This is a genomic window from Paenibacillus sp. J22P15 (assembly GCF_056269345.1).
Genome location: NZ_JBWDNT010000011.1, coordinates 115,343 through 173,013, shown reverse-complemented (window position 1 = coordinate 173,013; position 57,671 = coordinate 115,343). Strand labels below are relative to the sequence as shown.

Annotated in this window: 35 protein-coding genes (1 of these 35 cut by a window edge); 4 read left to right on the top strand and 31 right to left on the bottom strand. The window is 43.3% G+C overall.

Annotation, left to right across the window (positions count from 1 at the left end):
- Positions 1 to 1,865, top strand: the 3' portion of a protein-coding gene (locus AC0YN6_RS20800; RefSeq protein WP_475749189.1) for a carbohydrate-binding protein. It extends 3,373 nt beyond the left edge of the window; 1,865 of the gene's 5,238 nt are visible here — the last part of the coding sequence; its start codon lies beyond the left edge, outside the window; its stop codon occupies positions 1,863 to 1,865.
- A gap of 311 nt (positions 1,866 to 2,176) precedes the next feature.
- On the top strand, positions 2,177 to 3,238 hold the full coding sequence (locus AC0YN6_RS20795; RefSeq protein WP_475749188.1) for a HupE/UreJ family protein: 1,062 nt from the start codon (positions 2,177 to 2,179) through the stop codon (positions 3,236 to 3,238).
- 879 nt (positions 3,239 to 4,117) lie between these two features.
- Here the strand turns inward: AC0YN6_RS20795 and AC0YN6_RS20790 are convergent.
- The 30 genes from AC0YN6_RS20790 to AC0YN6_RS20645 all read right to left on the bottom strand — a co-directional run bounded on the left by AC0YN6_RS20790 (position 4,118) and on the right by AC0YN6_RS20645 (position 52,079).
- Positions 4,118 to 4,510, bottom strand: a complete 393-nt coding sequence (locus tag AC0YN6_RS20790) for an ATP-binding cassette domain-containing protein (RefSeq protein ID WP_475749187.1) — start codon at positions 4,508 to 4,510, stop codon at positions 4,118 to 4,120.
- A 190-nt stretch (positions 4,511 to 4,700) separates the two neighbouring features.
- Positions 4,701 to 5,198, bottom strand: a complete 498-nt coding sequence (locus AC0YN6_RS20785; protein ID WP_475749186.1) for a hypothetical protein — start codon at positions 5,196 to 5,198, stop codon at positions 4,701 to 4,703.
- A gap of 23 nt (positions 5,199 to 5,221) precedes the next feature.
- Complete coding sequence (locus AC0YN6_RS20780; RefSeq protein WP_475749185.1) at positions 5,222 to 6,562, bottom strand: leucine-rich repeat protein; 1,341 nt, start codon at positions 6,560 to 6,562, stop codon at positions 5,222 to 5,224.
- Positions 6,563 to 6,647: 85 nt separating this feature from the next.
- The gene (locus AC0YN6_RS20775) at positions 6,648 to 8,546 is read right to left on the bottom strand and encodes a chitobiase/beta-hexosaminidase C-terminal domain-containing protein (protein ID WP_475749183.1); all 1,899 of its coding nucleotides are present in this window, start codon (positions 8,544 to 8,546) and stop codon (positions 6,648 to 6,650) included.
- A 39-nt stretch (positions 8,547 to 8,585) separates the two neighbouring features.
- Positions 8,586 to 9,506, bottom strand: a complete 921-nt coding sequence (locus AC0YN6_RS20770; RefSeq protein WP_475749182.1) for a multicopper oxidase family protein — start codon at positions 9,504 to 9,506, stop codon at positions 8,586 to 8,588.
- 111 nt (positions 9,507 to 9,617) lie between these two features.
- On the bottom strand, positions 9,618 to 14,903 hold the full coding sequence (locus AC0YN6_RS20765) for a ThuA domain-containing protein (RefSeq protein WP_475749180.1): 5,286 nt from the start codon (positions 14,901 to 14,903) through the stop codon (positions 9,618 to 9,620).
- A gap of 305 nt (positions 14,904 to 15,208) precedes the next feature.
- A complete protein-coding gene (locus AC0YN6_RS20760; protein WP_475749178.1) occupies positions 15,209 to 16,060 on the bottom strand; it encodes a helix-turn-helix transcriptional regulator in 852 nt (283 codons plus the stop codon).
- Between the two features lie 613 nt (positions 16,061 to 16,673).
- Entirely contained in the window at positions 16,674 to 16,988 is a 315-nt protein-coding gene (locus tag AC0YN6_RS20755) for an S-layer homology domain-containing protein (RefSeq protein WP_475749176.1), read from the bottom strand.
- Between the two features lie 60 nt (positions 16,989 to 17,048).
- Entirely contained in the window at positions 17,049 to 17,303 is a 255-nt protein-coding gene (locus AC0YN6_RS20750; protein ID WP_475749174.1) for a hypothetical protein, read from the bottom strand.
- A gap of 291 nt (positions 17,304 to 17,594) precedes the next feature.
- Entirely contained in the window at positions 17,595 to 18,422 is an 828-nt protein-coding gene (locus AC0YN6_RS20745; protein ID WP_475749173.1) for a carbohydrate ABC transporter permease, read from the bottom strand.
- The gene (locus AC0YN6_RS20740; protein WP_475749171.1) at positions 18,423 to 19,406 is read right to left on the bottom strand and encodes a carbohydrate ABC transporter permease; all 984 of its coding nucleotides are present in this window, start codon (positions 19,404 to 19,406) and stop codon (positions 18,423 to 18,425) included.
- A gap of 76 nt (positions 19,407 to 19,482) precedes the next feature.
- Positions 19,483 to 20,808, bottom strand: a complete 1,326-nt coding sequence (locus tag AC0YN6_RS20735; RefSeq protein WP_475749169.1) for an ABC transporter substrate-binding protein — start codon at positions 20,806 to 20,808, stop codon at positions 19,483 to 19,485.
- A gap of 348 nt (positions 20,809 to 21,156) precedes the next feature.
- Complete coding sequence (locus tag AC0YN6_RS20730; protein WP_475749167.1) at positions 21,157 to 23,919, bottom strand: immunoglobulin-like domain-containing protein; 2,763 nt, start codon at positions 23,917 to 23,919, stop codon at positions 21,157 to 21,159.
- Positions 23,920 to 23,985: 66 nt separating this feature from the next.
- Positions 23,986 to 27,747, bottom strand: coding sequence for a GH92 family glycosyl hydrolase (locus AC0YN6_RS20725; RefSeq protein ID WP_475749165.1), 3,762 nt, complete (start codon positions 27,745 to 27,747; stop codon positions 23,986 to 23,988).
- A gap of 815 nt (positions 27,748 to 28,562) precedes the next feature.
- Positions 28,563 to 29,312 carry a response regulator transcription factor gene (locus tag AC0YN6_RS20720; RefSeq protein ID WP_475749164.1) on the bottom strand — a complete coding sequence of 250 codons (750 nt, stop codon included), beginning with the start codon at positions 29,310 to 29,312 and terminating at the stop codon, positions 28,563 to 28,565.
- 20 nt (positions 29,313 to 29,332) lie between these two features.
- Complete coding sequence (locus tag AC0YN6_RS20715) at positions 29,333 to 30,595, bottom strand: ABC transporter substrate-binding protein (protein ID WP_475749162.1); 1,263 nt, start codon at positions 30,593 to 30,595, stop codon at positions 29,333 to 29,335.
- Positions 30,596 to 30,671: 76 nt separating this feature from the next.
- Positions 30,672 to 32,486, bottom strand: coding sequence for a cache domain-containing sensor histidine kinase (locus tag AC0YN6_RS20710; protein WP_475749160.1), 1,815 nt, complete (start codon positions 32,484 to 32,486; stop codon positions 30,672 to 30,674).
- A gap of 30 nt (positions 32,487 to 32,516) precedes the next feature.
- Entirely contained in the window at positions 32,517 to 33,290 is a 774-nt protein-coding gene (locus AC0YN6_RS20705) for a response regulator transcription factor (RefSeq protein WP_475749159.1), read from the bottom strand.
- 990 nt (positions 33,291 to 34,280) lie between these two features.
- Positions 34,281 to 34,598, bottom strand: a complete 318-nt coding sequence (locus tag AC0YN6_RS20700) for a hypothetical protein (protein WP_475749157.1) — start codon at positions 34,596 to 34,598, stop codon at positions 34,281 to 34,283.
- A gap of 634 nt (positions 34,599 to 35,232) precedes the next feature.
- Positions 35,233 to 36,768 (bottom strand): ABC transporter substrate-binding protein, encoded by a 1,536-nt coding sequence (locus tag AC0YN6_RS20695; RefSeq protein WP_475749155.1) that lies wholly within the window; start codon positions 36,766 to 36,768, stop codon positions 35,233 to 35,235.
- Positions 36,769 to 37,490: 722 nt separating this feature from the next.
- Positions 37,491 to 38,639 (bottom strand): S-layer homology domain-containing protein, encoded by a 1,149-nt coding sequence (locus AC0YN6_RS20690; RefSeq protein ID WP_475749154.1) that lies wholly within the window; start codon positions 38,637 to 38,639, stop codon positions 37,491 to 37,493.
- 278 nt (positions 38,640 to 38,917) lie between these two features.
- Entirely contained in the window at positions 38,918 to 44,851 is a 5,934-nt protein-coding gene (locus AC0YN6_RS20685) for a discoidin domain-containing protein (protein WP_475749153.1), read from the bottom strand.
- A 344-nt stretch (positions 44,852 to 45,195) separates the two neighbouring features.
- Positions 45,196 to 45,414: a glycoside hydrolase family 98 domain-containing protein gene (locus AC0YN6_RS20680; protein WP_475749152.1), complete on the bottom strand. Its 219-nt coding sequence runs from the start codon at positions 45,412 to 45,414 to the stop codon at positions 45,196 to 45,198.
- Position 45,415: 1 nt separating this feature from the next.
- Positions 45,416 to 45,658: a Spo0E family sporulation regulatory protein-aspartic acid phosphatase gene (locus AC0YN6_RS20675; RefSeq protein ID WP_475749150.1), complete on the bottom strand. Its 243-nt coding sequence runs from the start codon at positions 45,656 to 45,658 to the stop codon at positions 45,416 to 45,418.
- Between the two features lie 38 nt (positions 45,659 to 45,696).
- Complete coding sequence (locus AC0YN6_RS20670) at positions 45,697 to 46,029, bottom strand: hypothetical protein (protein WP_475749149.1); 333 nt, start codon at positions 46,027 to 46,029, stop codon at positions 45,697 to 45,699.
- Positions 46,026 to 46,274, bottom strand: coding sequence for a hypothetical protein (locus tag AC0YN6_RS20665; RefSeq protein ID WP_475749147.1), 249 nt, complete (start codon positions 46,272 to 46,274; stop codon positions 46,026 to 46,028). The genes AC0YN6_RS20670 and AC0YN6_RS20665 overlap by 4 nt, the downstream gene beginning before the upstream one ends.
- A gap of 155 nt (positions 46,275 to 46,429) precedes the next feature.
- Positions 46,430 to 48,862: a glycoside hydrolase family 95 protein gene (locus AC0YN6_RS20660; RefSeq protein WP_475749145.1), complete on the bottom strand. Its 2,433-nt coding sequence runs from the start codon at positions 48,860 to 48,862 to the stop codon at positions 46,430 to 46,432.
- 80 nt (positions 48,863 to 48,942) lie between these two features.
- Entirely contained in the window at positions 48,943 to 49,767 is an 825-nt protein-coding gene (locus tag AC0YN6_RS20655; protein WP_475749143.1) for a carbohydrate ABC transporter permease, read from the bottom strand.
- 1 nt (position 49,768) lies between these two features.
- Complete coding sequence (locus AC0YN6_RS20650) at positions 49,769 to 50,647, bottom strand: carbohydrate ABC transporter permease (RefSeq protein WP_475749142.1); 879 nt, start codon at positions 50,645 to 50,647, stop codon at positions 49,769 to 49,771.
- Positions 50,648 to 50,738: 91 nt separating this feature from the next.
- Positions 50,739 to 52,079, bottom strand: a complete 1,341-nt coding sequence (locus AC0YN6_RS20645) for an ABC transporter substrate-binding protein (RefSeq protein ID WP_475749139.1) — start codon at positions 52,077 to 52,079, stop codon at positions 50,739 to 50,741.
- A 183-nt stretch (positions 52,080 to 52,262) separates the two neighbouring features.
- Here AC0YN6_RS20645 and AC0YN6_RS20640 point away from each other — a divergent pair, with 183 nt between their 5' ends.
- Positions 52,263 to 54,095, top strand: a complete 1,833-nt coding sequence (locus AC0YN6_RS20640) for a sensor histidine kinase (protein ID WP_475749137.1) — start codon at positions 52,263 to 52,265, stop codon at positions 54,093 to 54,095.
- A complete protein-coding gene (locus AC0YN6_RS20635) occupies positions 54,092 to 55,651 on the top strand; it encodes a response regulator transcription factor (RefSeq protein ID WP_475749135.1) in 1,560 nt (519 codons plus the stop codon). The genes AC0YN6_RS20640 and AC0YN6_RS20635 overlap by 4 nt, the downstream gene beginning before the upstream one ends.
- 49 nt (positions 55,652 to 55,700) lie before the next feature.
- On the opposite strand, the gene AC0YN6_RS20630 is transcribed toward AC0YN6_RS20635, so the two are convergent.
- Positions 55,701 to 57,551 (bottom strand): alpha-1,3-galactosidase-related protein, encoded by a 1,851-nt coding sequence (locus AC0YN6_RS20630; protein ID WP_475749133.1) that lies wholly within the window; start codon positions 57,549 to 57,551, stop codon positions 55,701 to 55,703.
- Positions 57,552 to 57,671 lie beyond the last annotated feature (120 nt).

The window sequence follows — 57,671 nt, the reverse complement described above, 5'->3', positions numbered from 1 at the left end:
GTGCAAGCTACGATCCAACTGCCACGACGGCGCAGACCTTCACGGTAACAGGAGAAGTAACTCTGCCTATTGGAGTCACGAACCCGGACAGCGTTCCATTGACAACAAGCATTAGCGTATCTGTAAAGCCTGCCGAACTAGTAGCCCACTGGAAGTTCGATGAAGGCTCCGGTACAACCGTCGGCGATTCTTCAGGCAACGGCAACACCGGAACTTTGGTTAACAACCCGACTTGGACCGATTCGGGCAAGATCGGCGGAGCGCTTGCTTTCAGCGGCGGCTCAAGGGCCGAGTTCAACACTTCGGCGACTTTAAATCAAACGGGTAACGAGACCGTGACGTTGTGGTTCAAGACTAATCAACCTGCAACCGGCAACGTGAACCTTTTCCGTCACGATAGGCGTTTCACGGCCCTTCAAGTGACAGCCGGGGGTCAGGCTCGCGTGGCCTATTGGCCCAATGGTTCGTCCAGTTATAAATCGTTGGCGTTTCCATGGACCTACAACGATAACAAATGGCATCATTATGTGGCTGCCTACGATCGTGCACAAGGGCTGAAGATTTATGTCGACGGTAACGTAGTAGCAAGCGACGCAACGAATCTCGGACCGCTTCCGACTGTCACGAATAAAATTATACTGGGAGCCAACGAATCCGGCGGAGAAGCTTACAATGGACTGCTGGCCGACGTTCGCGTATTTAACGGCATGTTGACTCAGGCTCAAGTAACACAATTGATGAATGAAGGGCAAGGACTGACGCTAGAGAGCATCACACCGCCGGCAGCACTCACAGAGGTGGTCAACGGAACAGCTAAGACGGCAGCAGCCCTTGGGTTACCTGCAATCGTAGAACTGGTAACCGATAATGGAAACGTGAATGCCAATGTGACATGGGATGTAGAAGCTGCAAGCTATGATCCAGCCAAAAAGACTGAACAGACGTTCACTGTAAATGGAACGGTAACCCTGCCCGAAGGTGTGGTAAATTCGAACAATGTAGAATTGACAACGAGCATCAGCGTGACTGTGCTGTCTGCACCAACAATGCCTCAGTCTACATTGTCAGGTTTACAGCAGGTGAGCGCTGGTCAAACATTTGATGTAAAGATGGGATTGACCGGCGTAACAGAAAGTGTATACCAGCGAATGTATGCCCAAGATTTTACTTTACATTATAATCCAGTAAATTTGCAATTCGATTCGGTTACATCGCTGAAAGATGGATTCCAAGTCATTGACCAAGAGGAGACAGCGCCGGGTCAAATTCGGATTATTGCTTCCAGCGTGGAAGCGAACCAAGGGGTACTTGCCCAAGGCGATTTGTTGTATTTCAAATTTACAGCTAAATCTGCAACGGAGGCAACAACAATTACGATCGACAATGTTGTGATTGCCAACGGACAGGGGAATGAACTGAAGGTAGACGGAGCCTCCCACGAAGTACAAATTAGTAAATCCGTTGATAAATCACTCTTGAATGCTTTAATCACAAGCGCTCAGGCTAAGTACGATGCAGCAGTGGAAGGCAATGGGCACGGCGAGTATGTAGATGGATCCAAAGCGCTATTGCAATCGGTAATCGCTGCGGTCAAAGAGACAGCCAACGATCCGAATGCCACTCAGCAGCAGGTGGATAGCGCGAAAGCTGCACTAGAAGCGGCCATTCAAGTGTTTGACACCAAGAAAATCAATGCGGATGTCAATGGGGATGGAAAAATTTCTATTGGAGACTTGGCTATTGTTGCAGCGGCTTACGGCAAGCAACAAGATCAGGCGGGCTGGAATGAGAAAGCGGATGTAAATAAAGACGGCAAGGTGGATATTGTAGACCTTGCAATCACAGCTAAAGCAATTTTGCAATAAAACAAACCCGCACTTATGTTTACTTTAGTGAAATTTAGGATGGGCCGGTAATGAAATGGGGGGGGGGAGATCTATTTTCTCCCCCTCATCAATTTGGATGATTATGCTGCATCTCCTAGCTATGCACTGGGATACCAGATCACTGTCCATTATCATATTATCATCTTGGAGCTAATACGCATGACATTCACAAATTTTCGACTCAGCCATTACGCCGCAACGGCAATTAGCTTAATTCTTATCGTATTCATTTTATCGATAATCGACATTTCCCAGCTATCCTTCAATTCGAACCAAAAAGGGGTACCACAATGAACACTCGTTCACTCTTATCCTTGTTAATTATCTTTTTGTGCTTGGGCTTTGCCACAACAGCGTTTGCGCATACTACAAGCACGGGCTTATCATCGTTAAATGTGAAAGGGAACGAGATACTCTATGACCTCTATTTTGATGAAAAAGATTTGCTACCAAATTTCGATTCCAACGGTGATAATACGCTGCAGAACGGGGAATTGACCTCGCAAAGAGAGAGTCTTGAATCTTATTTACAGAAGGGTCTTCGTATAGATGTGGACGCAAAGCTCTTAAAGATGGAAATTCTTTCGATGAATGTAGCACAAAGGAGTTCCACAAAAGCTGCGTTGTTTCAACTGAGGTTTACCGCCGATGAAGTGATCGAACACTTTAATCTTCATTACAATCTGGTGTTTGATGACGCGTCTGCTCATACGAGTACACTCATAGTCCGTTCAGGGGAAAATTTACAGAATGATATTATTGATAGCGCTAATAGAGATATTCTGATCAACCTTCCCCAGCCTAAGATTGGCGCTGTTTTGTGGAAATATTTTGTGCTTGGAATCGAACACATTTTGCTTGGTTTTGATCATTTGCTGTTTTTGTTATCCTTAGTATTAATCGCATCTCGCTTCAAGGATGCGTTGAAAATTGTTACTGCTTTTACAGTCGCTCACAGTATTACACTGTTCCTGGTGGCGTCGGGCCGCCTACAAGTCATCCCGTCTTGGGTGGAAGTGTTGATTGCGCTGACGATCTGTTACGTGGCCGTGGAAAATATGTTTGTTCAAAAGGCGAGATGGCGGTGGATATTGACAGCCATATTTGGCCTGATTCACGGCATGGGCTTCGCCGGGGCTTTGGCTGAAACGGGACTTCCCAAGCGCAATCTGCTTGGCTCACTCCTGACGTTTAATTTAGGTGTGGAAGCCGGCCAGCTCATGGTCCTATGCCTATTACTTCCCTTATTGCTATGGCTGCGAAGGTTCCCATGGTATCGTAAAATGATGATCTCAACGTCTTGCCTTATTTTTGTACTGGCATTTTATTGGTTGATTCAAAGATTGCAATAAGACTATTATTTGATCCGCGAGAGCTGCAAAAGAACGTTTTAACCCGCTTGTCCAGACATGCAGGGGCAGTGGGGGAACGTAAATTCTCAAAACGGATGCTTTACAAAGTAAAAAAATTTACGGAAAAGGCATTCCTATCAAAGGGATGCTTTTTCTTTTTTAAGCAAGCCCTGATTGTTATTATTAGATGACCTATTGAAGCATCATGTGTTTATTATGCTATATTCTAGTTTTAGACGATTCATTAAAATGATCACGAGATGAAACAGTTTGCATCCAAAATGGCGCTTCAGCTATCGCAACAAGCTAATCATGTTCTTTTATTCTTATTCTTGTTTAATGTGGTTGGGTGTAAATTGAAGTCTCTCACAGAGAAAATAATAATAATTAAGTATACACTTATTATATTTATCATAGTAACGCTTTAAAACTAGACTACTGCACAAAGTCTGTATTTTGTACATATGTATAATAAACGGTTTAAGTCCTTATATACCAAATATACCAGGGTTTTGTATTTGGTTGTACGTTGAACCAAAACCAATTGCATTCCGGAACCCAATATTATTGCATAATCCTCTATTAAATCAATTGTTATTGCATTAACTCAATTATTTTACATAGTGAGAATTTAATGCAATTGGTTTTGATTCATTGGACTACTTTCAAACTTACAGTACATTGAAGCAAAACATATTGCATAACATACAGTTTGAGTGATTATTTTAATTTATTAGTCACGAACTGCATCCATTTTATTAACTGCATTCTTCAACTCATTTCCCGGCATCAGTATTTCCGCATTCATTGACATCGCTTTGGCAATCTCCACGATCTGCTGTTCACCAATGCTCAGGCTGCTTATAAGTGCATGCGGGTCTAGTTGTAAACAAACCTTTCCAATAAAACCATCGTTTCGTGCACCATCGATCCGAAATCGGAAAAAACGCCGCCTTTCCTTGGCTCTCGTCCAAGAAATATATTTTCCGCCACGCTCATCTGAGGGATGAGATTTAATTCTTGATGAATAATGGAAATTCCAAGCCGCTTTGAAACGTTAGGTGATACGATCGTCACCGGCTTGCCTCGTAAATAGATTTGACCTTCATCCGGCTGATAAATGCCGGCAAATATTTTCATCAAAGTAGATTCGCCGGAGCCGTTTTCCCCTACTATTGCATGGACCTCTCCCTTATCGAGTTTTAGTTGCACTTGATTAAACGCATTCACTTTGAAAAATCTCTTAGAAATCCCCTTCATTTCCAGCAGCATCTCTCTACCTGCTTCCTGATGATTTAATAAGGTATAGTCCAATCGTTAATGAATGGGCTAGTTCGAACAATTAACTAAATTGAGGACAAACTATAGATTCTTGTGATTATAAAAAATAAAGGAATAAAATAAAAAACAGCCCCGCAGCCGTGAAAATGACTGCAGAACTGTTCCCTACTCATGTTACTTATTATTCATGTTCCTGATCGTGCTCGTCTTCGTCACCAAAGCGAAAATGCTCAAAGTATTCATCGTATATTTTTTCCGATTGGTCTCCCTCAGTCCAAGCAATTAGCCAACCATTTTTATAGTAAGCGACCGCAGGAAGTTCCTTGTAAAATTTTATGAGTGGGATTCCCTTTTCATTTTTCAGGCCTCGAACATCCTTATACTTATGGAGATTCAATCGCTGAAGCGTAATTCCATTTCTCTCTGCCGACGCATTTATGATAGGCTCCATCTTCGTACATAATTTGCAATTCGGTTCATACAAATAGATAAAACTTTGCTCATCAGAGTTGATAGTGCCCATTAGCTGGGCGCTAACCTCTTTTACCGTTCCTTTCATTTCATTAAGACCAACCTGCGATTCGTCCATCTCAGTCGTTGTCCTGTCGTACCAAATACCTATACTAAATAAAACGAATAGAAGCAGCACACAACTCAATATCCAATAATGTCTTTTCATGCTACCTCACCTATTCCTCCCATTCATTTCAATAGTTTATACGCAACATAAACAAGGTCTACTAAGTCGATTTTCAGGTCTTTGTTCATGTCCAAATGATTGGCGAACCCGCTGTCGGCAGAAGATGTTCCGAATGCGATGGCTACCAGGGCAAGGTCACCGATCGACAAGCCATCTCCATTAGTATCGGGACTTGAAACCGCAATAGCGCCATGAACGTCTGCATCAAGTGGCTGGATATGACCGCTGGAGTCAAATAATTCGCTTTTTTCAACAATAGCCATTGTGGATACATCATTGTTCCCTACAGCCTTAAATTTCAGTATCACTAATCCGACTGTACCGCTTGCCCCCTCCTCAACTCCGATACGGTTACCCACCATGTTTATAATTCCGTCTTGGTCATCATAAGTCAGGGTGGCCGTACTGCCCAATGATCCGAAATCCTCATGAAGAATCGGTGAACCTACAAGATTGACGAGCTGCGGGTTGTATTCAAAGTTTAGGTCAAACCCATAGATATCGCTTGTATTCGCCTTAATGGTTATCGTAAACTCCTCCCCCGGCTCTACAATATCCTTATTCTTTTCCAGCAGCAGCGTGGAATCTGAAGGTGGATTGTTAATGCTATACTCCACGATCCCGCCTCGGTTTTGCAGTTTCTTCAATACCTGATTCGATTCAGCAGAAATAGCCGCTCCTCTTACATCAAGGTATTGTAATTCGGATAACTCACCTATAGGCGTTAGATCTTTTACCCGGTTGAAAGCAAGAGAAAGCCATTCTAGTTGGTTTAATGCATTTAGCCCGGAAATGCTGGTAACCTGATTCTCTTCAATATTGAGAGATTGCAGTTGAGTCAATGTCTGTATAGCAACGAGATCTTGTATTTGATTTCCAGCCAGATTCAATTCCTTAAGATTAAGCAAATGTTCCAATCCAGATAAACTTCCAATTTGATTATTAGCCAAATACAAACTCTCAAGCTGCGTCAAGGAGCCGATTCCAGTCAGTTCGGTTAATTGATTGCCTGTCAACCAAAGCGATTTCAACCTAGCAAGGTTACCGAGCGCATCCCATTCCACGATTTCATTTTGGTTAAGGATCAAAGTTTCCAGGCCGGATAATGCCCCCAGTTTCGTCACATCACGAATGCTGTTATCCGCTAAATTGAGAGACTGTAACCGCGTCGCATATTCGATACCGCTTAAATCGCCGATCCCTCTGCCGGACGCATCCATACTTGTTAATCTTTCCAAGTCCAAAATCGTAATATCTCCCGCAGACTTATTCAATGTGTCCCGCACAGCAGCTTCTAGGTTAACATCCGCGAAAGAGACCTTCCCTTCATTCGCGGATGCCACACTCGCTATCTCTATTAAAAATAAACAAACTAGAAGGAAACATAGACTTTTCCATTTCAAAGCACCCTCTACTCCTTCCCCGTTGTTATTCGACGATCACAGTTCCTGTCATATACGGATGAACCATACAGAAGTAATTAAACGTACCTGTATCATTAAACGTATAGCTAAATCTCGTATTTCCATCCGGAGTGACAATACCATCAAATGTCCCTTCATATGAAGTAACGGTATGCATCATCGTGCTATTCAAAACCCATGTAACCGTAGTCCCTTTTTTGACCGTAATTTGAGCCGAGGAGAATCGGTCATTCATGACTTCTACCAATACTTCGGAAGCAGATTCGATGATATAGCTTTCCGTTTGAACATCACTGGCATTTCCTGAAGTATCTATTCCGATAAATTTCAATATTGTATTTTCGGAGATCGGAATTGGGCTTGTGTATATAGCAGATGACTTCGTCGGTGCAGAACCATCCAGCGTATAATAAATTACGGCATTCGGGTCATCGTCTTGAATATTTAAAGTCACGTTCTGAGTTGAACTATAGGTTCCTCCTGCCGGAGCAGCCTGAACTGCCGGCGCTGTAAGGTCGCGATCCGGAGTATGGCACTCCTGACCGGTTTGATACTTTATTGTAATCGCGTCTGAAGAATGATCCGTGTCAACTGTCGAACACATATAGGTCGACACCACGCTTAAGGGAACCATCACTTTTCCTTTTACTTGCAAGAGAGGTGACTGCAATTGTACCTGCTGTCCGTTCATAATGCCTTGCTTTTGTATTAACCATAACTGAAACTCGGTGTTTTCCGTCTTATAGATATAATTGCGAGCCTTCGCATTCGTCTGTAAGGTCCCTCCGAATTCATCGGCGATAAACTGAAATGGAACATAGGTATCCCCCTTCAACTGAAAAGGAGCGACATCGAGCATGACATGCTCGCCGTTTACGATGGCATGTGTCTCTCCGACTTTTAGGGTGATCGTTTCCTCCCCAGTATTTCCAGCCTCTTCGATATGCGTCATCGTATGCAGTCCGCCCGGATAAACTCCGTTATTCGTATTATCAATGATTTTATGGCTATGGAACGGGAAATGGCCGCTTTGGTTAAATACAACCAGAATATCCTTCGTTTCCCCCGGGTCCAGATTAACGGTATCCTTATCTACGGGAATCGGCAACGGCACTCCATTTTCCGCGATGACCTGAAAGTGATGCCCATGAAGATGCATCGGATGCTCATCCCTTCCCGGGTTTATTAAACGGACCATTATTTTTTCTCCTACTTTGCCGTGGATCATCGAGGAAGGGTCGTTTTCCAAATCAGGGAAGGACTTTCCATTGATTGTCCAATAGCGGGGATGGAACTTTTCATAATCGAATAATTGGCCGGTTTCCGCTGTTTGGTGCCATTCCGGATCGACCTCGTTAATGTGAAATATATATTCCTTATCAAAATTTGGTCCGCCGGTCCATGCTTGTTTAGCCGAGCTTTTGGCTTTCACGACAAAAGGTCCATTCAACCCCATCTGAAGTCCATATTGATTGGCATCATAAGAATAATAATAATAGGAACCGGCTTGAGTCGCATTAATTAGCTGGGTGTCGCTTTGACCGACAGAAAGAATCCGATCATCAACACTCTGATCATCAAGAACCTTGACACGGAGAGGACGCACTTGAAAATCGGCTCCGTTTTTTTGGGGGCCAATATTAGTCACGGTAACTTCAACGATATCTCCTTCCTCCGCTTCAATTTTGGGTCCCGGGAATACCGCAGTTCCTGGTTTGTTTTCCTGACTGTAGCCCCAAATATATACCTGCTTTCCATCCGCCAAGGTATAATAGCCATCCGTAGCATATAACTGGACTTTCCGAGCCTCCACAGCATTTGCATTCGCGGAAGCAGCAATAAACAGCGTACAGAACGCTGCGAATAAGAGAAAAAACCATTTCATCATTGCGTTACGAAACATACCTCTCATCACCACCATAGTTTCCATATAAATAAATTGTTACTCTCCATCAACCTTAACCTCATAAGCGCCCGCTTGATCAAACTTAACCAATACATCGTATCGTTCTGCAGATGCCAAGGTAATGGATTGCTTATCAACGGCCTGCTTCATAGGCCTGCCATCCGACGCAATCACTTTAAAAGTAAGGCCATTCATATGAAAAGTACGTTTCTCATAACCGGAATTGATTAGTCTAATCAAGAAGGTCTCACCTGCTTGCGCTTGTATTTCAGAACTCCCACTTTTGGCATTGAATTCACTATTTACTGTCCAGTAATCCGGAATAAACGCTGTCCGGTCATACTTATTTCTGTGTTCAACTGCGTCATGCCAAGATCTATCAATCTCATTCATATGAAACACCGCTTCTTTGTCATAGGATGGACCTCCTGTCCACGCCTGTTTGACTCCCATCTTCGCCTTCACGATAAACACTCCCGTCATACCCATCTGCAAATGCTCAATGGTATCAACATGACAATGATAGAAATAGCTTCCAGCATAATTAGCTTTAAAGCTATAGGTGAAGCTTTGTCCGACTAATACCGGGGAGGAGGTGTGCGGAACTCCGTCGTTCCTCTGATCCGTGTCCAGCCCATGGAAATGAATGGTGTGAGCGACAGGTAGAATACCGGGCTTAGAGGGTCCCAGATTCGTCAGCGTAATTTCGACTTGATCTCCTTCCTCCACTTCCATGGTAGGCGCCGGATAAACCGCTGTACCTTTTTCATTCTCTAATGAATATCCCCAAATATACATTTGGCTTCCGTCGGGCATCGTAACATATCCATCTGTCGCATATAGATTGAATGTTTTTACGTTAGTATCCTGCGCGAATATGGATTGCAGCGTGCTGTATTTGAATGCCGCAGTACATATAAAGAACAGAACGAGCGCAACAACGACCCTTTTCCTCATCTGCGATTCTCCTTTAGAAGTATTCTCATTCCAAAAAATAAGGGGGAGAATAATAGATCTCCCCCATTTCATTACCGATCCGCTCTAACTATCGCTAAAGTGCTCTTAATGTTATTTCAAGATCGCTCTAGCTACGATTGCAAGGTCTATTACGTCAACCTTACCGTCTTTATTAACATCCGCTTTCGCATTCCAGCCAGCCTCACCTGGTTGTTTACCGTATGCCCCTGCAACAATAGCCAAGTCTCCGATCGTGATACCGCCTTTTCCATTAATATCTGCGGTAATTATCATGGATTCGAACACTTGAATTGCCGCATCCAATGCAGCTTTAGCATCATCTACCTGCTGCTGAGTGGCATTTGAATCGTTTGCTGTCGCATGAGCCGCATCGATTGCCGACTGCAATTGCGCTTTAGATCCAACCACATACAAGCCGTCCTCATTTCCTTCCACTGCTGCATTATGCTTAGCCTGAGCGCTTGCGATCAACGCATTCAATTGCGATTTATCTACCGCTATACTGATTTTAAGCTCGTGAGAAGATCCATCAACGGTCAGTTCTATCCCCTGTCCGTTGGCAATAGCGACCTGGTCTATGGAAACTGTCGTATTGGCCGCCTGAGTTGCAGATTTAGCTTTAAATTTGAATGAGAGCAAATCACCTTGTGTAGGTACGCCAAGTACCCCTTGATCCGTTTTCACACTTGCAGCCACAATCCGAATTTGTCCTGGCACAGACTCCTTTTTATCGATAACTTGGAATCCGTCCTTCAGCGATGCAACCGATTCGAACTGCAATTTCACTGGATCATAGTGAAGCGTCAAATCTTGAGCGTACATTATCTGGTGTTCACTTTGCGTAACGTTGCTTAACCCCATCGTTATATCGAATGTTTGGCCAGAGCCCACCTGCTGTGAACCTGTCAAAGTAGATTGAGGCGACTGAGGCTTTGTCTCTGCGAGCACAGATACACTGACGCTCGTTGTCAATGCCACGTTGTTCGGATTGGCTACCCCTGCCGGCAAGGTTACAGTTCCATTGACATCGAAGGTTTGTGCAGTCTTTAGAGCTGAGTCATAGCTTGAAGCAGCTACATTCCATGTCACATCGCCATTCACTTTTCCAGTATCGGTAACCAATTCTAAACTGGAAGGCAAGCCAAGGGCTGCTGCCGTCTTTGCTGATCCGTTGGCCACCCCTGTGATTGCTGCGGGAGCAGTTATTCCAACAAGCTGAGGCACATTTGCTTGATCTGCAAATACGTTGATCTCCGCAGCCGCTGCCCATCCATTGATACCCGCCATTGCTTCGAGCTTGACATACGAAGCATTGACCGAAGTAAACGTTACGTTTTTCTCTTTGTTATCATTTACCCAGTTTCCGTTTGCAACCTTTGTAAAGGTCACGCCATCCGTACTTACATATAAATTGTAGCCTGTAATATTTCCGTTAGAGCCTGATTGCCTTGGCAAGTACGTGACTTTATTGATATTGTAATTTCCTCCAAGGCTTAAGGTAATCGATTGAGGAAGAACATCGGATTTATTCCATTTTGTATGCCAGAACGTTTGTGGGTTTCCGTCAATCGCCATGGATGCTGCATTATTTTCGCTACTCGTTTCCTGGCTTGTCGCCGTGGCCGTCATTTTAGACTGAGGGATCGTATTAACAGTTACGTTAATATTCGTTGTCAATGGCACGTTGTTCGGGTTCGAGACTTTACTAGGCAAGGTTACGGTTCCTGTTGCTGTGAAGGTCTGGAACTTCAATGCAGTTGGATCGTAGCTTATGCTTTTTAAATCCCATTTTACATCAGCATTGTAATTTCCGGATTCGGTTACCAGTGCCACTTTTCCTGGCAATCCAAGAGCTGGCGCTGTTTTTGCCGATCCGATGGTTGCTGTTATCGGTGCAGGAGCTGTAATGCTTTTAAGTGTCGTATCGTTCTCCACAGCGAACGCATACAATTCATGAATGGAAATATACCAACTAGAACTTGATCCTTTATTCACGATTTTAACGTAGCGCGCATCAACGGGCGCAAAGCTCTCGTCCATTCCAATTCCACCGCTCCAATCTGTATCTTTGCTTGCTACTTTAGTCCACGTTTGTCCGTCCGTAGAAACAAGCAAATCATAACCTCGGAAGAAATCGGTGTTCGATCCGTGATTGGCATATATGCGATTGATATTATTCACTTTACCCATATCGAGCTGGTACCACATATCCGTCTTTGCAACCTTGCCAGTTGTCCAACGGGTCGACTGATTGCCGTCAAACGCATTGGATGCCGGTGCTCCCGAATCGCTAGCTGTTGCAGTCCAGCCGGATCTGTTAATTGCTTTGCTAAAGTCCGGGGGCACTGCTTCTGAAGGAGGTGCATCTCCAGGAAACGCAAACTGGATCCAATTGATGTTATTTCCACCCTTTGGGAAAACAAGGTAAACATCATGAAAGTCTGTCTTTGCACTATCGTCTGCGGTTAATATTGTTCGGTCAATATTGGCGCTAACTGTTGTCCAAATTTGCCATCCACCGGTGGTTGCTCCTGTAGCGTTAGCTAATCTCTCACCAGTCGGGCTGTTCAAGCGCACATCGACATTAAGTTCGCCGGAGCTAGATGCCATTCGGAAGTACATCTTTTCGATGTCTTTTAAGTCAATGTTTTTGAATAGGAGCCAATCATTAGCATCGATAGATCCAACGTTTTTGCCGCCATGAATATCTGCCGTTTCCTCCGTCTGGATTCCTTGCTGTCCATCGAAATCTTCAGCTTGAATGCGCTTATTCCTGAAGGTAACGGAATCGTTTGCGCTTAATGGCGCTGAACCTTCTGCTCCCTTATCGGTAACTTCCGCGATGATTTCCCAACCAATTTTTGCTTCCGGTCCGTGTCCTTCATCAAGCAAGGTGAAGTCAACTTCACAACCGGTTTTCGGAGACATCGGATGGTAATGACTGTCATGAAGCAACAACGCAGACCATGTGATATCTCCACACGCGATCTTGCCATCTTCCTCGTCTTTGGCATCTGCGGAAAACGAGAACGTTTGCCCATTCGTATAGAATTGTCCGTCTACAGGCGAGGTGATCTTCACTGTAGGAGCGGTATTGCCGACTGTAATGGTTGTGTTCCAAACGGAAGACTTATCAGAGCCGTCCGATACAGTCAGTATGACGTTGTAAACCCCGGTTGCCGTGTACGTATGCGAAGGGTTTGCTTCCGTTGATGTTTGTCCGTCTCCGAAATTCCACGCATAAGTAATGACATCGCCGTCCGGATCCGCAGTTCCTGTTGTATCGAAATGGACAGTTAGTGGCGTGCGTCCGGATGTTGAGTCTACCTTGGCCTTGACAACCGGCTTTCTTTCATTTTTTCCGTAGAAAATTTTTGTAATTGCTTCGTTAGGATCAACATTCCAAGAGCTTCCAAATTCGGCGATATAAAGCGCACCATCCGGTCCAACCTTCATGTCAATCGGGAGAAGCAATCCGGATAAGAAATCATCGACTTTTGAGATTTCTCCGTTATCATCTGTTGTAACAGCTTTAATCCAGTTACGGGCAAAATCGTATGCCAAGAACTTACCTTGTAGGCCTGGAATCGCATTCGGTCCCGTATAGTTATACACCGGACCTGCCATTGCCGCTCTTCCTCCGCTTCCCCAAGGTGCTTTATTGGCATATGGATAGAAAGCAATAGGCTTTTTGGTTTGGGCAAACTTTTCTGCAAATAAAGCGGTGTTGATTTGGCTGTTCCCGTGTGTTTCTTTACTATAAGCCATGTTACCAATCCCGTATGGCCAACCGAAATTTTGGCCTGGAGCGGTTACGGCATTGAGTTCATCGAAGTCTCCGTTAGCTCCCCCGTTAAACGTTCCATCCGGGCCAACATCCCCTTCATAAATGATCATTTTGCCGTTTGACTTTGTCTCGAAGGAAATACGGTAAGGGTTACGGAAACCATATGCATAAATAAAGTCCCGCGCATCCCGTTTACTGTTGTCCGTATAGAATGGATTGTCCGTCGGAGCCGATCCGTCCTTATTAAGGCGTAGAATGGACCCTCGCATATCATCTAAGTTCTGGGATGTCTGCAAAGAGCCAAATTGCGGACCTGATGTTGGCATTTGATTGTCTCCGGACGTCAAATACAATTTTCCATCCGGGCCAAAAGTGACATAACCCGCTTGATGGCAACAGCTCGGATCCGAAGGAAGCTCCAATAAGAGCTGCTCTGAGGCTGCGTCGAGCTTCCCATTTTTGTAAGTAAACCGTGAAAGATGGTTAATCAGTTTGTTATCCGCTGTTTTCGCAGGATCCGTGTAATACAAGTACATGAAGTTATTGACATCAAATTCAGGATCAAGGGCAATTCCCATTAATCCGTGTTCACCCTCAAGGGTGGTTGGGATATTTAAAATCTCTTTTGTATCTCCAGTCTCTGAAACTTCATAGACTTTGCCAAGCAAGCTGATCGCAAAGACCGTGCCATCTTTAGCAACATCCAGGCCAACAGGACTTGCAATGGTGTTGGTGAGGGTAAGCTTTTGCAAACCTGTTCTTGGTGAAGGTTTGTCGCAATCCGTATCGGTTGCTTCACCCCATGCATACTGGAGACCACCTAGAAGATGTTTTTGGAAATCTTCTTGAAACCAAGTTTCCGTATGATGACCCAAGGCCGTATAGAACATTCTTCCTTCGCTGACTGGACTGCACCAAGCATTCGGATGATCCTCAAACGGACCGCCTGTAACACCGTTGCTAGTCATATTCAAGCTTAAGAGAATATGCTTCCCTTTGGCACGGGGATCTTCATTAAAGTAATACACTTCTTCCAGCGCTTCCCATGTATTACCCAGATGGGATGTAGCCGGATTGTTTACATCCTCCACGTTGAAGGTTACCTTTTGCGTCCAAGGATGGTTTTTGAAGGAGCCCCCTGTCAAGTCGACGTACTCCGCCCAATCAGCTCCGGTATCGGTTGCGGAGTGTGTGCCTACATAACCTTTTCCGGATTTAATAAAATTCATGAAATCTTGCTTTTGCTGCTCCGTTAAACCCCAATCTTTAAAATTACCAGTCGTGCTTGCAAAAAAGACAACATCGTATTTCGCCAGATTAGCGGCATTGATGTCTGCGGCATTCTCCGTAAAATCGACTTCAAAACCGTATTTTTTCGCCATCTCTGGCAATGCCACTTTAGCCCCCTGATCAATCGACGCATGCCGAAAGCCAGTTGTTTTCGTAATCACCAGTACCTTCTTATGAAGCTCACCCTCATGTGCGGATGCTTCTCCAGAACCAATTACAGAGCTAATTGGCAGCAGGACCATAGAAACGAATAGAACAAGGGACAAAAATGAAGATAAAATAGATCTTCGTTGTTTCATTTTTACGTTAACCTCCTATATAGAGCTGTTAAAGAACTATAATGTATTGTTTAAGTACAGGTAGTTTTACTCGTCCACCTCATTTCCCAAATTCCAAATTCAACAATTCCGCTTTTCGCTATCCCCCTTCCAAAAATGATCCTATGTAAATAACCGTTTCTTTCCGATGACAGCGCCTTCATAATTCGTGAAACGTATCTAAGCAAAACGCATAAAATTAATGTAATGGAAACGGTTAGACTGAACAATTAACTAAATTGAGGAAAATGTTATACATTCTTGTGGTGTTCATTGCAGGATGAATACTAATCAAGAGCAATATACGGGCTCTGCGAGGAAAGGGCATGTCTATTAAGATCTGACTGCTTCTTTCTAAACTTTCCTGGTGATACACCCGTTATTTTTTTAAACAAAAGATTAAAGTAATTGGCATTTGAATAACCAACCTTCAAAGAGATCTCTTTTACAGTAAGATTGGTCCCTATTAGTAGTCTCTTTGCTTTATCGATTCTACACTTTATCAAATATTTAATAGGGGACGTTCCGATTTCACCTTTAAACAAGTGAACCAAATGATAGGGGCTAACATATACAATTCCCGCCAATTCAATTAATGAAAGATCTTTTGAATAATTCATATCGATGTAATTTCTTACGACATGAGAGATAGACATCGTTGAAGTACGCTTGCAATGCCCTGTGAATCTGTAGAACAAAATGAGTAAGGTTCGAAGCATGGACGCGATGATCTCCGCAGATCCAATGGAGGAAGTACTGGCTTCTTCATATATATCCGAAAACAAACGATTAAAATGATCGAACCCTCCCTCCATACTTAATATTGGCAGCATTTGAGGTTCAAGCAATGCCCCTTGCGGCAACCCAGAAATATGTAACCTGTTGATAGAAATGATAATTCCTTGAAGACAGCTGCCCGCAGTTGATTTCAAGCGATATTCCGAGTGCGGATGAATGACGAATAAATCTCCTTCCAAGATCGATAGCTTCTGGTTGTCGTAATAGATCTCCCCGCGCCCTTCTTGAAGAAAAAAGATACTTGTGTGTGGATTCGGAATAAATCGGTGCACAGCTGAGCGATCACATCGAACCAAACTAGCTGACAAAAAGTTAGGTGAATCTAAAAAAATAATTGTCATTTATTACCACCTCCGATTAGATTGATAACAAACAGACGCGCAAACCAAATTACGTAATCTTCCTAGCAATCGCCGCAAGGTCGGCAATATCGATGTCCATCTCCTCCTTTTCAATCGCTCGCGCGATACATTCTGTATCATTATTGATACGTTTTAGTATCTGGTAGTGCGGTTATCTCGTGCCTATCTTACTATCACTAAAATCCGATAAAAACTCTAAAAAAACGATAAAACTACAATTTCTTTATAACCCATTCATCAAAAAATGTACTTTTGCACATGACAAATAAAACGACGACTATAAATTAACAATAATTCCCACATACCTCCGTCGAACATGACTTATGCATTTTGCTCAATATGCTCCATTACGTGGATGTTTCCGATAGGCGCATAAAATAAGGACAAGCGATTTTCGTTCACACTGTCCTTTGAACACTTCACATTTTTTTGGTATCCTTGCTTAGTTAGCGATTAGCCCAGATCAGGTGCATCTGGGTGCCGGCCATAATGGATAGCTCCGGAATGGTTCAGATAAGTTCTTCGTTAGTAGATACATTACAATAAATTGACCTGTACGTATGGTTCCTTTTATTAGATTTGAAGTAACGCTTTATTTCAAGCTGTCCAACAGTGTTTTTATTTGAGGGTTAAGGTTCAATGTATTCAGAACGATCGTAAGCGCCTCTGCCCGTGTGGAGTTGCCCTTCGGATCAAATAAGCCATTTCCCTTGCCGCTGATAATGCCTGCTTTTGCCGCATCCTTGATTTGGTTTGCTGCATAAGAGCTTGCGCTTGCTATATCCGCAAAGTTGCCCTTGGAAGCATCTTTGTCCACTTTGCTTAAGTCCACAATACGGGATAGAATCATAACCATTTCTTCACGGCTAATCGTTTTGTTCGGCTTAAATGTCCCGTCATACTTCAATCCGCTTTTGAAGCTCGCTCATTCGTATTCACGTCCTTTTCCGTACTCTCATGATTCCAATTATGCGCCTGTCAATTTCCTTGCCCATGAACCTGATTTGATAATGACAAGTAACAATGCCATATCCGATAATAAGCCTTTCCATATCGCAATGTTTCCACCACTTCCGGTAAAAGAACCAAAAGTAACATTAATTGCAATCGCAGCATAACTGTCATTTTCGTTCGCAGCGCCGCTAATCTCTACCATGACGTCCAAATTCTCTTGATTGTTAGTAAATCCTAATGCAGCATAATCGAGCTGTTTGTATAACATATCCACTTGATCGGATTACGAGGCCTTTGTTTTCCATCCACCCGAACGAGTTTTCACGAAAATCCACTTCAAAGATTGGCTCAATGACAAGCTTAGTTTCCATTTGCACACACGAACGGCCGGACCAATTCCGCTTCGGAAGGAAAGGGGTCATGCGGTTTTAAATTTTGAACTTTTATAATCGTTTCCAACTCGTTTGCTAGTTGCAAATATAATGGTCTATCTTTAATAAAGTTCATTATCCTCACCACCAAGAATGACATATTGACCGGACGCTCACGGGTGAATATGTTAACCTTTAACAGATCCTGCCATAATCCCTCTAACAAAGTAACGGCTAAGGAATATATAAACCAGCAAAGTTGGCAATGCAGCCAGCAAAGCGCCAGCCATTTGCACATTCCATTGTACGATTTGGCTTCCCGACAGATTTTGCAGTGCTACCATGATCGGCTGCTGTTTTTGTGTCGTTAGTGTAACCGCGAACAAAAATTCGTTCCATACGCTAGTAAACTGCCATATACCTACGACAACAAACCCGGTAATGGAAATAGGCACAATCACATAACGGTAAATACCAAAAAAACCGGTGCCATCTATTTTGGCAGCTTCCAACAGCTCCATTGGAACTCCCGCATAGAAATTTCGGAATATGAGCGTGCAGATCGGTAGCCCGTAAATCACATGCACCAATATGAGCCCTGGAATCGTATTGTATACTTCAATGTTTTGGAGAAAACGTATTAATGGAATCAAGACGCTTTGATAAGGGATAAACATTCCGAATAGCATACATGCAAACAGAACATTGGAACCTCTAAATTGCCATTTGGATAAAATGTAACCATTCATGGAGCCTAATAATGCAGAAATCAATGTAGCGGGTATAGCCAGCATGAGACTGTTCTTGAAATTCGGTAGCAGCTTTTCCAGCGCTATCTTATAGCCTGTTAAATCTAAACTTTCAGGAAGCTTCCACATACGGTCCAACGTAACCTCGTCAAATCCTTTGAAGCTGGTCACGATCAGGACATAAATGGGAGCCAAATAGAGGACTGCCGTTACGATTAAAACCAAATAAAGAAGCAGTCGCATTTTCCCCGAAGCCGTGTTCCCCATCTATAACTTCTCCTTTCTGTTCTGGGAAATTAAATAAGGAACGATCAGCAAGGATACCATGGCCAACATGATCATTGAAATCGCTGCCCCTTGGGCATAATTGTTTCCCTTAAAGGTTGTCTCGAACATATATACACCGGGCATATCCGTAACAAACATAGCCCCGGGACCTGTCATTGCATAAATCAAATCAAAAATTTTCAAAGATACATGCCCTAGAATAATGACCACACTTACAGTGACGGGTCTCAACATGGGCAATATGATTTGAAAAAAGATTTGCCTTTCCGTTGCGCCGTCGACACGTGCTGCTTCACGCACTTCATCCGGGATCGCGCGCAAACCGGCCAAATACATCGCCATGGAAAAACCAGATTGTTGCCATACCGCTGCAATTACGACGGCGATGATCGCAAGTGGAAACCCGAAATCGATTTGTCCCCAAGAAATTTGCGGGAGAATGTCCGTACTAACATACCATTCCGGCAAATCCTTAAGCCCAAATCCTTTAAGAAACAAATTGACCCCCGTAGTTGGATTTAGTATCCATTGCCATACGACCCCGGTCACAACAAACGAAAGCGCCAATGGAAACATAAAAATATTACGGAACAACGCCTCTACCCGAATTTTCTGGTCGATCAGCATTGCCAAAAAGATACCAATAACCATGCAGCATGCAATAAAAAACAATGTAAACATCAACGTATTCCGCAGGTCAGACTGAAAACGGAAATCATTAAACAAAAACGCGAAATTGGAAAGTCCGGCAAATGATAGATCCTGTTTCAGCGTATTCCAGTTGCTCAGTGAAATAAAACCCGTCCAAGCAATAAAACCGTATACGAAAATGGATATAGCGATAAGGGAGGGCGCTAACATCAAAATCGGAACTAAGCTTTCGGTTTTCCATTTTCGTTTGCTTTCTAATAATTGAACTTTAGGATTCGGAACTGTAGTATCTATAGATCTATTTGAGCTCATTTCCTCTCCATCCTTCTCTAAAGATGAGACTGGAAGGGCTGAAATTTCAGCCCCTCCAACCTGAACTTTTATCTTATTATTTGTTAATGCCGTTAGCTGCGGCAGCTTGTTTGAAAGCAGTCGCAGCTTGTTCCACGTCACCCTTCGTTACAAAGACAGTGATTGCCTGATTCACCTGATTCGAGAAACCTTCGGATGCGGCTGAACCATGCGCAAGGCTTGGAGCAAGTTTGGAATTTTTGAAATCCTCGATCGTTTGCTGCCCATAAACGTCGTATTTCGATACATCAGCATCCATACGGGCAGGAATAGATCCTTTTAACGGATTGAAAATATCTTGTCCTTCCACGGAACCTAGTACCTTCAAAAACTCTTTGACCGTTTCTGCATCTTTGACGCCTTTAGGCAATGCGAACGTATCGGTAACGACCATGAAGCTACCTTCGGAATTTGGAGTTGGCACCCAACCAAAATCTTCATTAGGCTTTAGTTGAAGGTCTGTCGTGAAGTAGCCTTTTTCCCAGTCGCCCATTACGTTCATGGCCGCTTCGCCATTAGCGACCAATTGAGCGGCGTCCTGCCAGTTTCTTGCCGCATGATCCTTGTTCGTGTAGGTTAACATTTTCTTGAAGATCTCAAGCGATTCTTTCACTTTCGCATCGTCAAAACTTATTTCTCCCGTAAACAAGGACTTATAACCATCCGGGCCCAAATGGCCAAGCAATACGTTTTCAAACAGCATAGTCGCTGTCCACGGTTCTTTATCACCCAGCGCCAGCGCCGTAATACCCTTTGCTTGTAGAGCATCTGCGACGCTAAAGAATTCGTCAAACGTTTTCGGCGCCTGCAGGCCGTTCGATTCGAATACTTCTTTGTTATAAAACACGACATTGCCACGGTGGATATTCACAGGCACGGAATAAATATTTCCGTCTTGGCTGACCAAATCGATCAGGTCTTGAGGAAACTTGCTTGCCCAGCCTTCTTGTTCATACAGATCGTTCAGAGGCTGAACTTTGTCTGCGGCAACCCAACCAGTATTGAGTTCAGCGCCCCCGTGAACCTGGAACGTGCCCGGCGGATCTCCGCCTTGCATCCGGCTTGCTAGAACGGCCTTCGCGTTCGTGCCTGCACCTCCGGCAATAGCGGCATTAATCACTTCAATATCAGGATTCTTCTCTTTGAAAAGCCCAATAAGTCCATTAAGACCGGCTTCCTCGCCAGCACCCGTCCACCAGCTAAAGATTTCGACTTCCTTCTTCTCGGTCTGCTGCGTCGCAACCGGCTCATTGCTCGGCGTGTTCGAAGACTCTGAACCAGTGGTATTTGTGTTGCCGCAGGCCGAAAGCAGCAGCGCTGCAGTTGTCAAAACCGTGAATGATACTTTCATTTTGTTTTTCATGTTAAAACCCCTCTCAATAGTGTCGAAAACGTTTTACTAGATCTATTTTAATATGGTTATGGTCGTTCAGATAACGTATGAAATCTATCCTTTTTACCGTTTTGAAGCACAGAAATGTTCCAGCACGCCGTTTCAGATCCTCAGCCTTTCTATTCTTTTCTGATTATTAAGCCCCCCTATCCGATTACAAGTAGATTGCCCTTCATCTAGATAGGAGGGCAAAGGGGCATAACGACTCCTTCTCTCCCCGTTCACTATCTTGAGAAAGCAAAAAAGAAACCCACCGTTTAAAGACAGTGGGTTTCTCAGCGCTCTGAGTATGGCTATTAAGCCATACTCCATAAAGGGTTAATTCAGAATCATTCTAGCTATTTCCGCAAGGTCGACAATGTCAATCTTTCCATCGTTATCGATGTCCGCGAGTTTATACTGTTCCCAGTCCAGGTCGTCTAACTCTTTACCGTACCAGGAAGCAACGATGGCCAGGTCGCCGATACTGACTCTGCCGTCTCCGTTCTGATCACCTGGAGCCCGGCCGATGATCGACGATATAAAGGCTTGTACGGCTGCATTCAATTCAACCGTCGCTTGCTCTACCTGTTGAAGGTCAGCTGCCGCATTGTCCGCTACCACTTTGGCTTCGTCAATCGCTGCCTGAAGGGCAGCTTTCGACCCTATCGGATACTGTCCTACTTTCGTTCCTTCTACTGCCGTATCATGCCTGGATTGAGCATCGGCAATCAATGCCTGCAAGGCTGCTTTATCGACCAAGATGATTTGTACATTGTGAGAAGTTCCTTCCACGCCCATCTCTGGGCCATCAGCCCCTGCAACAACGATGTTGAACAGCGTTATAGTTCCGGTATTCGGCTGTAATGTATCTTTTGCCTTAAAGAACAGCTTCAGCAAATCTTCATCCGCCTTAACTTCTTGGTCGGATCCTAAACTTGCAATAAGGATTCGAAGCTCGCCCGGCGTTTTTTCTTTCGTTTGCACGATAATAATTCCTGTCTTAAGTGAATCCACCGAAACAAATTCAAACAGTTCCGGATTGTATGTCACAGTCAAATCCTGAGCATAAATGCCCTTAGTAACATTACGTAGGCCCAAGGTCAAGTCTAATGACTGACCAGCGACGACATGGCTTGCACCGGATAAGACGGCTTCCAGGTTTTTCGGAACCGATGTCAGAAGAAAATTGATCTTGTAGGTTTGTTTTGTAATGCCGTCTTCCGCCGTAACCTCAATCGTTGTCGTACCCGGCAGACGATCCGCAGCGCTTATTTTAACGGTTGCGTTCGAGTCTGTCGTTGCTGCGGTAACCAACGGTACGACCTTCGTATCCTCAGGCAGTTCGACATCATAAACGAGCTTATCCTTACTGAAGTCGGCCAGCGATGTGACGCCGATCCCGATACCGCTTAGCGTAGCATCGCTTCTTAAAACTGTGTACGGGTCATCCAAGCTACGCGCTTTCACAACAATATCGAACGTTTTCGTGCGGCTTGCCGTTCCTTTGCTTACGGTTGCAGTCAGAATGACCGCAGTATCAGGTTGATTTAAAGTCGGCCGGATCACTTTCCCGTTCTCGTCAACGACGTTTGGATCCGAACTATTCCAAGCAATCGTTACGCCATGCAAACCTGCTTTGGGCAGCAACAGATCTCTTTTTACAGCTTCGAGATCGACAATCAGTTGAAGCATCTCTATTGCTTGATCCACCAGCTTCTGGTCAGTAGATTCTATGGTCTCGGCTTTCACCGTCACGTTAAACATTTTAATGTCCGATGCATTTCCTTTCCTTACTTCCGCAGTCAACAATACGGTTACATCTGAGTCTCCAACACATGAACGAAATACTTGACCCATATTATTGAGAATCTGCGGATCCGAACTTTTCCACGAAATGAACGTTCCTTGTGAGCCGAGACTTGGCAGTGTTAAATCTCCTGTCACCGCGCTTGTATTACCAAGTTCAATCGCTTTGGTAGCCTCTTGAACCGCAATTTCATCCGCAGTACTCGCCTTCACCGTCACGGCAAACGCCTTTTCGTCGCTACGGGCTCCCCTACTGAGTTTGGCGGTCAAAGTCAAAGTAACGTCAGGCTGTCCGATTCCCGGTCTCTTGATGATGTGACCCTTATTGTCCATGATCTCGGAATTGGAACTTATCCAAATTATTTCCGTATCCCTTTTGGCTGTAACAGGCAAGACCAAATCCCGAGTTACCGAGCTTGTTTCCCCCAGTTTAAGGGCTGCTTTAGCCTCCGCCAAAGCCTCGGCTTCAGTTAATGCTTTAACCGTTGCGGTAAATTGTTTCGTCATACTGAATGTGCCTCTGTAAGCTTTCGCTATCAGATTTACGGATGCGTCCTCCTGTTCCGGATCCGGGCGCGTTATGTGTCCGCTCGTATCAATAATGGCTTTATTCGAACTCTCCCATACAATTATTGTATTTTGAACCCCTCTTGTCGGTAAGTTCAAATCGCTTACTACGGAACTGACATCCCCAAGACTAAGTGCATCAATCGTTTGAGTTACTACAGTTTGGTCATCGACAGCGGTAAACAACTCAATTTCAGCAAGCTGTGTCGCATCAGTTGCCCCGTTATTAACGGTAACATTCAATTTGTAAAATTCGTATTCGGTATTGTTATTAAACTCATACAGCTTTGTTTGAAAACGTGCAGTGAATGTCTCATTCGTTCTACCATCCACCCGTGTCCACGAATTTCCGTCGTTGGAACCTAGCAATTCCCAACTTTTAGGGTCTCTTGACGAAGCGTCATTTGCCGATGTCAGGGTATATGCCCTTACCGGGTATCTATCATGATTTAGAAATTGCATATTCACCCAGCCGGTTGGTTGCTTTGTAAGCCATTTCGTACTCGTATCGTTATCGAATAATTGATCAACGGTTTCGCGTGGCGGTAAATTGCCGCTTGCAATCGCGATGATACCGTTATCGGTCATATCCGGCCATGGCCTAGGCATCATCCCAGCTGCATGAGCCGTGTGTAAGCCTAATGACGCAAAATACAACAACCCCATAAGTAACAGCATCATGCTAGCAACTGAAGTGGATAGTTTCCTGAAAACATTTTTTCTCATTTTTATGAACCTCCATAATATTCCTTAAAATGCAGACTCCGTATGACATAGTCGTTACATTGAAGATCAATTCGTGATTTCAACCAACTTCCATACTTGAGCGTACGAACCATTGAAGGAGTATATTTGAACTTTGGTCCCATCCGCAGTTCCAGAACGGTCTACATCCATCGCTTTATCGCTTTTAACGTTCATTAATTTATAAATTTCGCCGTTGTTGAGGTTGAACACCTTCCAGTTCTGAGAGGTTTGATTGCTCTTTTCCGCAATGACTAAGCCTGTAGCGTCATTCACTCCTCCGCTTAATGTATCGAGCGCCTTGCCCGTGGCTGGATTAATGAGTTTATACGTCCCATCATTATTCGGGGTTATTGCCCATTTTTGATTATCTGCGCCTCGGTATGTGCCAATTTGTACATTTCCGGTAGCTGCATCTATTTGCAGCGCCTTATCGCTGTTTACATTAATCATCTTGTAAGTAACGTTCGCTTTAACAGGTCTGGTGAAACTCCATTTCTGCGAATTTCCACCGTCATCCGTCTGCATTACGGTTTTATTGCCTTCAATAGCAGCCAATACTTTACCGTTCTTCTTGTTCTTTATTTTATAGTAGCCGAATTCGACAGGAAGAATATCCCACGTTTGCTCGTCACTACCGTTTATCGGATTGATAATCGAATCTTCATCCGAAGCATCAATGTCGAGTGCCTTATTGCTACCTTCTTGAACGATAGTAAACGTCGAGCAAGACGGTCCTTTCAGCAACCATTTCTGACTTGTATCCTCTACATTCGTACCCATTTGTGTTTTTGTTCCATTCTCTGAATTTGCGCCAGGAACTTCGAGCACTAGATTGGTTGCTTTATTGGTTAGTTGATACGTCACGCCGGGAATCAATTGTGAACCCAACTCTTGGTAAGACGGCGGTACATCATCAGGTGATGTTCCCCAATTCACATTAGGCTGATCATCCAACCAGAATTCCAACGTTCCTCCATCAGCTACCTGTTCATAAGACACCCAAGTGTTTGTAGTTTCAATACCATTCAATTTCATTTTTTGAATGTAACGGGCAGTGTCAGATGCGCCGTGCCCCAAAATTTTGATCGTATTACAGTTAGGCAAGTTGATCGTAATTTCCGGGAATAATGGAGCATTCACTGTAAAGCCCCCAACGCCCGGGATAAAAGGATAAATTCCCATTGCGGCAAAAACATACCATGATGAAGTCGCGCCGGCATCATCGTTTCCAACAATTCCACCAGGACCGTCATGGAAGAGCTCATTCATCACTCTACGCACGACATCCTGTGTCTTATACGGAGCACCGGCAAAATTATAAGTCCAAGGTCCGCCGAAACCCGGTTCATTTCCCATAAAGGCATGCGGCTTATCCGTGCCTACGTTGAGTTCTTGGAAAAAGAAATCAAGTCGCTTAACGGCTTCATCATTGCCTCCCATTTTTTCAATAAGTCCTTTGATGTTATGAGGAATCATCCACGTCATTTGAGCTGAATTGGCTTCGTGAAAGCCTCTATGGCTACTAGGATTGAATGATGCCTCAAAATTGCCGTTGCTTAATTTTGGTTGAATATATCCGGTCTCCGGGTTAAAAGTACTCATCCAGCTTTGTGAACGGTTCAAGTAAGTATTGTATTTTTCCATGTCGCCTAGGGATTTGGCAAACTGGGCAATTGCAAAGTCTGATGAATTAAATTCCAACGTAATGCTCGCGGATTGCCCACTTTTATCGATAGGAATATATCCATAAGACAGGTAATCCGCCAGACGTTCACGTGGATTGATAGGCGATGGAACCGTTCCTGTCTTATCCAAAACCGCTAATGCATCCTTCGTATTGAAATTCCTCGCTCCGAAAGCGTAAATGCTCGGTATCATGGCCGAAACCGGGTCTCCGGACATTACATAGGTTTCCGTATTGGCTATTTGCCATAACGGTAAATAACCATCGCGTTGAATCCCGTTATTCACGAGCGATTGCGCCATATCCCCCGCTTCCGTTGGAGCCAGAATAGCAAGAAGCTGCATCTGAGATCGGTAGGTATCCCATGCTGAAAATAATGAATAGTGCGTATAGCCTTCCGCTCGATGTACCTTTCCGTCGGTGCCCATATAGTCTCCGTTCACGTCACTGAACGTACTGGGATGCATCATGGAGTGATACAAAGCAGTGTAAAACTTCTTCTTTTCTTGTTCCGTACCCCCTTTTACTTGAATGGTATTTAACTTTTGCTCCCATCTGGACTTAGCTTCATTCTTGATACTGTCAAAATCCCAACCTGCATTTTCGGTTTTCAAGTTTAATTTTGCGTTTTCCACACTGGTATAGGAAATGCCAATCTTGACAAGTACTTCTTGTTTGGAAGTTGTATTGAATTGCACAAATGCCCCGGCATTTTTAACATTTTTACGTTCCTTTACGGTAGTTGAAACGTCTGATCCTGCCCAAGTGCCTGAATTTGCAAACGGCTGGCTAAATTCCGCAGCAAAATAAACATTATACTTTTTATTTTCCGCCAAGTTTGAGCCGTAACCAATTTCGCAAAATCCGCCCGTTCTAGTCCACCCGGTCACAACGTTATTGCCTTCAATATTGACTTCTCCGCCATAGACGTCGGCGCCGGCTACTCCTGTATTAATCAACACCGTTGCTTCATTCGTTGCTGGGTAAGTGAATCTGCCAAAGCCCGTACGTAAAGTAGACGTCAGCTCAGATTGAACGGCGGAACCATCCAGAAGCACGCTGTAATATCCTGGGGTTGCCGTCTCGTTAGCATGCTTGAAAGTGGAAGCGTAATCCCCGAAATTTGTCCCTGGTGACTTGACAATTTGTCCTACAACAGGCATGATCGGCAATGCTTGTCCGATCCTGCATCCAGGTCCGTCCACATGAGTCATACTAAATCCTTGTATCACATTTTTATTATAATCGTACCCGCCGCCAGCAGGTGAATTACCGCTATAACCGTTATCCGGACTCCATTGAACCATTCCGAAAGGCACGGTAGCACCCGGGAACGTATTCCCAATGTTACCGCCAAATCCGTTCGAAAAACCAGTATCAACTTCCTTCGTACCGACAAAAGGATTGACATAATCCGTTAAACTGCGATCAGCGCCTCTGATTTGAATATTATCGAGGAACCCCCGAAATGTGCCTGGAGAATCCGATTTTTTGTATGAAATCAGAATACGCTTGATCGTTTTGCCGGCAGCAACGGAACCGATGTCGGACGTGATAAAGTTCCACGAATCCAGTGCCAGTTTCCCGCCTGCCCCTTGATTCTGTGGATCCAGCTTAATGCCGTACTGATCTACAGATCCGACATCGTGCAAGTAGGAGCCATCATCGAACGCAAGATCCACGGTGACATAGGTGCTGTTATTCCCATTGTCTACTACATTCCCATTCGTATCTGATTTTCCTTGGGGATAAATCCAATACGATAAGGAAGTAGCAGTCTCTACAGGAATATTTACATCGAACACTTTATTGTAGGCAAAAGACTTGCCTGTACCTGCGCTTTTACCGGAATATACTAGTGCCTTTTGACCGGATTGGTGAATCTCGCCGGAAGTGTCCGTCTCCATCCCGTTTAGTTGACAACATATTCCTTCAACATTCAGACTGCTTTCCGATTCGTTTCTCCACTTCGGTTGAATATCTTGATCTTCGAGACCGGAATGGAAATTTGCGGCTTTCGCTTCGACTTTTGGAACGGGGGCAAACGAAAAATTTAGAAATCCTGACAATAGAACAAAACAAAATATGAAATGAAACCATTTTCGTATAGTCCTTTTCTTCATCTAATGAATCCTCCTCGGTTTTTCTTTTCCTAGTTCTCATTGTTGTTCAATAACATAATTCAAATTGTTTAATAACGGACATCCACCGATGTGGGCTTTGGCGCCTGTTACATACAAGCCGTTTCCGTTGCCTTCTACTGCTGCATTGTACTTTGCATGATAACCTCCTTATAGTATCGACCTCTTTCTTAACAAATTGCTTTGTAAACGCTTTCTATTATATGGGTCTTTGACCGTTCAGATAATGTATCAGATCTATCATTTATACCGTTGTGAAGCCTAAAAAGCCCGTTCGGTACGGCTCTGACGATAGAATTTGAACGCGAAGTACGGCTCAATACCGGTCGAAGTGCCGACCATCGAACATGTGCTTCCCGTCGGCGCTTGACAGTGACTTTCCGCATGCCCATCTCGGCAATCGCTTTACCCACTACCTCCAATGTTATTTTGGCTTGTTTGCGGAGTGAAGTTCGTCATGCCAAAGGGCGCAGTAACAAATGGCACCAAACCTGCGAATTCACTGTTGCCTTTAAAGTTGTTCGAACCAATAGTGGATTCACATACTTCACTAAATCCTGTAGTTGGACAGGACTGTTGACAGGATTGATCGGATCCTCCGCTGCTCATGCATAATTTGGTAAAGTCGAAAAAACGATAATGGCCGCAAGCAATAAACTCAAATACCTTTTCATTTCATTACCCCTTCATTCCGATTTATTTTGAAAGCGCTTAATAAGATTCTAATCGAACAGGACAATCGCAATAAGGTGGTAAATCTATCTTTTCTTCCTATTTATCACCCAAACGAAATGCAATCAGGTATGCCTTTTCCGGTATTCTAACGGGGTCATTCCTGTATTCTTCTGAAACCATTCGCTGAAATAACGCGAATTGGGATATCCGAGCGCTTCGCCGATCTGATACACTTTCATGGTACTATCCACCAGCAGGCTGCATGCTTTTTCAATGCGCAACCGGGACAAGTATTCGCTAAACGAATGACCTATTTCCTGCCGGAACAACCGGCTCAAATAGTTTGGGGTCACTAATAGTTCATCGGCGATGACAGCCAGCTGGATATCTTCGGCAAAGTGTTCGTGAATATAGCCCAGCGCCTTCTTGATCAGAAATGAGCTCGGTTTTTCCAACGGTTCAATGTTGTCGTCATACGTCGTTGATGGAACTCCACCCAAGGAACAGAGCGCCTTAGCCTTAAGCAGCGCGTTTTCGATATCTTCCACATCCGTAGGCTTGAGCAGATATTCGACTGCTCCGAGCCTCAGCGCTTCCTGAGCGAATTTAAAATCGCTGTAGCCGCTCAGAAATATGACCTTGACGCGGGACAAGTCTTCAGCCTCGCTGTTGCGAAGCCGAGCGACCAGTTCGAGCCCAGTCATATTCGGCATGCGTACATCAGAAAGGATAATGTCAACCGGGTCTTCCCTTAGATAGTCAAGCGCATCTGTACCATCCTGACAAACATTAACGAGCTCAATGCCGAGTTTATTCCAACCGATATGTTCGCGCAGCCCTTCCCGAATCCATCCTTCATCGTCGATGATCATGGCCCTGCATTCCACATGAGTCATCTCGCTTTCCCACTTTCCCAACTGATCTTTTCTACTAGATTCCGAAGTTCGGAAGCTGCTAATAGCAAAGTGCTTTTTGGGTCTTCGTGCAAAGTTAATATTTTTGCTAACGCATCATTAACAATTTCAACCATAGCCGGGTAGTACGTCAGGGAAGGTTCATGTTTTGCTGTCTTCATACTTTCCAAAATAAGAGCAAAATCAGGTCTCCTCTGGACGATTAATGAGTCGGATAAAATCGAACGCCTCGCGGGTACTCCGCCATAATGGGCATAAATGGTCCCACCGCGCTTGCCTGTTGCAAATTTTATAAATTCCCAAGCATCCTCCTGACGCTTTGAATTCGCGTTAATCGCCAGCATCCATCCGTGCTGAAACGGCGTTCGGCTGATTCCTCCACTCTTATCCCGAATTCCCGGAATCAAGGCAATCTGAATCACGTCTTTATACGGAGAATTGCTATTTCTAATCAGATCGAACGCTGAATTCCAATACGGGGCTGCCATCGCGACTTCTCCCGCAAGAAGCGCGTCCCTCGTTCTGGTGAAATCCCACATGATCATGTCTGACGGTACGATTCCTTCTTGGACGAAACGGTTCAAGAAGGTGCCTGCCCACAGAGAGCCTTCTTGATCAAAAAGCACTTGCCCCGTTTTCTCCTCAATCATGTCCCCTCCAAAAGTCCAGAGCAATGAAGCAAAAATTTTGGACCGTTCCTCGGGAACGACAGCTGGCATTGCCAGTCCCCACCTTGTAGGTGATGCTTCGTTTTGCAGCTTCGAAAAATTCGCCGCAACGGCATAAAGCTCTTCCCAGGTTTCCGGCGGCGATGGGATTAAATCCGAACGGTAATAAAGGAAATGAGTGCTGATGTCCGTCGGAAGGGCAAATGTTGCATTTTGGAATCGATAAACCGATAAATAATCGTCTATGTCAAACGTTTGCTGATCCGTATATCGCGAGTCATTGATAAAAGGATCCAGCGGTTGCAGCGCTTTAGCGGCAGCAAATTGCGCGATGGAGGTATTTGGCAAAAACACGACATCCACCGCGTTCGTTCCGGCAAACAGCTGCGTACCCATCGAAGTAAAGTAAACATCTCGACTCAATTCGACAAAATCAATCTGGATGTCCGATTCCGCCTCGAACACTTTAGCGATTTGGCGCAGACCTGCCGATTCGGAACCGGTTCTGATCAGCACCTTCACCGTCCTCTTTTCGCTAATCGCTGCTGGCTGCTCAATCGTTATTTGATTCATAAACACGATTCCACCTACAGCCCAGAGGAAAATTAAGATCATAGAAATTAACGAAACATAAAGGATTCCGTTCATCTTAGGTATCATGAGGATCATCCGCCTTTTCAGAAGCAAGCCATTCACGGTACGGTATGGTAACAGTTACAACCGTCCCATCTATTGGATTAATCTCGAACCGTAATCCATAATCCTTGCCAAATACAAGCTGAATGCGTTGATGAACGTTACGCAGGCCCACATGCTCACTTGGTTGTTTCTCATTCAGTAATCGTTGAACGCGATCCAGATCCAATCGCCTTCCTGAGTCAGCAATTGAAATGCAGACACGCTCACCGATCTTAACGGCTACGATGGAAATCGTTCCGCCTTCATTCGATTTTGAAATCCCATGCTCAATCGCGTTTTCAACCAATGGCTGCAAAATTAACGGCATAATCATACTGTTTTCAATCGAATCTTCTATGGATAGGTGATATTTGAACTTATCCTGATACCGATAAGATTGGATAACCAAATAATTTTGAAGATGCTCCATCTCCTGTTTCAGTGTAATCCACTCTCTTCCCGAGTTTAGAGTAGATCTGAAGAACCTTCCGAGAGCCGTTACCAGCTTGCTCACAGATTCCGCCTTGTATTTCATAGACATCCAATACATTGTATCCAACGTGTTATACAAAAAATGAGGATTAATCTGCATTTGAAGCGCTTTCAGCAAGCTTTCCCGCTTTTCTTGCTCTTGAATTTCATTTTGTCTAATGAGCTCGCTAGTTCCCCAAATCAACCGATTAAAACTCCGGTTCAAAATGTTCATTTCTCGAATTGGACTATACGTTTCTTTCAAAACTTGCAATGATCCAGAAGACATATGGCGAGCTAGATGGATAACCGGGGTAGAAATTGAAAAGGCGAGCAGATAAGAAATAACAATCGAAACGATAGCGCCTAGCAAAGTCATCAAAAGCAGGTATTTTAAAATTTGTCGATTCGTATCGGTTAATTCGTTTAAAGGAACAATCGCCGTCATTTTCCATCCGCTTACCTCGGAACTATGAAAGGCTAACAGCCACTGCTTATCAACAATTCTATATCCTCGCTCCTCATTGGCTATGACAGCGATTACATCATTAAGTTCTGCATTGTCCATCACTTGACGCTCTTGCTGATAGATCCGGTCGCCTGAGCGATCCGCTACAAAAATGGCCCCTGTCGCTCCGATTTGAACATTGCTCAAATTTTCCTGGATAAACCTGTCGTTGAACTGAATAAACAAATAACCTTTTAATTGGCCGGAGTTGCTGTCAATTAAACGACGCGCCGCAGTAACCGACTCCTTAATCGGCGTATCGAATCCCCCCTTTGGATGATAGATCTCCCTTTTTTTACTGAACCAATGAAGTTTAAGTGGGCTTTTGTCGATCAGATCAACGACATATTCATAATTTTCAATATCCAGTTGATTGTATGACGTGAAGCTATTTTCGGTAGACAGGATATTCATCTCAGGAGTAATGAAATGTACTGCCCGAATATATTCTAGCCTGCCTCTAAACATATCAGAGTAAATTTTTCCCTTAAAACGTTGGCTCGCCTCGAATATTTGATACGGCGACCCTAAAGCACCGTCAAGAAAATCTAGACCGGTCGTTTGATCATACAGCAATGCCCAAGTTAAACGGTCAATTTCCGCCAAATTGGCATCCATAGCTCGCTGGGTCTGTTCAACGGTCTGAAGCAAATAATGGCTCATTTGTTTCTGAATAATTTCATTTTCCTTATAATATGTAGTCAAAGTGATAAACAACTGCGGAATCAGCATCAACGTAAGGAAAGCAATAAGCAATAATTTGCGAATCGAAACGGAGTGTATGGGCTTAACGAAGATGTCCACCATGCTTTCTGCGATTGAAATAAGTTATTCGTGTTATGAATAACGCCGACGGTAATCGCCCGGAGAAATTCCTTTCATCTTCTGAAATTTATCATTAAAATGCCGCGCCGAAGAATAGCCGCACAATTCTCCGATTTCATAAATCTTGAAAAGGGTGGTCGTCAGCAATTGGCAGGCATGCTCGATGCGTATTTGGGCCAAATAATCCTGGAAGGATATTCCTATTTCTTTACGAAACAAACGGCTTAAATAATTGGGCGAAATGTAAAGAACATCCGCAACATCTGTTAAAAGAAGCTCTTCCGCGTAGCGTTCACGGATGATATCCACCGATCTTTTTACAAGAATCGACTCGGGCTCATCATTGACATCGTTCATCGGCAAGAGTTCTGAACTATGATGGAGCTTAGTCCAGTTATCCCATTCATTCTTTACCATTTGAAGCACCCGGGATAGCTCCTCGATTCCGGCAGGCTTCATTAAATAGTCGACAGCGCCAAGCTTAATTGCTTCCTGGGCATAATGAAATTCATCGTAACCACTCAAAAAAATAATTTTCGTAGGAAATGGCTTCTGTTGAGATTTCAACCTGGTCGCCAATTCTAATCCCGACAATGTAGGCATTCGTATATCCGATATTAAAATTTGCACGTCGTGGCTGTTCAAATAATTCAATGCTTCCAAGCCGTTCTCGAAAGCACCAACTAGTTGTATGTCCAAAGATGACCAATCCACATGATTTTGAATCCCTTCGCGAATCCAAACTTCATCGTCGACGACCAACGCTTTGCATTGATCTAATTCCATTATAGCCCCCTGTTTCTTTTGGAAGATTTCGAGAAATAAGTTAATGCTATTCATTTCTCACAAGAATAGCTTTCACATATCTGCTTCCTAAATCAATACCAACAACATATTTCATAATCCTCTCCTATCGTTAGTGTCCCTATCATACATTTTCGTACTTACAGAACAAACTACAATTAATTCGGAAATCTCTAATTTTTAAATAAACCACTCTTTTTAAAACAATTCCCACTAAAAAATTACATGAAATACCTATTGATACCTAAAAAACCTTACCTAGTTGGTCAGGCCTGGAATAGTTTTTCAATCGTTTTCCTTCATAGAATCTCATATTTATACGATATTCTATGATTTCTTATTGCTTTCTTCAAAAAGCATTCACTTACATGCTTAGGTTGCGCTGACGGTAATTAACTTATTAATAAAAAGGATCAACGATTCATCGCATAGAATGGGACTGACCCCATAGCGTGAGACAAAGCTATCGTTACCCGTCCCTCGGTTTTAAGGGTTTATTTCACATATACTCGCTCATTCGTTGGATTTCATCACCTTGAATCAGATCAATCTCAGGAAGTAGCACAGCTAATACCCATTGAGGGGGTTGGCTGGGCATGCGTTAATAGAGGAATTGTTAGGAGATATTCCCCAGTCTACTTCTACTTCGCGCATACTCCACGAATCCCCTGGAGGTTCACCCTCCCGGATCTCTACGGGTCACTGACTTTACATTCCTTCGTTATGCTTGTGTGTAAAGACCGATAGTTTTTAGCGGATGGGTCTGAGCCCTTTTAGGTAACGAACTCGGTCCTACGTGCTTTCTTTGTGAAATCCCCCGAAAGAGTCAAAATTAACACTCTACAGGAATGCTATCGTCTCCTGTTAGCTGAATTAATCGTAAAATTAAAACCGCAGCTATTTCTTAGCCTCAACAGGAATGTTTAGTTCAATAATTTTATGGTGCAGTTCACTGAAATGATTCAAAATATTTTAAATGTATGGTGCATAATCCCTTAGGTATGATAATCTTGTCTCTTCGTATGTCGGAATTTCTATCAGTTCCACACTCTTAATATCCATTTGTAAAAAATCTTTAGCAAGTATTCCTATACTTTTAAGGATTTCATCTATATCCCAATAATTTAACAACTTAGACCACATATAAATATAAATAGGTTTAATACCTTTTTCATTTATTGGTGCAAAGTGGTCCACTTGGTGCAAAATATCTTCATTATCCCTTGGATATATATAAATGTAATAAATATCCTTCCTGCCTACTAAAAAGCCTTCAATTTCATCGCACATTTCTTTATCTTCTATTTTATCAAGATCGTTATTCACTAGATTTTTGAGGCAAGACTCCGTCAGAAGTTCAAAATACCCTAAATAATTGTTTTTACCCTTATCAGTGTAAAGTGTAATTTCATCATTACAGCTTTTATCGCAGAATCATACTACTCCATACCAAAATAGCCAATGTCGAACATGGGCATATATCGTATTCATAATAAACCCGCATGAACACCGGCGAAATATTTAATGATTCCTTCCATTTTACTAGCGGTTGATTCATCGTGTCACCTCTTTCAAGCTCCTGTGCTGCTTGCTCTTGATGTTAACTTTACAGGTTTGTTTGCTTCATTTACATGTGATTTTATCCTTTAAAGTCGAATAATTTCGGAAGATAATAAATCAAGCAGCGTTACTCTCCTTCATGATTCGCTAATTTTCAACAAATGGGCTCGTCCTGTTTCTTCGATCGTGTAACTTCAAATAAAGTCGAGATTCTATTAAAGTGTTCATGCCTAATGCAGTTCGCGTAAACTTAATGAGTTGTTTGAGATACAGAAAACAAGTGCTGTACGTTAGTAGTCTTAGAAAAAAAGCTTTCAAAACCACTCGTCGAATCGAGGAATTGAAGGCTTGAGTTGCGAACGTATTATTTCCCATTGGTGACACGCCATTCGTTCAGCTGTTTTTGTTTTTCTGAGATCACCTGATGTACGCCGGCAGTTTTCAATTTGCCGATAAATTCGGGGTAGATTTTGTCTGGGTCGGCAGTCCCCGTCGTCAATGCGGACAAATACTGATCGATCACGATATGACATTGCTCCATTTCCGATTTGACGATTTCCGGATTAAATGAGAAACCCAAGATCGGGGATACGTCGGAAGTTTTATTCAATTGATCCCACTTCTCGGTCGTATCGTCCGGATCGTTCTCTGTTTTCCATAAAATCAAATTGTTCCCGAACACCCATGGAATATTCGGATTGTATCCGCTATCTTTGATGCGTTCAATGCGCGTATCCGTTATTTTCTTATAATGAATGCCTTCGATCCCAAAATTCAATAAGTTGGCAATCTTCGGATCGTTGTTCAACAGCTCAAGAAACATCATTGCCCTCTCTGGGTTCGGGGATGTGCTCGAGATAGCCGTAATCGCAGCAGCTGCTCGGTCCGTCGTTATGATCGGCTTTGTGAAACGTTTCCTGTACCAATCGACGCCCGTAATCGATCTTAGTCCTCCGAGCACGGAAGGATCTTCCGTCGAATCAAACGTTTGATAAGCGGGCATCGCGATTGCATATCTGGCTGCTTTCCGGTCAGCAGCAATCTCTTTCGTTGTGGAAGCGTCTTTGCGGAAATACCCTCTTTCATACCACTTTCTAGAACGGGCGATAAATTCCTTGAATTCCGACGACTCGTACTGATTCACGACATTCAAATTTTTGTCGTTCAAGCGAACCCAGCCGGGCATTTTCTGATCCCCGATAACGTCGAAGCCGTATAGCGGCGCCGCTCCTATAAAGATGTCTCCGGTAATTGAATACTCTAACGGAAATTTGTCCGGCTCGCCTTTTTTCACAGCTTCCATTAAGGGCTCTAGATCATCAGGAGTTTTCGCGTTTTTCCAATCGAAATGGTATTTGTCCGCTATCTCTTTCTGCACGTCAAATCCATAGCTCGTCGCCATGATTTGGTAATTGACGACTCCGTACATCCTACCATCTATTTGAACCGCGTCCCAAATGTTAGCCGGTACCCCCGCCTTCGTCCCGGCGCCATAACGGTTAAGCAATTCGTCAATCTCGACATAAGCTCCTTTGGACGCATTTTGAAAATAGCTGTTGATCCATGTCGACGTAAACGCTAGATCGAACGTTTTTCTCGAAGCGATAATCGAGCTCATCTTTTTATCGTAATTACCCAGATCGATCGCATTCAATTTCACGGTGGCATTGATTTGGGGCTTAATCAACCTGTTCAGCTCATCGTTGACTGCCTGCAAATCCTTTTGGGCAGGCGCGGGAAAGTAATAATCCAACTCCACATACGGAAGTTCCTTAGGCTTTGTTCTATTTAAATCTTCCGTTAATTCCGCAGGTTTGCTAGAACCGCATCCCGAAAGCAAAGAGGTTACTATGAGCATAATAGTTAATATTAATTTGGGCCGCCAAAACTCCGTTCCCACGATCCTCTCCCCCCCTCTAACGAATCAAGCTTGAATGAATACGCCTGCATTTTACGGTGTTTTACACTCAAAACTAATACAATAACATACGATAACATACAAAAATATCACAAATTGTACTTTTTCTTACACACTATAAACATTACAAATAAAACCAAACTACCTATTTGATTGTGTAAAAAGAAGGAGACATGACTTATGCAGTTCGCGAGATTATTTAGGAATTACAAGTCGTTTTCGTGAATTCCGGGAATTTTCAACCGATGATTTGTGCGTAGTGTTTATAATTGAGACTAAAACCCTAAAAAAATCCCATAAATTATACTAATAACTGAGACTTTTTATATCATATGATGAGACTTGTCGTACTTTTTATATGTATAAATGAGACTTATCTTCCCCTCTAGAGTAATAACATTCATGCTGTCTGTTTTAGAGGATTATAGGGATTTAATTAGGGTTCTACAGAAAAGAACTCCGCGCTAACAGCCGCGTCAATCTTTGTCCTTCAATAGCCGATCCTCCTAGTCTTCAGGCACGATACGGAAATAATGGATAACTCCAGACAAGGTTTTCCATCCAGTAAAAACTGTTTGTTTTGTGCTCTAAAAACAGCCATGATGATTCTTCCGGCATGGTTCAGATAAGTTCTCAGATTGAAAATATATTACAATGAATTGACCTTTACGTTCGGTGCCTTTTATTAGATTTGAAGTAACGCTTTATTTCAAGCTGTCCAACAGTGTTTTTATTTGAGGGTTAAGGTTCAATGTATTCAGAACGATCGTAAGCGCCTCTGCCCGTGTGGAGTTGCCCTTCGGATCAAATAAACCATTTCCCTTGCCGCTGATAATGCCTGCTTTTGCCGCATCCTTGATTTGGTTTGCTGCATAAAAGCTTGCGCTTGCTATATCCGCAAAGTTGCCCTTGGAAGCATCTTTGTCCACTTTGCTTAAGTCCACAATACGGGATAGAATAATAACCATTTCTTCACGGTTAATCGTTTTGTTCGGCTTGAACGTCCCGTCTCCATATCCGGTAATCACTCCTGCACTAGCTAGTTTCTCAATGGCGTCTTTAGCCCAGTGGCTGTTAATATCGTTCAGAACTACCGACTGATTGCCGCCGATGATATCGAATACACTGAAAATGATCGCTGCAAATTCTGCGCGTGTAATGTTGCCGTTAGGATGGAACGTTCCATCCCCATACCCTTCGATAAAGTTCAGTTTCAAGAACGTACCGATGGTCTTTTCGCCCCAATGCCCTTTAATGTCAGCCATTTCAACCTTAACAACAGATTTATTAGCTTCCGCTACTTTGGACGAGATCCTATCAACCAATTTTGTTATATTAACAATGTCGCTCTTGAATACATTGCCCGCATGACTCGACGCTTTTATATTCACCGTTACTTTGCTTTTGCTTGAAACTTCAGTAGTCGCGATCTGCGAATTCACCATTTTCACGCTGTCCAGTACAATATCGGCCTTACCCTGACTAGCCGCACGAAATGTCAGCGTAGCCAACGTTACATCCCCGTTCTGGCCTGCGGTATTACCTAATTGCGTATGAGCGATTTGAATCTTATTTCCGTTCACAATAGGGTCCACGGCAAAGCCGCTGCCTTTGGTAACGCCCTTTACAAACACCAATCGGCTGGTATCATAAGATAAATTGACTACATATGCGTACAAATAGCTTAACTTCTTTCCGCTCACCATCACTTGGAAGTCATCGCCTACGGATATGCTCTTAACCGAAACTGACAGAGAAAAGCTCTGGCCGGAGCTTGCATGAGTTTCGACTTGAGGAAGTACGAGTACTGTCAAAAGCAATGCCAGACTAAATACGAGTAATTTTTTTATCATAGAACAATTCGCCCTTTCTGTACTCGGCTTAATTGCGGAGAGGGAATCAATAAGTTCGTCGTGGAACATATTCACCAAATTCGAGGTTTCGAAGCAGACAGATTCATTCCTTTCGCCAAAGCCAAAGTGCTGCCCATCAGTGTATTCAGGCAGAGTGGTATCTGGTTTCGACCAAATTGACCGTTTCCACGCTTTCCGTACCTGTATTCCTTACAAATCGATGAAGGGAGAGCATAGCTCTCCCCCTCCCCGATTCATTACCATTGTTTGAAATTGCTTTATTGCAAGATCGCTTTAGCTACGATAGCGAGATCTTCAATACTAATCTTACCGTCTTTATTGATATCCGCTTTCTCATTCCAGCCCTCTTGACCTTGTTGCTTGCCGTAAGCCGCTGCAACAAATGCCAAGTCTCCAATCGTGACGCCGCTTTGTCCATTGACATCTGCGGTAATCTTCTTACTGTCAAATGCTTGAACTGCAGCTTCCAATGCGGATTTCGCACTATCCACCTGCTGCTGAGAAGCATTCGAATCATTTGCAATCGCGCTAGCCGCATCAATAGCCGACTTCAATTGCGCTTTGGATCCAATCACATACAGACCGTCCCCATTTCCTTCCACTGCAGCATTGTGCTTAGCCTGAGCACTTGCGATCTGATCATTCAAGAGCGACTTATCAACGAGTTTACTAATTTGTATCTCGCGGGAGGCTCCGCCGACCTGCAGTTCATTCCCCTCTGCATTGGCAATCACAACATTGTCGACAGTAATTGTCGTTGCCTCAGTTGCAGATTTGGCTGTAAATTTGAATGTCAACAAATCGCCTTGGGCAAGTACCCCTTGGTTTGCTTCCACGCTGGAAGCAATAATCCGAATTTGACCCGGCGCTGTCTCCTCTTGCGCAATGACTTGGAATCCATCTTTCAGCGATGTAACCGAATCGAATTGCAAATTAGCTGGATTATAATGTAGAGTAAAATCTTGGGCATACATTTGCTGGTATACGCTTTGTGTTACGCCGGTCAATCCCATCTTTACATCAAATATTTGACCAGCTTTCACCTGCTGTAAGCCTGTCAATGTAGACTGAGGTATTGTTGGCGCTGCCTGCACGGTCACACTGATGCTTGTTGTCAATGCTACATTGTTCGGATTTACCACACCTTGAGGCAGGGTTACCGTTCCATTTACAGTGAACGTCTGTTCAGTCTTTTGGGCTGGATCATAGTTTGCAGCTTCTACATCCCATACCACATTGGCATTCACGTTTCCATTATCGGTTACCAGTTCTACGGTTGCAGGTAATCCAAGGGCTTCCGCAGTTTTTTCCGTGCCATTTATCAATCCTGTAATAGCTGCAGGTGCTGTGATGTTTGTAAAGACTTTGCTGTTCGCAGCTTCAAAGACATTAATCTCCGTAGCCGCTGCCCAGCCGCCAACGCCTGCCGTTGCTTCGAGCTTGACATATGATGCATCTGTCGGATCAAAAGTTGCTACTTTCTCCGCATTGTCGTTTGTCCAAGTTCCGCTTGCAACCTTAGTAAAGGTCACTCCATCCGTACTTACAAATACGTTATAGCCTGTAATATTTCCGTTGCTGCTGCCTCCTGATTGCCTTGGCAAGTAAGTGACTTTATCGATTTTGTAGGTTCCTCCAAGGTTTAAGGTAATCGATTGAGGGAGAACGTCAGATTTATTCCACTTTGTATGCCAAAGCGTCTGTGGGTTTCCGTCGATTGCCATGGATGCTGCATTGTTTTCCCCAGCAGTTTCCTGACTTGTCGCCGTTGCCGTCATTTGAGACTGCGGGATCCTCATAACCGTTGTTACGCTAATGCTTGTTGTCAATGGCACGTTGTTCGGATTTGCCACCCCTGTTGGCAGAGCTACAGTTCCATTTACAGTGAAGGTCTGTGTTGTCATTACAGTAGGATCATAGTTTGAAGCATCTACATTCCATGTTACATTGGCATTCATATTCCTCGTACTCGTTACTATGACGACTTGGGCAGGTAAACCTAGCGCCGCCGCCGTTTTGGCTGTCCCAGTGGGCAGTCCCGTAATATCGCCAGGCGCCGTGATGGCGCTCAGCTTCGGGCCTATCCCAAGCTTATCTTCCGCCTCTATCAGCACGTTGTAGTTGGTGATCCACTCTTTCTGCGTATCCGTCAAAGCATCATATTGGGCACGAATCGCTCTAACAGCGCTTTCCTTATCGAGTGTAACTTCGCCGATTGCCGCGATTTCATCAATAAGCGTTCTGCAATCCGTTGCCTTAACTTCGTTAATGCGCGCCTGCAAAAGCTCGCTCACCTCGTCTATTTCTTTCTGCTTTGCAGTTACGCTTTCCATCGTCCATCTTTCGTTTTTGCCGAAGTTCAGATCGCCCGAATTATTCAATCTTATGTTCGATTTTAGATTACCGGGCACGATATCCGTCCATACGCTAGTAGGTGCACGATACGACCACATAAAGTATTGCAAATCGCGGTATAGCTGGACAAACTCGTCTCTGTTGAATGGACCACTCTTCAAATTAGTCAAATAAACGTTTGTCGGTCCGCCAGTAAACTTGGTTCCGTTTGTTCCGTAATTTTCATAAACGCCCCCGCCGTACACATATCCAGCATCTTGTATGATTTCCCAAGCATCCTGGATCAGCCCATGCAGACCCTCTATTTCGACCAGCAGGCTCATTGCGACATCCAAGTTTTCCACAGCTTTATCAATATCTACCTGACTGTAAATGGTGTTATGCACATCTTTCTGGCTGAAAATATAAATCGCTTTGGATATCTGCTGCGTAAGATTCAGCCTCGAATATGGGGAATACTTATAGCTTCCGTCGTGTTTATATCCCTCTTCGAGTTCTTTCGCTTCATTAAGACGCTCCTGCAATGCTTCATAATTGTTGCTGCTGATATCAGTGGTGTCATTCGCCATAACCTTGAGATTAATGTTCACTCTCGCGAAATCACCATTGCTGGCGCTCGCTCTTGAAGTAACAAGAATATAACGATATTTGTTGCCTTCCGTTCTCAACCAAGAACGCGCATCGGGAGGATTGTGACCAGAATCGGCGGACTGTATTTTATTGAAATCCGATGAAAAAGTTCTGTTTCCGATGGCATTCCACGTATAACCACTTGCTTGATCATGATAATTGGGCAGCTGTTCGCTATAATTCATAATCGCTCCACCAAATTGTGGAAAAATCGTTGTAGGTACGTTAGTATCATATCCTTCAGTCATCCAAGCAATATACCAATCCTTTTTATCTAAACCAGCATTGGCCACTTTCGTTGTAGGTGCTTGATTCCAAAGCTTCGAAAAGTCGGGGGAGTTACCTAAAATCATAACAGTGCCTTTGTGATGGGCAGTATTCCCGACGCCGTAATTGATTTCAGTGATATCAAACTCCTTGCCAAGGTCGACAATAAAGTAATCGTCCGCGAAAGTTCCTGTCGTGTTCGGTGAACCGTCAGCGTTGGTCGGAGAACTGATATCCTGCCACAATTTCTCTCCTTCAGGCAATTCGCTCTGCTTATAGTTTCTACCCTCAGTCAGTCCAGTATGAAGAGATCCATATTGGCCGGGTTTTACAAGACTCTGGGCGTTTTCAAACTTTCCGTGACCGATGACCGTAGCGTTTTCGGCAACGTTGCGGTAGACCAGAGCCGACTCATATACTTCAACGGTTACGACCAGTTCCGGACTAGTTCCAGATGTCGTTTTGAAAGTGATTGTGAGCTTGCCCGCCTTTTTGGGCGTAATCTCATAATCATAATTCGTTATCTGTTTTACCTCAGCAGAATCACCATTTACCTCGTAAGAAAGAAAAACATCTTTCGGATTTGCGGGTGTAAAGCCTGTAATCTTTAACTTGGCAGGAGTCTTATTAAATTTACTTAATTCCAATCTGTCGTTAGTAGCACTTGATACAATAGACGTCGTTGCGGATGCATTTGCACTCGAAATTAGTTTTCCCGCCGCATAGCGTAGTCTGTCTAATATCGTTGAGTAGACCGCCGCATTCATTTCGTCCAAAGCCGTTTCCGCCTTCGAAATCGTATCCGTCAAAAGCTGAACCGAGCTTGCAGTTTTACCGTTTGTATCAACAGCGCGCGCTTTCACGATTTCTGCACGCAACGCTTCCGCCATGGCGTAATTCAACCCGAGCTCTTTCTTGGCTGAGCCATCAGGATAGGTTGTAATATTGAAATCAACCTTCCCGTTGTGGAGAATTTCCAGCGTATACACGCCATTTTCAAACAATTCTTTATGTTCATATTTGGGCGTTTCATAAATGTCTTCGATACCGTAAACGGCAGGGTCATAATCGATAAATGTAACTTCCGGCTTCTTAGTCTGGTTATACAACTTAATCGTAGTCTTACGGCCAGACGTTTCAAGGCTATCGTCGTTTCTAGCAGCGTATGTTCCGTCCGCCTGTTTTCTATAAGCAAGACTATAGAAAGGTGGCCACTGATATCCTCCGGGCATATTACGGTGGTCGATGATATAGTTGTTGAACGTGAAGTTCATACCCTCTTCCGACTCGTTCATATATCCGAAGCCGGCGATGGGCATCGTGATATCCACGCTTGTTGTCTTGTTTTCAACGGGCACAATTTTTGCCGTCTGCATTCTGTCCTTATTCGTTCGCGCATACGTTTCACTCACATAAGTGCTGTTCATGAACCACCACTGTGTTTCCGCCACGTTCTGTGCAAACGCCGTTGTACCGGGCAATGTGTTATCGGGATAGAGCGTGTCGTAATACGACTGATCCTGTTGCTTCGTAACGATTTCGATATCTGCATCGCGGAACAGCTGTAACACTTCTTCGTCAGTATTCAACGGCAAAGAGGGAATCAAGCCATATTTACCCGTAGCCTGATTTACACCAATTCCATTCAGTGTAGGGTCGATAGGCTTCCAAGTAAAGTCTGTATAATTCCTTATGTCACCGCCACCGTCACCCATACCGCCATACGCTGCACGTCCGAGAGCTACGGCCTGAGTGTTGGCAAGGACTTCTTCTTTTGACGGAATGGAAAGCCGACCATGCTCAATATCCTGATATAAAGGATAAATGACATTCATAGCCGTAGCGATACGTGTTCCATACGTATTCATCGCATAATAGCCCGCTTCAACGGCTGTAACCGTGCCGCCGTTCATCAAGGATCGCATCAGATTCATGGCGTACTGCGTATCAGGCGCATTCGTTCTGCTGGGCCCCGCGCCGTTAATGCTCGTTACGTTGCCATATCCCCACCAGTCAGGCGCGATGCCCCAGTTATCAGCGAATCCCCCGAGCCAAAGTCCCAGAATTGTGGAAGCGGTTTCGATATCAATAAAACTTTGCTTGTACATCAGAACAACGTTTTCTGAATTTGCTTGCATCGAATCGTACAGATACTGGTTATCCTGCAAATAATCGAAAAACAATCCGTTTTTGAACTGGCCGTTGTTTGAATCTTTCCAGAAAACGAACATTCCGTTTTCGGCAGAGAAGTTAATCGCGTCGGCTATATACGTAGACTGATTGCCATACACGTCTCCGCGCCAACCCATACTGTTATCAAGCTCCGCCATATTGAAACCGATAAAATGCTCGTAGTTGTCCGCCATGTGTTGGAATTCTTCCATAGGAATGAAAGCATCAGTTCTTGATTCACCCTGTATTTGCTGAATGATAAAGTCTACGTTGAGTTCTTCGCAGATATCCGCTAATTGATAGTATGTCTGCATCGTCTGCGTATAGTCATTATTTTTGGCTGTCCAATTGTAGGTACCGTCTGGATTAACCGTTCTGTTTCCTCCGGCGATTAATAGAATAACTAAAGATTCTCTCAAATCTTCCGGCGTTGCAGCGATGATATCTTCGATTCTATTAATGTTATCATCGTATTCGCCACTCTTAAGTGTCGGATCATTTTTGCCTTCGTTAGTAGTACTCGGTGTAGGGAAACCGTTGTCAGGATAATACGTAAACAGGTCCACGGGATGTTCATTATCGATCACCCGCCGCATTGGCGCTTTATTGCTCTCGTCTTTATTGCTCACGTCTTTATTGCTCTCGTCTTTTTCAGCCGCAAATGCTGTCGGCGATATAGGTGAAATTAGAAAGGCTGAAAACGACATGCATACTATCAGAATCACACTAATAATGCGGCGCAAAGGTTTTTGCATCAGTTCTCTCATGATAATCCTCCATAAAATAATAAATAGTTACCAACCACGATAATCCTTATACCTAAATTGGGACTTGACTGGTTAATTTTTTTCTGCACGAAAAATCAAGAATGTTCTTCTAAAAAGTCACAGGATTTATTAACTGAGTTTTGTAAAATATTATCAAAACCTTAACTTTCGCAGAGCGACTTGAAAATTGTCGCACCTTCACTGGCAGCGCGAATCATATCCATTACATATTGTGATTCGGGATACGTGAAGATCTGCTTCCACTCCCCATTCGAAGGATTCCATCCACCGAACAATTCACCGTAACCTGCTAGCTGCCATTGTCACCAATCCGAGCTGGTTCCCTAATTCCCAGCTAAGTCGGCAAGGAATAATCCTAAGCCTAAGCTTTCGGTTGATCGCTCTGTATATGATTCTTTATACAGAAAAGCAAAATTCTCTTTATGTGCTCTCATGGCATTGATTAAATTCGGATTATTCTGGATCCAATCCATCATCGTTCCATTCGGGCTAAAGATGTTCGTATCCGACCATACGAATAGTCCGCCGTATTGAGAAACCATGTTAAATCTTCGAATGACTGAGAACTATTTTGATGGCTTCCGCGGATCGATATGGCTTCTGGATTTCTAAATCTGGATTAGTCCGTCGATTAGTGGATTTTACATAAATGGTATTGAAAATTCCTAGCAAATCATCTAGCCTCTGCGACTGTTCCACCACTTGAGGAGCATTTATACCGTACTGCTCCACAAGTTGATACAATTCGTCCCTAGCTTCTTCAATTCGCTTTTGAAGCACGCACATTCGTATTCACGTCCTTTTCCGTACTCTCATGATTCCAATTATGCGCCTGTCAATTTCCTTGCCCATGAACCTGATTTGACAATGACAAGTAACAATGCCATAGCCGATAACAAGCCTTTCCATATCGCAATGTTTCCACCACTTCCGGTAAAAGAACCAAAAGTAACATTAGTTGCAATCGCAGCATAGATGACGCACCCGATAATAATAATGCCCTGCAGGCAAACGGCCGCATAATCCATAATGAATTTTTTTCCTGTACCCGAAATGGAGTCATGGATGAAAGTTGATATCGGTATCGGGGCGACAGCGGTATAAATCAGTAATTCGAATAGTCGTCCAAAAACGACGAGGATAATGACGCTCTTCACACCCCACAAGGCCCATCCAGTCGTGCAGTAATCAAATTTTTAACGATATCAGTGTTATCCAGATGATTTTCTGCAATGAGAAGATTCGTAGAATAAGGTGTCTGGTTCTCGAGTATTGATTTCCATAGTTGTGTTAATGTTGAAGAAACCGTGTAATAGAACCCAATCATGTTCAAGGGATGTGTATTGTTTACCGTTACACGCATTGCGGACTCTGCTTTTGCTTGTGAAATGAAATCATTCATGAAGCTAAGCAGCAATAGACATGATGTGAAAATAATATCTATAAGTACATCCGTGCTTTGATCGTAGTCATTTGAACTTCAGCTCCCATTTCGCATTATTTTTATCGCCTAGAACCAATCATTTTTGAACTTGCCATATTCACCCCCTCTTAGAATTAACGGTTTGCGGGCTTCATCGCTCTCATGCTTACGACCTGGTGTGCTGGAAGTTGAAATTTATATTGATAGCTATCGTAGGTACGCACGATTTGATTGATATCCATATTAGTTTTAAGGGGGACAACAGATCTAACACGGTAAAGGCCTCCACGATCCGATTTCAAATGCACTTCCGTCAGTTGGCCATTGTGCCATTCCATATCTACCGTAACACCGCCCCTGGCTCGGAGGCCGCGAACCTTTCCATTTGACCATGCGGCAGGAAGCGCAGGTAGAAGAAGTATTTCATCTGTATGGCTCTGTAAGAGCATTTCTGCAATCGCAGCGGTTGTCCCGAAGTTTCCATCAATCTGAAAGATGGATCGGGTATAATCAATTCGTGTATCGACCATATATGGATGACCGTCGAATAGATTCGTGAAGGTCGAGTTGCTGAATAAAGCAAGCATATTGTCGTGCGCTCTCTCCCCATCCCGCTGTCTTGCCCATAAAGCCATCGCCCATGCACAGCTCCAGCCTGTACGACCGCCACTGTGTAGCATTCGATATTCTAAGGATTTACGAATGGCATCGCTTAGTTCGATATGACGGTCTATTTGAATACTGGACCCCGGATACATGCCATAAAGATGCGATAAATGCCGATGTCCCGGTTCCCACTCTTCGTACTCATATAGCCATTCCTGCAGTCGACCGTCGCTTCCAATCTGTAAAGGGTGAAGTTTGGATATCGCCTCTTTTAGTTGCAGTGCAAATTCACAATCTTGATTTAGAACTTCAATCGCGGCAATACATTGCGTGAATAATTCACGAATCAGTACCAGGTCCATCGTCGCTGCTTTTGAGATGGCACAAGGCTCGCCATCAGATGTAATGAATTTATTTTCGGGAGAGGTTGAAGGATTTGTAATCAAGTATCCCGTTTCGTTATCGGAAATCAACCAGTCCAGATAGAAAAGCGCAGCTTCCTTCATAATCGGGAATGCTTCTTGCTTCAGGAATGTTTCATCTTGGTTGAAACAATAATGTTCCCATAAATGACTGCACAGCCACGCGCCTGCCATCGGCCAAAATGCCCATACCGCTTGCCCGCTCGCCGGTGAAGAATCCATCCAGAGATCCACGTTATGATGCGCTGCCCAACCTCTGCATTGATAATGAATAAGTGCCGTCCTCTTCCCATGTTGTGCCAACCGTTTGATCCATGCGAACAATGGCTGGTGACATTCTGCTAGATTGGTCGTCTCGGCGTGCCAATAGTTCATTTGAACATTGATGTTTGTGGTCCAATTGCTCCCCCATGGGGCTCTAATTTCACGAGACCAAATGCCTTGCAGACTAGCGGGTTGAGAGCCTTCCCTTGAGCTGGAGATTAGCAAATAGCGTCCATAATGAAAATAAAGAGCTGCCAACTCAGGATCTCTAGCGCCTTGATTGACCGCTTGTAAACGGCGATCTGTTGGCAGCTCAGAAATATCCGTATGCTCCAAAGATAGTTCAACTCTGGTTGATAGCGTTTCAAATTCAGAGGTATGCCTAGCCTTTAATGCTTCATAAGTCATCTTGCAATTGTGATCAAGCAAGCTTTGTACTAAATCTTTGAGATTTAGATCACGGTCATAGCCTTCCGAATGTAGCTCTGAATAATCAGTGGCAGCAGAGACGAATATCGTCACGGCATTGGCATTTCGAATCTCAATAACCGAATCCTGCTCATTCCATTGAACATTCCCTTGATCCGTAATCCATTTCATAGCCGTTACGAAACGAAGTCCCCTCCCTTCCTCGTAAATGATCGGATGAGGATGATCTTCGATATAATTCGGTTCAACATGGCTAGGACATTGGCCAATAAGTTTAAACGTCGATGAACGAGCGTCATATTCGATATCATGATTCAGCTGGCTATCTAACTTTAATGCGATCGATATTCCCTCTGGCTTGGAGCTCGTTAATCTTACAACCATACAGTGATCCGCGGCGCTCATGAACGCTTCTCTTGAATACGTCTCACCATCTATGGAAAAGACGGTAGTCGCGACTCCTGCTGTCAGATGTAGCGCGCGTTCATATGCTGAAGCGCTTTCAACTCGTGTAATGTGTTGAATGTCCAGACTGCCTAATGGCAAATAGCATTCATGCCATGGTCCAAGCATATACCGCTCTACAATTTCTTCAGCCTCTTTATATTCTTTCTTGAATATCAGGTCTCTGACCTGTTCTAGATGGCGAATCGCATCATAGTTGTTCGTATCCCTAGCGAAACCTGACCACAAGGAATCTTCATTTAAATCGATTCGCTCGTTATCAATACCCCCGTATACCATTCCTCCCATGAACCCATTTCCGATGGGAAATGCTTCTTCCCACGATGAAGCCGGTTTATCGTCCCAAAGTGTTTGGCTTGAATTCGTTCTTGACTCAATCATGATAGCCTCCTGCTTATACAGATTTTGAGGGATTGTCTTAAATAATTTATGCTTTATCTCGTTTGGAGCGATCATAGGGATTAACCCTTGACCGCTCCTGTCGTCATTCCCGAAATAATATACTTCTGCCCAAGAAGGTAAATAATAAGAACTGGAATCAGTGCAATTGTGATGTAAGCACATACAAGAGCATAGTTATACGAGTACAGCTGCTGGAAGTTAAACACACCCATTGGCATCGTCCACATGGACGATTTGGGTACAAGGAAAAGTACGTTTCCGAAATCATTCCATATGCTCGTAAAGGTCAGAACGATATTCGTCGATACGACGGGCATTAATAACGGGAAAATCACCTGAAAGAACATTCGAATCGGTCCAGCCCCATCAACATTCGCCGCATCGTCTAATTCGCGTGGAACGCCATGAACGAAGCTATAGTAAATGAGAATCGTAAATGGAATTTGACTCGCTAAATCAACCATGATTAATCCAGAAAAATTGTTGCCCATATGCAAAATTTGAAGCAATTTAATGGCTGGTATAAATGAAAAGGGAGCAATCATCCCAGCGAGCAGATATTTATAAGTAAAGCTAGTGAAACGAGTTCGATGGCGTTGCATAATAAACGCGGAATATGAACATAAAATGACGGTCAAGAAAGTTACAGTCACAGAGACAAATAATCCGTTGGTTAGTCCTCTCCATATCTGTCCTTCATGGAATGCCGTTATAAAATTCTCGATATGAAATGTTGAAGGCAGCGTAAAATCCATAATTTTAGATTCAGCTTCGCTTTTCACCGAAGTGATTAATATGAGAAGAAATGGAACCATATAGATGAGAAAAACGATAACGGCTATGAAATAGGTACCAAGTTGTAGGATGTTTTTGCGATTACTCATCTTAATTCGACTCCGATCTTTTGCTAAAGGAATTAATCGCTAGCGCTACGATCGTAATAATGATGAATTGAATGACGCTAATTGCAGCAGGATAGCCTATCGATCCAGATGACATCGATTTAACCAGGTAGGTAGACATTACTTCGGTCGCATGTCCGGGGCCCCCACGAGTTAGGGCATAAATAATATCGAAGGCTTTTAACCCTGAAATAATGGATAATAGGATGCTAAGATTTAATGTAGATGAGATACTTGGCAGAGTGATATTAAAAAATTTCCTAAAAGCGCCAGCCCCATCGATTTCGGAGGATTCGATCAAATCCTGCGAAACGGATTGAAGCGCAGCTAAGATCAGCATCATAGACCAGCCAACGCCTAACCATACATCAACGCCAACAACAGAATACATGGCTATGGAGAAGCTTCCGAGCCAGTCATTCGCGATCGACGACAGTCCAATCGAGGTTAAGAAATTATTCAAGAAGCCATCGTAACTTAGAATATAATTAAAGATGAGCGCAACCATGATGACGCCGAACATAATCGGGATATAGATCAATGCGCGAAGAAATTGATTTCCCTTAAACTTCCTGTTCAGAAGAAGTGCAAGGAAAAGTCCGATAACCGTCTTCCCTACTGCGACGAGAATGGCGAATTTAAATTGATTCCAAATACTCAATAAGAAAGCTTCGCTATCACTGAACAGCGTCTTATAATTCTCGAACCCTACGAAATGAACCCCGGAAGTTTTGATACTTGCGTCTGTTAGCGAATAGAACAAGCCTATCGCTGCTGGCGAGATGTAAAAAACAGTGAAAATCAGTATGATTGGGATTAAGTAATATACTGGATATGTCTTTTTCTTGTAAGTGTCCTGCATTAGCTTCTCTTCCTCCATACTCTTAAAGGAGGAACTATACCTATTCGTTCATAGATATAGTTCCTATTCTTTATGCTATTGAAATTAAGGTTTAAAATCCTGGAATTTTTGCGATTTTTGCGTTTTTAGTATACATATCTTGATGTTTTTGCACAAATTCATCCGTTGTAATTTTTCCACCCAAGAGCTCCATATACGCTGCTACCAAATCGTCATATGGCATTGGGACAACGTAAGCGTCATCACCGTGTCTAGCGATCTTTCCAGTATTAACGAACGATTGGACTTCTTTCATCGCTTCAGGCATTTTATCCGATACATCGATATCTTTAAATGGGCTAATCCCTGGTGCTTGCTCCAAAGCAGATTGCGCCTGTTCCTTATCCGTAATAAAGCGCAACAAATCCTTCGCTTCTTCTGGATGTTTACTGCTCTTCGCGATGAATACTTGCGTTCCGCCATTTATCACAATCGTCTCTGATCCATCCTTATTTGGTAAAGGGAAGAATCCGATTTGAGCATTCGGGTCTTGCTTTAGAACTTCAGGAACAAAGAAACCTCCTTGGATGACCATCGCCACGTCGCCTTTAGCAAGGGCTTGCTGTTGTTTCTCATAGGTTCCTGTAAACAAGTCTTTGTTGAAATATCCTTTCTTCGCCCAATCCTCTACTTGTTTATATTGTTCTACAAAATCCGGGATGTCCTTCCATTGAATCTCGTTTTTATTCAACTTATCCCAAACCTGTGGATCTGCGCCGCCTAGAATACCGTTTACTGCGTTTCGATGCTGCAGAAGCGTCCAGCCGTCTTTTGCGGCGAAATAGAATGGCGTTTTGCCGGATGCTTTGATCGCTTCCAAATCTTTATTCAGCTCATCGATTGTTTTAGGAACAGAGAGCCCCAAGTCGGAGAACACTTTTTTGTTGTAGAATACGCCCCATGCCCCGAGCTGAGATGGGTAAGGGAATGCGTAGATCTTTCCATCTGAATATTTAAGGGAATTAAGAACGACATCGTTAACTCGGCTCTCGAAGCCCTCTCCGGATATCTCCAACAATTGGTTTGGAACATCATACTTCTGGTACGAACCGAAGAAGATATCAACATCTCCGTCGCCTGAAAGCTTCGCTTTGACAAGGTTGTCATACTGATCATCTTGTATTGCTTGAATGTCCACTTTGTTCCCTGTTTTTTGCTCCCATTTCGCGATTAAATCCTTAATGCCGCCTACAGCCAGTTGGCTTGCTGCTCCAATGTAACTAATCTTTACCGGTTCTTTCTTGTCCGGCACAGCAGCCGTTTCTCCCGCACTCGTTCCCGAATCCGATGAAGTTGCGGCATTGTTGGATGATCCTGCTCCACATCCCGCCAATGATACGACCATTAGACTCGACATGAGCAACAACCAGCTATTCTTTGCAAATCTGTTCATCTTATGACCCCCTATTTAGTTGATCTCAATGTTGTAGATTGAAATCTATAAGTTAAATATAATGCTAGCGCTTTAGTTATGAAATATAGAATTCTGACTATCAAATTTATATATTTTTGATTATAATGTGGTTGTTTAATTATTGTTTAATAACACGAATATTCCAATTCGAGGAGCAGAGATATGTTTCAAAAACTCAGATTGCAGAACAAACTCATGCTTACGATCATGATCGTGTTTTTCGTTATACTCCTCTCGTTCATGATATACCTTTATTCCTCCATGAAATCATCATTATTAAAAACGGAACTTGCCGGCTTAGTTCCAACAACGCAGAAAATTTCCGATCAAGTGGATATGTTATACAAACAGCTCGATTATGCTGCATTAGGATTTACTAACAATCAAGAGAATTTGGACGTCATGGTAGAGATTAGCGGCGCTGCGAACGAAAATGACAGTTACGTCGCGCTGTCTAGACTCGCTCACAATCTGAATGCGATCTATAACGTTGTCAATGATCTGTACAAAGTCGTCGTGTTTAATGCAGACAAACCTATTTTTTACTCCTATTTTAGAGCCGATAATGTTGTTAAACAAATCCCTGAGCCATATACAAACTCTACCAAAATGGCAGAGTTATTTAGAAATGGCAAGGTTGCCGTCCTGCCCCCGCATCTCGATGCTTGGACCACAACGCCAGAGTCTGTCATCTCCGTCGTTAGGAAATTTAGCACGCCCTATTCCACCGATTTCGGAATGGTCGAGATTCAACTTCCTTACCGAAGCTTAGAGCAGATTACAACCATTCATAGTCAATCCTTTGATAAGAAAATATACATTTTAAACGCGGACGGCGAAATCATTTTTCCGGTGTTGACGAATACGAGCGCAAATGACCTGAATACGCTGAAACAACTTAAACAACGTATACGAGAGAAAACGTTATGGAATGGCGCGCAGAAGCTAGATGGCGGTTCTTCACTGATTAGCGCATATACGTCAAACTACTTAAATTGGACGACAGTCCTAATGGATGACGGTGTGATGCTGCAGCAAAATTTACGCCACTATCGTCTAACCTTGTTGATGATCGGGCTGCTTATCTTGTTTGCCGTTGTTGTCATTTATTATTTTGCGATTGGTAAATTGATCAAACCGCTGTTAACACTGACGAAAACAGTTCGGTCTATAAGCTTGAATAATTTATCTTTTAGTCTTGTTATCGAAGAAAATCGTGATTATGATGAAATTAGGATATTGAATCGTTCCTTCGAACAGATGATTGATAAGCTCAAGCTTGCGATCAATACCGAATATGAGTCCCGGATCCGAAGCATCGAAGCGAATTATTCGGCGCTTCAAGCGCAAATCAATCCGCATTTTCTGTTTAACACGTTGAACGTGATAGCTGTTCATTGCGAAGAGACGGATTCCATGGTCGCAGCAGATATGTGCTACCGACTATCGGAGATGATGAGATACAGCGGCTCATCCTCTCGATCAACAGCTACATTGGCTGATGAGATTAAATATTCCATTTATTACCTAGAATTAATGAAACTTCATTATGATGAGAGCTTGTTGTATCAAGTGAGTATCCCGGATGAAATGACCCTACTCCACTTTCCCAAGCTCTCGCTTCAGCCTTTCGTAGAAAACGCAATAAATCATGGATTTGATACCTGTCTGCCCCCTTGGCATATAGAAATCGATGGTCAATTTCACGGACTATCCGATTGGTGCATCAGGATTAAGGATAACGGATCAGGATTTGCCGCCGTGCCTCTTGAAGAATTGCGAAATGCCATTTCAGCCTATAGGAATAATTTTATGGAAGGCAAGCTGGTCGCTAACCTGCAAGTGTCAGGCATGGGAATCTTGAATACGTATGCCCGATTGCTTACACAATTCGGTGAGGATTTTTATTACGATATTACCAATTTAGAGCCTAAAGGAAGCCAGATTGTCTTTGGTGTCAGATCAACTAAGGAAGGAAATGATATTTCATCATGATTAATGTCATCGTTGCAGAAGATAAACATCCAATACTTCGAAATTTAGTCAAGAAAATTGAAGGGTATAGCTCACAGCTCCATGTAGTTGGTGAAGCCTCAGATGGTTTGACCGCACTTGAAATGTGCCTTCGGCTTAAACCACATATCGTTTTTACGGATATTCGGATGCCGGGAATGGATGGGTTAGAGCTGATTAAGCAGCTCAAACAAGCATGTCCAGAAACGATATTCGTTATTATTAGCGGTTATAGTGATTTTGAATATGCTCGGCAAGCGATTCAACTAGGCGTTCAGGAATATGTACTAAAGCCTGTCACCCAACAAGCGATGGATGAGGTGTTGGACCGTGTAACGCATCTGGCACTATCACAATATGGTGCTACGGAGCAGCAATACATTTCTGATTTACTAAAAGGCAGACATATTTCGCCAGACCAGTATATTTTGGAACCCGAAAATAAAGCATACCGCGTATTAATTATCTGTGTGGGTTCCATATCTAAATTTCAAATTGATCTTGCGAATCCGTATCATGATGTCTGGTTTAAGTTTGACATGCCGCGATTTCTCGCCAATCATCGAGATATTCCTTACGATAATGCATGGGTATTTGATGGAGAAGCCATGAATGAGATTGTCGTCGTATTTCGGTGTGAGACAGAGAGTCCCTTCCCTACGGAATCGTTATACGATGCGTTTTACCAAGCTTTTAGTCAACAACAAGAGCATTTTTTTACTTTTGCAATGAGTAACCGTGTAGAGAAACTATGCAATTTGAAGCTTGAATATCAATTAACGAGGATGATACTAATCAATAATGCGGTCTTCGGAATGCCGAAGCTTATTCAAGTGAGTGACTATGCTTTGAATGCTCCGAATCTGATCGATCCGGATAAATCGTTTGATAAACAGAAGCTTCTATCCTTCATGAAAAATAATAATAAAGAAGCCTTTCAAAGCGAAATCAAGTTATGTCTAGCTGATTGGGAAAGGTCTACATTGTCGCAAGTAAGCATCGAGTTATGCTTAACGCATATGCTGCAATGCATGTGCCAAGCTATGCTGCAACAAAATATCGTGAGCCGCGATCTAAAATTAGAACTCGATGAAGTCATCTCGATTTCAAAAGATTATCCATCATTATTTCGAAATGTCTCCTTTCTATTCGAGAAGTTTTTCCATCACGCTAAAGGAAGTTTGGATTCTGGTTCAAATTCCGTGAAAAATGCAATTGAAATTGTGGAACAATATCTTCAGGACCATATGGCAGATGAACTTACTATCGCGGATATTGCGGATATGGTCAATTTTAATGTTTCATTTCTAAGCCGGGAGTTCAAGAAAATAAAAGGGATTTCTCCAATCGAATATTTAACGCAGCTTAGGATTGAAAAAGCGAAACGGCTCATATTGGAGCCATCTAATCATAAATTTAAAGACATCGGATATATGGTAGGCTATAGCAATCCTTATTACTTCAGCAAAGTATTCAAATTAGTGACCAGATTAACGCCATCTGAATATAAAAATGCATATGTGACGACAAATCTATAAGGTACAAAACAAGAAGCTGCTCCCACCTAAAACGGGAAGCAGCTTCTTATTAAAATGCGTCTTCATACTGGAATTCTAACCTCTGACTTGCATCTATAAGTATTTCTTGTTGTGACATATTCATGATTTGGATTTGACGCGGGAAGTCTTCTTCAGGCATTTTGTTGCCGCTGATCGTTACTTCGCTGCAACCTTGAAGAGATATCAATGTATCGTCACCAATCTGTCGATCCGTCATTTCAATCCCACCGTTCAATCTCAAGATATTTCTAGCTTGTACGGCATCCGACTTCATCATGTTATTATTTCGAAACATTAAATCTCTCGTGCTTTTTGCGTGTAGAAGTAGAGAATCCGTTAGTTGAAAGTAGTTATCTTCAATAAGAATATGTTCATGAACTGGTTGATTGACATCGACGCTGCTGTTTTCGGGCACGATGTAGAGCACGGGATGCTCTCTGCCCCCGCATTCGATAAATCGGTTTCTACGAATAGTAACATCATTCACCCTCCCGGATTCAAACCAGCTACTCGCGTCATTCGCAATCAGGATCCCGCTCATAACGATACGTTCGAACAGATTATCTTCAATTAAGATTTGTCCGGAACTGGTTGCAAGGATGCCGCGGGTTGGAATTCTGGAAAAATGATTGTTACGTATCTCGACATCCGGATTCCAAGTTACGTTTTCGATTACATCACCAGAGACAATGTTTTCAGGAACAGGTTTCTCCAAGGTTAGCAGCAGTTCGCGGGGACTAATTCGATGTACGGCAGTCACCTTATTCTTGTCAAATACAGCTAATGTTTTTTCTCTGACAAAGTGAATATCATCTCCAGGATAGAAACCATCTAAACCATAGGTTTGTGGATGCATAAAACGAACGATGACACGTTGTTTTTCCAGAACCTCAACAATTTGCAAGTGCGTACCGTGGACATTAATTGCATCATCGTGGGATCCCATGAACCTGCTATTTTCAATTTTGATCAGACCTCTACAACTTGAGAAATGCATAAGATCCGCGAAAGCGGCAGCAGTCCGTCCAGTTTCTGTGCGTGGTGATAGATCGATATTATCGAATGTAATATCCTCGCTAAATTGGCTCACAACGCCAAGACCATGCATAAAATGAATACTTACGTTCTTCCATGAAATATGGCGGCTTCTATGAATGAAAACCCCGACTTGATCTCGTATTCCGTCTCTGACTTGAAGAATTCTTCCTACCGGAACGGATGGCAGGTCAATGAAATGGAATCTTAAATGATTCGCAGCAATCTCCTCGACTTTACTCGCAGTCTCACACAAATTTTCAGCTCTCCAGGTCATATTGGAAGCTAGATCAACTTCCTGCATATATCCGTGAAGAAAACGCCAACCTGAGCCAATCCAGAATAAGCGATCTTGACAGATTTCATACCTCGAATCCGGATGGACCTGCATGTCGATATAATGATCACCTACGGCTAGAACAGTCATCTCCGCCATCGTTGGATTTGCAACATCAATCCGCAAATTTTGTATTGTGACAAACTCACAAGCTTCGAATGCAATCATGGTTTGTTTCCCATGATACATCAGCAACGAATCGTTTCCTTCTATGGTTAATTGTCGGTGGCGATCAAAGTAAAGCCCAATCGTCTTTGTAATATCCGATACTTCTTCCTCGCTAGCCGTATTCGAGATATTGTAGGGTACTCGTATGGCCTGATGAGAATAGATGTCATACCGCCCTTTAGGAAAATATAAAATAACGGGACCATTGACGCGTGAAGCAGCCTGGATGGCAAGGCGAATTGCCATTGTGGAATCTTTGCAAGAATCGGGTAGTGCACCGTAATCCATGACATTTATTGTAATCTTCTCGGCTTCTGTTACCAGATTGATGACACTCATGAAAATGCATCCTTTCACATTAAGATGAGTATTATTTTAATGTCTATCTGACAAGTAAATAAATACATAAGTTTTGCTTATTTCGTTATACTTTTTTGACTCGGGATCTAACATAGGTGT

Excerpts from the sequence above, each read along its gene's own strand:
- AC0YN6_RS20795 (WP_475749188.1), top strand. The coding sequence starts at position 2,177 with ATGAACACTCGTTCACTCTTATCCTTGTTAATTATCTTTTTGTGCTTG.
- AC0YN6_RS20790 (WP_475749187.1), bottom strand. The coding sequence starts at position 4,510 with ATGCTGCTGGAAATGAAGGGGATTTCTAAGAGATTTTTCAAAGTGAAT.
- AC0YN6_RS20785 (WP_475749186.1), bottom strand. The coding sequence starts at position 5,198 with ATGAAAAGACATTATTGGATATTGAGTTGTGTGCTGCTTCTATTCGTT.
- AC0YN6_RS20775 (WP_475749183.1), bottom strand. The coding sequence starts at position 8,546 with ATGTTTCGTAACGCAATGATGAAATGGTTTTTTCTCTTATTCGCAGCG.
- AC0YN6_RS20770 (WP_475749182.1), bottom strand. The coding sequence starts at position 9,506 with ATGAGGAAAAGGGTCGTTGTTGCGCTCGTTCTGTTCTTTATATGTACT.
- AC0YN6_RS20765 (WP_475749180.1), bottom strand. The coding sequence starts at position 14,903 with ATGAAACAACGAAGATCTATTTTATCTTCATTTTTGTCCCTTGTTCTA.
- AC0YN6_RS20760 (WP_475749178.1), bottom strand. The coding sequence starts at position 16,060 with ATGACAATTATTTTTTTAGATTCACCTAACTTTTTGTCAGCTAGTTTG.
- AC0YN6_RS20750 (WP_475749174.1), bottom strand. The coding sequence starts at position 17,303 with ATGTTATACAAACAGCTCGATTATGCTGCATTAGGATTTACTAACAAT.
- AC0YN6_RS20745 (WP_475749173.1), bottom strand. The coding sequence starts at position 18,422 with ATGGGGAACACGGCTTCGGGGAAAATGCGACTGCTTCTTTATTTGGTT.
- AC0YN6_RS20740 (WP_475749171.1), bottom strand. The coding sequence starts at position 19,406 with ATGAGCTCAAATAGATCTATAGATACTACAGTTCCGAATCCTAAAGTT.
- AC0YN6_RS20735 (WP_475749169.1), bottom strand. The coding sequence starts at position 20,808 with ATGAAAAACAAAATGAAAGTATCATTCACGGTTTTGACAACTGCAGCG.
- AC0YN6_RS20730 (WP_475749167.1), bottom strand. The coding sequence starts at position 23,919 with ATGAGAAAAAATGTTTTCAGGAAACTATCCACTTCAGTTGCTAGCATG.
- AC0YN6_RS20725 (WP_475749165.1), bottom strand. The coding sequence starts at position 27,747 with ATGAAGAAAAGGACTATACGAAAATGGTTTCATTTCATATTTTGTTTT.
- AC0YN6_RS20720 (WP_475749164.1), bottom strand. The coding sequence starts at position 29,312 with ATGATCATCGACGATGAAGGATGGATTCGGGAAGGGCTGCGCGAACAT.
- AC0YN6_RS20715 (WP_475749162.1), bottom strand. The coding sequence starts at position 30,595 with ATGAATCAAATAACGATTGAGCAGCCAGCAGCGATTAGCGAAAAGAGG.
- AC0YN6_RS20710 (WP_475749160.1), bottom strand. The coding sequence starts at position 32,486 with ATGGTGGACATCTTCGTTAAGCCCATACACTCCGTTTCGATTCGCAAA.
- AC0YN6_RS20705 (WP_475749159.1), bottom strand. The coding sequence starts at position 33,290 with ATGGAATTAGATCAATGCAAAGCGTTGGTCGTCGACGATGAAGTTTGG.
- AC0YN6_RS20700 (WP_475749157.1), bottom strand. The coding sequence starts at position 34,598 with ATGTGCGATGAAATTGAAGGCTTTTTAGTAGGCAGGAAGGATATTTAT.
- AC0YN6_RS20690 (WP_475749154.1), bottom strand. The coding sequence starts at position 38,639 with ATGATAAAAAAATTACTCGTATTTAGTCTGGCATTGCTTTTGACAGTA.
- AC0YN6_RS20685 (WP_475749153.1), bottom strand. The coding sequence starts at position 44,851 with ATGAGAGAACTGATGCAAAAACCTTTGCGCCGCATTATTAGTGTGATT.
- AC0YN6_RS20680 (WP_475749152.1), bottom strand. The coding sequence starts at position 45,414 with ATGGTTTCTCAATACGGCGGACTATTCGTATGGTCGGATACGAACATC.
- AC0YN6_RS20675 (WP_475749150.1), bottom strand. The coding sequence starts at position 45,658 with ATGTGCGTGCTTCAAAAGCGAATTGAAGAAGCTAGGGACGAATTGTAT.
- AC0YN6_RS20665 (WP_475749147.1), bottom strand. The coding sequence starts at position 46,274 with ATGAATGATTTCATTTCACAAGCAAAAGCAGAGTCCGCAATGCGTGTA.
- AC0YN6_RS20660 (WP_475749145.1), bottom strand. The coding sequence starts at position 48,862 with ATGATTGAGTCAAGAACGAATTCAAGCCAAACACTTTGGGACGATAAA.
- AC0YN6_RS20655 (WP_475749143.1), bottom strand. The coding sequence starts at position 49,767 with ATGAGTAATCGCAAAAACATCCTACAACTTGGTACCTATTTCATAGCC.
- AC0YN6_RS20650 (WP_475749142.1), bottom strand. The coding sequence starts at position 50,647 with ATGCAGGACACTTACAAGAAAAAGACATATCCAGTATATTACTTAATC.
- AC0YN6_RS20645 (WP_475749139.1), bottom strand. The coding sequence starts at position 52,079 with ATGAACAGATTTGCAAAGAATAGCTGGTTGTTGCTCATGTCGAGTCTA.
- AC0YN6_RS20640 (WP_475749137.1), top strand. The coding sequence starts at position 52,263 with ATGTTTCAAAAACTCAGATTGCAGAACAAACTCATGCTTACGATCATG.
- AC0YN6_RS20635 (WP_475749135.1), top strand. The coding sequence starts at position 54,092 with ATGATTAATGTCATCGTTGCAGAAGATAAACATCCAATACTTCGAAAT.
- AC0YN6_RS20630 (WP_475749133.1), bottom strand. The coding sequence starts at position 57,551 with ATGAGTGTCATCAATCTGGTAACAGAAGCCGAGAAGATTACAATAAAT.